Below are 55,500 nucleotides of genomic sequence, written 5' to 3'. Positions count from 1 at the left end.
GGCGCGGCGGGCGAACCATTCGGCCGCGATCAGCGCGCCGAGCGCCAGCACGATCGAGACGATCACGAGCCGTCCCGCGGCGGCGTCGCCGTCCGGGGTCTGGATCAGCGAATAGATCGCGGACGAAATCGTCTGGGTCTCTCCGGGAATGTTGGAGACGAAGGTGATGGTCGCGCCGAACTCGCCGATCGCCTTGGCAAAGCCAAGCACCATGCCGGCGAGCACGCCGGGCAGCGCCAAGGGCAGCGTCACCGTGAAGAACACTTTGAAAGGAGTGGCGCCGAGGGTCTCGGAGGCCTGCTCGAGCCGGCGGTCGATCGCCTCGATCGACAACCGCATCGGGCGCACCAGCAGCGGAAACGCCATCAGGCCGCAGGCAAGCGCGGCACCGGTCCAGCGGAAGGCGAATACGATGCCGAGATGGTCCGCCAGGAAAGCGCCGACGAGTCCGCGGCGGCCGAAAGTGAGCAGCAGCAGATAACCCGTGACGACCGGCGGCAGCACCAGGGGCAGATGCACCAGCGCATCGAGCACCGACTTGCCCCAGAAATCACGCCGCGCGAGCAGCCATGCCAGCGCAATGCCGAACGGCGTTGCCACCAGCGTCGCGATCACGGCAACCCTGAGCGAGAGCAGGATCGCGGTCCATTCGGCGGGAGAGATGTCGAGCATCAAATCGCAAATTAAGTAGAGGGGCTGATCAGGAACTTGAAACCGTATTTTTCGAGAATGGTCTTGGCGGCGGTCGAGCGCAGGAAGGCGAGATAGTCGCTTGTGTCGCCCTTTGCCGTCGCGGTCGCAGCGACGGGATAGATGATCGGCGGATGCGAATCCGCCGGGAAGGTGCCGACGATCTTCACGCCGGGCTCGACCTTGGCATCGGTGGAATAGACGATGCCGAGGTTGGCCTCGCCACGCGCGACCAGCGTCAGCGCGGCACGCACGCTCTCGGCCATCGCGAATTTCGGCTCCGCCGCCTGCCAGGCGCCCAGGCTCGTCAGCGCCGCCTTGGCATATTTCCCGACTGGTACGGACTTGACGTCGCCGGTCGCGATCCTGCCGTCGCCGGCGAGTTTTGCGAGGTCGAACCCCTGCCCGATGGGGACGTTGTCGAGCCTGGAATCCTTCGGCGCAATCAGCACGATGCTGTTGCCGAGCAGATTGACCCGGGTCGGCTCGTTGATAGTCTTCTTGGAGATCGCGTAATCCATCCAGTCGGTGTCGGCGGAGACGAACACATCGGCCGGCGCGCCCTGCTCGATCTGCCTGGCGAGCACGGAGCTTGCGGCATAGCTGACGCTGAACTTGACGCCGGTCCTGGCGGTGTAGGCCGCGTCGACCTCATCGAGCGCGTTCTTCATCGAGGCGGCCGCGAACACGGTGATGGTCTTGTCCTCGGCTCCAGCAGGCGAAAGGCCCGCGGCCAGAAGGAATAAAGCTGAAAAAAGCACGGAAAGGCGGGACATCGGCAGCGCTCCATGCGCGCGCTCAGGGCACGCAAGGCGGCGCGCGCAAGACGGCGTGGGTTGAATGAGGCTTGCGACCGGCGGAAGCGCTGTTCCGGCAGGCCCGACGGACTTACGGTCCGGCAAGCGATCGCTGGGTCATCATAACAGGGTGGCGGAACAGGTCAAAGGCGACGGTTCGCATAGCGCCAACCAGGAATTCGTCATCCTGGCGGAGAGTTTTACGGCTTCGCATTGCCCGCGTGCAGCACGGCCTTGCACGCCGCCGGCATCTGCGCCAGCGTCATCGGCGGTTTCGGCTTCGGGGGCTCCGGCGGGGGTTTGGGGTGCAGCACGCCGTCGCTGAACCAATAGGCGAGATCGGAGGGCTTGCAGCCTTCGTCCTCGGATTGCGACGGCTGGCCCTCGCAGTCGCTCGCGCCCGCCGGGCAGTGCATGCGGATGTGGAAGTGATAGTCGTGGCCCCACCACGGCCGGATCTTCGACAGCCAGGAACGGTCGCCCTTGGCCTCGCGGCACAGCGCCTTCTTGATCGCGGCATTGACGAAGATGCGCTGCACCGCCGGCTCCTGCGCCGCGTCGCGCAGCACCAGCACATGGCCCGGCGTGAACACCTTCGGATCGATGTCGAGCCGGTCCGGGCGCACCATCATCACCGCCGACATGTCCTCGCGCTCCTCGCGCGATAAGCGATGGTCAGGCATCGGCGTCAGCCAGATGTCGGCATCGAGGCCGATCTGGTGGCTGGCATGGCCGGACAGCGCCGGCCCGCCGCGCGGCTGGGCGATGTCGCCGACCAGGATGCCCGGCCATCCCGCGTCCTTGTGCGCTCTTGCCGCAAGCCGCTTGATCAGCGCGATCATCGCGGGGTGACCATAGCTGCGGTTGCGCGACAGCCGCATCACCTGCCAATTGTCGCCGTTGAGCGGCATCTGCTCGGCGCCGCCGATGCAGCCCTTCACATAGGAGCCGATGACGTGCGCCGGTCCCTTCGACGGCAGCAGCTTTCGCGCGAACAGCTCCTTGGCGCCGATAGTGGGATCGTTTGGATTGGCGAGCGGCGGCAGCGGCTTTGGGTTGACGCTGCCCTTGTCCTGGGCCAGCGCGTCGCCGGCGGCCAGGAGCGTCATGACGAGCAGGAGAGGGGCGAGGCGGCGGGGACTCATGTTGACATTCTTATAACCCAACACAGCGTCAGGGTTAAGGAACAGTCCTTCCGCTGAAATATCGTCTCGAAGTCGTAGTTCCCGGTGCGTCGGCCGGCCGGTTTTTAACAATGCGATAACCCTCTCATGCATTGACCAAAATTCGTGCGTGGGACGCGTACTCACCCCCTTCTGCATGCAAGCGCGCGGGATCCCGGAAATGATTCAAGGCAGCGCGCAATTTTGCGCCATCTCGTTCTCCGATGACGACAATGCGATGCGCTTGGAGCGCCCATCGGCACGGCCGCGCCTTGCAAACGGGCAATGAGGGCTGTTTTGTCGAGACTGCCAGACCGTGCGTCCCATCGCCATGCCACCCAGGATTACCTTTTTTTCAGACACTTGCCCCAAGAGTTGCGGGGCTGGGTGCGACTGGGACGAGTGAAGTTGAGTTTGGGGGTTCGAAAGCCGAAAAAGCGAATGGGCAGCGTGCTCGGCGGCCTGCACCCGCGCAAGCCGCGCTTTGCGCGCCCCCCTCATCTTCCGTCCGAACGCGACGAAGTTCTGCGCAGCCGTGCCGAGGCTGAGGCCGCGATCGCGGAAGCGCGCAAATCCCATGAGCGCCTGCGCCAGGCCATCGAGATCCTGCCGCAAGGCATCGTGTTTCTCGACGCCGAGGGCCGCTACGTCCTCTGGAACAAGCAATACGCGGAGATCTACAGCAAGACCGCCGATCTGTTCGAGGAAGGCGCGCGCCTCGAGGACACGCTGCGCATCGGCGTCGCCCGCGGCGACTATCCCGAGGCTGCCGGCCATGAGGAAGAATGGATCGCCGAGCGGCTGCAAAGGCTCTATCAGCCCGGCGCGCGCCACGAACAGAAGCTGGCGGACGGCCGCGTCATCCTGATCGACGAGCGGCTGACCGACGACGGCGGCGTCGTCGGCCTGCGCGTCGACATCACCGAGCTGAAGCAGCGCGAGGCCTCGTTTCGCCTGCTGTTCGACGGCAATCCCGTCCCAATGATCGTCTGCGCGCTGGACGATGAGCGCATCCTCGGCGTCAACGATGCCGCGGTCGCCCATTACGGTTACAGCCGCGCCGAGTTCGAGCGGCTGACGATCCGTTCCCTTCAGGCTTTCGACAGTGAGCCGCCCTGGACCGCCGATGCGGCCGGCGAGGAGCAGGCCGGACGCACCTGGAAGCACGTCAGGGCCGACGGCGCCCTGATCGACCTTGCGATCTATTCGCGCGAACTGATCTATGCCGAGCGGCCCGCGGTGCTGCTCGCGCTGATGGACATCACCGAGCGCAAGCGCGCCGAGGCGCGGCTCGCCTTCATGGCCCAGCATGACGGGCTGACCGGTCTGCCAAACCGCAATCTGCTGCGCCAGCAGGTCGACGAGATGCTGCTGCATACGAGGCGCAGCACCGACAAGGTCGCCCTGCTGATGCTGGGGCTCGACAATTTCAAGGCGGTCAACGACACGCTGGGACACGCGGTCGGCGACAAGCTGCTGCGTGGCGTCGCCAAGCGGCTGCGTTCGACCTTGCGCGAGAACGACGCGCTGGCGCGGCTGAACTCGGACGAGTTCGCCATCGTGCAGAGCGGCCTGACGCGTCCCGAGGATGCGGTGCTGCTGGCCAAGCGCCTGCTCGAAGCCATCGCCGATCCCTATCTGCTCGGCGGCCATTCCGTGGTGGTCGGTGCCTCCATCGGCATCGCGATGGCGCCGGGCGACGGCGACGATTCCGAAAAGCTGCTCAAGAGCGCCGACATGGCGCTGTCGCGCGCCAAGCTGGATGCGCGCGGATCGTTCGCGTTCTTCGAGGCGGCGCTCGATGCGAAAGCGCAGACCCGCCGCAAGATCGAGGTCGAGCTGCGCGACGCCATTCAGAACGACGTGCTGCGGCCGTACTATCAGCCGCTGATCGACCTCCAGAGCGGCCGCATCACCGGCTTCGAGGCGCTGGTGCGCTGGCCGCATGCCGAGCGCGGCATGGTCTCGCCGGCCGAGTTCATTCCGGTCGCGGAAGAAACCGGGCTGATCAATCCGCTCGGCGGCCTGATGCTGCGCCGGGCCTGTCACGATGCCGCGACCTGGCCGGACGACGTCCGCGTCGCCGTCAACCTGTCGCCGCTCCAGTTCCGCAGCGGCAATCTGCTTTCGGTGGTGACGGATGCGCTGAAGCATTCCGGCCTGCCGCCGCGGCGGCTCGAACTCGAGATCACGGAGACGCTGCTGCTGGAGAAAAGCGCCCAGGTGCTGGCGACGCTGCACGCGCTGCGCGCGCTCGGCGTGCGCATCTCAATGGACGATTTCGGCACCGGCTATTCCAGCCTGAGCTATCTGCGCAGCTTCCCGTTCGACAAGATCAAGATCGACCAGTCCTTCGTGCGCGATCTCGGCGCCAATCGCGAGGCACAGGCGATCATTCGCTCGATCGTCAGCCTCGGCAAAGGCCTCGGCGTCACCATCACCGCCGAAGGCGTCGAGACCGAAGCCGAGCTGAGCTGCCTCCGCACTGAGGGCTGCGACGAAGGCCAGGGCTTTCTGTTCAGCAAGGCCCGGCCGAATGCGCAGATCATCAGCCTGCTCGCCGCGCAGCGCGGCATCGACGGCGTAGGCGAGGACGCCGCGCTGGTGGCCTAGGGTTAAGGTGCTGACCTGTTGTCTTGCGTCTCGAGATGCACAAACCCGGAAATTCAGTGGCCGACAAGTGTTACGGCCTCGGCAGGAGCGGTTTCATGGGACCGCACGAATACAAAACGGGATGCCGCGGGGATCTGTGCGTCGGCGCTGCCATCCTGGCCGATGAGGATAAGTCCCGCGCCGCCATTGGCTACATTCAAGATGACGGGGGCGCCCTGCCAGGTCCTGATTGGCTCCATTCCGATGATGAGAAACTCACCGATCGGCTGGTCGAAATATTGAAGCCTCAGTTGTGGTCCGACTTCTGCAGCCGCCAGGCCGAAACCCAATTGTTTGGCGCGCGCGTAGATGTCTGCCAGCAACGCAGTGTCGGTCCGAAAGCCCAGTTCGGCTGCCGACACCGTGAAAAGCTCTACGCTCGTTGTCGTGGCGCTCACGGTAAACGTCGGCCGCGCGAGAATTTCGCCGGCCGAGTTTCCGATGCCACAACCTGCCGCATCCAAAGCGTTACTGAGGGCGAAGAAGTTTGCAAACGTCCCGATCCTGATCGTCTTCCACGCAGGGACATCGACGGCGGATTTGATTGGGATTTGCGGCCCAGACGGCGCTTGCTTGAGCTTCAGGTGATTCCGCAGGACGTCTCGCGCCGAGCATTGAGCCACGGCCTCGCTCGCAAACAGGAAAGTGCATGCGATGCAGAGGATGGCGATAATGAGAATGCCACCATGGTGCCATCCCGGCGAACGCCCCTGAATGGCATGGCAACTGACTTTCCTGCCAGCTGTTCGGCCCATAACGGACCTCTCTTGCGCAAATCCAGCGCGCTAAGAAGAATTCGGAATCATCACTTCCATGTGGTCGGCGCGGTTACAGCGGAAAAGCTGTCGTTCCTATAGCTATGGAAATTAGTCGGAGAAAATTCACGAAGGTTCAGCGACGAAGACGCCGGAGGGCAACTCAATATAGGTCAGCGTGCGTGCACTTTCGTAACTGCTCGACGTCAGCGGTCCCCTGAAAGGATCATCTTACCGACATCCTCGTAATGCGTGTCGCGCGCCTGGATCTGCTGAGCGATGGCGTGCATGTCGCGAAAGCGGCGCTCGAACGGATTGCTGCGGAATACGGCGGTCGCGCCGGCCATGTGATAGGCGGTGTCGACCACTTTGGCCGATTGGTGGATGGTCCAGGTCGCGGCGAGGCGAACCGAGCCCCGATGTGCCGCGCTGAATTCGCCGGTCGTACAGAGATCGCGCCACATCGCACTTGCCGTCGCATAGAGATAGGCGCGCGCGGCCCGCAGGTCGCCCTCGGTGCGGCCGATCAGGCCCTGGACCGCCTGGTTGTCGCGCATGGCGCTTGCCGCCAGCGACTGATGCTTGCCGCGCGCCAGCGCGATCGCGGCATCCAGCGTGGCGCGCGCCACGCCGAGCGACACCGCGGCAAAGCCGAGGCTGAACGTCGAGCCGGTGCCGATCCTGTAAAGAGGACCCTGCTCGCGTAGCGCGGACGGCACGTCACGAAACGCGGTGAAGCGCTCGGGGATGAACAGGTCGGCGACCTCGTAGGAATCGGTGCCGGTGCCGGCGAGCCCGATCGCCTGCCAGACGTCGTGCAGCACGCCGCTCGCGACCGGAAACAGGATGGTGCGCACCTCCGCCGAGCCGTCGGCATTTTTCCGCGGCGCGCCGTCGGCTCCGACGATGCGGACATGCGCGCCGAGCCAGCTCGCCTGCCGCGAGCCGGAGGCAAAATCCCAGCGCGCCGTGACGCGATAGCCGCCTTCGACCGCCCGCGCCTCATGCGCGATCGCGCCCCAGGCGAGGATGCCCGGCGCCGTGTTGAAGATCTCCTGCGCGGTGTCGTGGTCGAGCGAGGCCGCGATCATGGCGCAGACCGTGCATTGGCCGAGGCACCAGGCGGTGGAGGCATCCGCTTTCGCGATCTCCTCCAGCATCTGCATGAAGGCTTCCGGCGGCGCTTCGGCGCCACCAAGGTTCTGCGGCAGCAGCGCGCGATAGAGCCCGTTCTCGATCAGCGCGCCGACGACGGGATCGGTCAGTCGCCGCGTCCGCTCGATCTCGTCGGCTTCGCGCGCGATCAGCGGCGCAATAGCCCGTGCCCGCTCGACGAGGCCAAATCCGGAAGTTGCGTTCATGCGCGTTTCCTCGCCCATTCTACCGTGAGCGGTCAATCGCACGATGGTGATCTATTTGGCGAGGGGGATCAAGTTGGTGTGGCGTCAATCCGGCCATCGCCACGTGAAGTGCGGAATCAGAGATGATCGCGCAAGCTCGAAAGGCTCACGCCGGGCCAAGAAACTATTGGGGCTGCTCCGACATTATCGTTTTCCAGAAGAGCATGATACTGTTCCGAAACAGGCAGCGATTTTGGCCTCCAACCGGCAGCGGCAAATGTCCTCGTCTGATGCTCCGATGAAACGCAGTGACGCAGCCCGCAGAGGGCGGAGACAGACGAAGACCCTATTGCTGATTTTAGCCATCGGATTTCTCGTTTTCGGTGCCGCTGCGGGCACGTTGTATTACGCGCTGCGGCCGATAACGCTTCGGATTGCCGTCGGACCGCCGGGAAGCAACGATCACAAGGTGATCGAGGCGATGACCGAGGCCTTTGCCAACGAAAGCAGGACGGTGAGGTTGTCTCCGATCGCGACCGCCGGAGCGGCCGAAGCTCTCGCTCTGCTCGGTGCCGGCAAGGCCGACCTTGCGGTCGGTCGCGGCGATCTGGAAATGCCGGCCGACGCGCAAACAGTCGTCATCTTGCGCAAGAACTTCGTCGTGCTGTGGTCTTCTTCGGGACCGGCGGGCAAGGGCTCCAAGCGAAAGCCGGCGCCCAAAATCAAGGAGGTCGCCGATCTCGCAGGGCGCAGGGTGGGGGTGATCGGCGCGACCCCGGCGAACGCCGCGTTGCTGAGAGTCATCCTGAGCGCCGCCGGTGTGGAGCCGGACAAGGTCACGGTCACTCAATTCGGCACTGGCCAGCTCGAGGAGCTGGCGCGTGACCCGAGCCTCGACGCCTTCATGGCTGTCGGTCCGCTCGACAGCAAGATAACTGCCGACGCCGTCGCCGCGACCGCCCGGGCGCGTGGCGAGCCGAAATTTCTCGCGATCGACGCATCGGAAGCCATCGCCCTGAAGCATCCGCGTTATGAATCGGAGGAAATTCCGCCAAGCATTTTCAATGCGAATCCAGCCTGGCCCGATGACAAGGTGGAGACCGTCAGTGTCAGCCATTTGATCGTCGCCCGGAAAGCCTTGTCCGAAACGACAGTGTCAGCGTTTTACCGCCAGCAATTTGCCCTCCGGCAGGCGATTGCCAGGCAGGTGCCTGGCGCTGCGCAAATCACCAAGCCGGACACCGAGAAGGAAGCCGAGCTGCCGGTTCATCGGGGAGCGGCGGCCGTGATCGACGGGACCGAGCGCACCTTCCTCGACAGATATGGCGACTACTTCTGGTTTGCGCTCCTGCTTCTCTCCGGCATTGGCTCGGCCGGCGCCTGGCTGCGTCAATATCTGAATCGGGATGAACGCGACGAGAACACTGGCCATCGCAACAGAATTCTGGCGCTGGTTTCCAAGGTGCGCACCGCGGAATTCGACCACGAGCTATTGGCCATGCAGCAGGAGGTCGACGCCATCATCGTCGAAACACTTGGCTGCTACGATGACGGCGCCATCGAGGAAGAGGAGCTGGCAGCCTTCGGCCTGGTGCTCGAACTGTTCGATCATGCGCTCAGCGAGAGGCGCGCAGCGTTGCAAACCCCTCCTTCGAACGTGCTCGCCGCGCGGCGGTAGCGATACCGGCTTTGGTATCCGGAAGTTGCGTTCATGCGCGTTTCCTCGCCCATTCTTGGTGTGAGCGGTAAGGAGGCAATCGTGGTCTATCCGGCGGGGAGGATCAAGCTGGTCCTAGCGTCGGTCTCGCCAGCTCGCGCTGACACGGGCGACATCACAGCTCGGGCAGACCCGACGGCGGCCTGCGTGCGTTGGCTGCTTGCTCGAAGGCATACGCCAGACGCAGCAGCTTGTGCTCGCTCCAGGCGCGCCCTGCGAAAGTGACGCCGAGCGGATAGTCGGGCGTGTCTTTGCCGTCGTCTGTCCCCGAGACGAATCCGCCGGGCACCATGACGCTGGGATAACCTGCCTTGGCGGCGATTGCGGCGCCATAGGCGCCGGGGAATAGCACCGCGTCGAGCTCGTGCTGGTTCATATAGGCGTCCATGCCGCGCGTCCTGGCGGAGAGCAGGTCCATGGCACGTGCGGACTTGTACTCGGGCTCGCTCAGATCGCCCCTGGTCAAGTCAGCGGCGAGGAAGTGGTCCTGTCCGAAACGCAGCGCATTGTCGGCGTTTGCTGCGTTGAAGGCCACGATGTCGGCCATGGTCTTGATGTCAGTGTTGGTCGCCCAATCCCTCAGGTAGAGATTGAGATCGTGCTTCAGCTCGTACAGAAAGACGACCGGCGGCCTTGCGACCGTGCCTTTGTGGGCGCTGAGCGGATTGCGGTTGAGCACAGCCATGGTCGTGCCCGGCCCACCGATCCAGCCAAGTGTGGGCATGCTGGCGCGCACGATGACGGCGCCGAGATCCTCCAGCACCTTGATCACCTCAGCCATCAGCTTGGCCGACTTCGCCGGCAGCTTGCCGTAATAGCAATCGTTCAGCGGGTCAGCGGGGTCGCTCGGCACGCCGATGCGCGCGCCCTTCATCGCGTCGGCGACGAGGCCGGCGGTGTAGTCGGCCGGCCGCCGCTGCTCTTGCGTCGCTGGGTCGAGCGGGTCCTTGGCAGCCAGCACATTCAGCAACATCGCGGCATCGCGCACCGTGCGCGTCATCGGACCGGCGGTGTCCTGGCTGTGCGCAAGCGGCAGGATGCCGGCGCGGCTGATCAGCCCGACGCTCGGTTTCACGGTGACGAGGCCGTTCAGGCTGGCGGGGTGCAGCAGCGAGCCCGAGGTTTCGGTACCGATCGAGGCCGCGCACAGTCCGGCCGCCACCGCGACCGCCGAACCCGAGCTTGAGCCCCCTGGGGTCAGAACCGGGATGCCGTGCTCGTCCATCAGCCCTGGTGCGTAGGGGTTCTTACCTGCCCGCCCAGCGATGAATAGCCCGAGGGCATGTCGATCGCGAGCATGTTGGCGAACTCCGTCAGGTTCGCCTTGCCCAGGATCACCGCGCCGGCGCTCCGCAGCAGCTTGACGATGGTGGCATCATCCCTGGCGCGCGCGCCCTCCAGCGCCAGCGAGCCCGCCGTGGTCGGCTGTTCGTCTCCGGTCGCGATATTGTCCTTGAGTAGGATAGGGACGCCCGCCAGCGGCCGCTGGGCCGACGGCCTCGTGCCGGCGAGCGCATCGGGATTGAGTGCACGGACCGAGTTGAGCTTAGGCCCGTCGCGGTCATAGGCCGCGATGCGCGCGAGATAGAATTCCGCCAGCGCTCTCGCGGTGATCCGTCTGCCGGCCAAGGCATCGATGACGTCGCTCATGGGCGCGTGCGCGAGCATCTGCATGGTCGACGCCGGCGGCTCAGTCAGGCCAGCTCTAGGAAGCTCGGACATTTGCCTTTCCTTGCTCCATTCCATCGCGAGTGCGAGAGGCACTATCGTGGCGGATTTGGCGGGGAGGATCAATGAGGGGCGATGGGTTTCGCAAGCGCCAAGCCCATCTTACGAACTGCCATCGAGCAATCGCTCCATGACGATCGTGCGTTCGTCACCATGATAGCTGTCGCGCGCCGCCCTGAATCCAAGGCCGGCGTAGAAGGTTTCAGCGGTGATTGAGGAAGAAAGGGTCAGCGAAGGGATGTTGCGCTCGCGTGCGGTACGCTCGATCTCGGCCATCAGCAGCTTGCCGATGCCGCGGGCCTGAACGTGTGGAGCGACGAAGACAGTGCGGACGACGGACCCGTCGAGGCTCGCGGTCCCGACGATGCGGCTGCGGATGGTAGCGACAAAAACGGTGCGTTGCCCAATGAGCTGCCGCACAGCGTCCGGACTGAAGCCGCGCACGATCCTTTCGATGACCTCGTTCGGATAATCCTTCGCGTTGGTTTCCCGCAGTGCACGCACGATGACCGCGCTGATATGAGCGGCGTCATCTTCAAGTGCAGGACGGATTGTGCATTCCATGGGCCACTCCAGTTCGCGGCGTGAAAAGCACAAAGACCGCTCGCTATTGCAGTCCCAGACCGCTGCAGTACCACGCCATGTCTTCGTGTCTCCAGCCGCGCTTGACGCCTGATTCCTTGCATTCATTGTAGGTCTTGAAGTTAGCTCCGTTTCGGCAGCCTGACGGATAGCTCCCAAAGCCGCCACCCGAGGTGGAACATGCGACCGAACTGGCCGCCGTGGTCGGGGCGACAGTGGCTTTGGGTGCTGCGTTCGCTGATGTGATCGACAAAATCAGCAAGCCCCCTAACGCAAGAACCGACGCTTTCATTGCATTCTCCTGATGGAACGATGCGTATACTATCTCAGGATGCATTATAGCTGGAGGCGCAACCTGAATGAAAGAGACCCGCGCTGCGGGCGCCCTCTGGTTTTCCATTCAACACCAAACCGGACAGCGTTGGTTCCTCTGAAGGAACGGTCAGGAGCTCAAGGCGTTTGAGGTAGCGAAAGGACACTTGCATGACCGAGAAATTCGATCCGGCACCGCCGGACAAGAACGCGGAAGATCTCAAGCGTGGCATCCGACGCGACAAGGCCAGGGACGACGAGCTGGACAAGGGCTTGAAGGACCGTTTCCCGGCGTCGGACCCGGTGAGCAGCACCCAGGCGTCCAAGGCAACACCGGACGCATGAAGGAGGGATAGACTATGGGCCTCGCAGCCTATGATATTGTTGGCAGGGACGGTGCCTGGCACGTCGACCACGATGGCGAAATCCGGAACACTTACCAGACCAAGGAAGCCGCTTTCGAGGCGGCTGTGGCCGCGGCATCGCTCGCCATGCGGCAGGGTCATTCCGTCCGGCTAACGGTGCCGGAGAGCGAGAACACCGTCGGCGCAGAAAATTCGGGCGGATGACCTTCGAGAGCATCCTGGTTCTACACGGCCGCCAGCAAATGGGCGGGCGCAAACGGCTTGCGCAAAAAGGTCGTGTTGGGCGGCAGCGGCGCCATCACCGTCCCGGACATCAGCACGATGTTGAGCCCCGGATGAGCACTGCGAGCGTATTCTGCGAGCTCAAGCCCGGTCATTCTCCCTGCGAGGTTGTGATCGGTGATGAGCGCCCGCAGCTCCGTGCCCGTCGAGGCCACGATAAGCTCCGCGGCTTCCGCAGTGGCGCACTCGACGACTTCGAACCCTTCGTCCTTGAGAAGGTCGGACAGAACTTCGCGCTGGAGTGAGTCGTCCTCGACCAGCAGCATGACGAAATTCGACATGCGGTCATTCCCAACTTATCGGATGTTAATGCGCATCCCGGAAGATTGTTCGGTTGTGATGTCTTCGTTCGGCGCTCCTTGCGCCACGGCATGATCAGTCGAACATGTTGCATTCTCCTTGAGGTTTCGACGCAGGCGCCGAAGCGGGGGTCGAACAGGAGCGGCAATGGCAATCGTCTTCATCACCGGCAGCACGGACGGTCTGGGCCGCGCAGCTGCCCAGTCTCTGCTCGAACAGGGCCACCAGGTCGTCCTGCACGCACGATCAGCGGAACGTGCGACCGCAATCTCCGAGCTTGAATCGCATTCCGCACGGGTCGTGATCGGCGATCTCAAGAGCGCCGCCCAGACGAGACACGTGGCAGATCAGGTCAACGCAATCGGACGAATGGACGCGGTCATCCACAACGCCGGGGTCTATACCGAGCGCAGCCGCGGCCCGACGCCCGAAGGCCACGCCACCACCCTGGCAATCAACACGCTCGCGCCCTATTTGCTCACCGCCCTGATGAAGCGCCCCGATCGGCTGGTGTATCTCAGCAGCGGACTACATCGCGGCGGAGAGGGATCGTTGAGCGATCTCGACTGGACGAGGCGAACCTGGGATCCGGCCAAGGCGTACGCGGAGAGCAAACTGCACATGGTCGCACTGGCCTTTGCCTTGGCGCGGCGTTGGCCGCAGGTGCTGAGCAACGCCGTCGATCCCGGCTGGGCGCGCACCAAAATGGGCGGTGCCGGAGCGCCGGTCGGCGTGGCCACCGGACAACGGACGCAGACCTGGCTCGCTGTGAGCGATGATCCCGCCGCCCTGGTCAGCGGTCGTTACTGGCATGACCTCCGGCAACAAGAGCCGGCGCACGAAGCAGTTGATCCCGATTTTCAGGAGCGGCTTCTGGACAGGCTGGGCGAGTTGACGGGAGTGATGCTTCCACCGGCGTAGAAGCAATTCGCCTGAAGCCCACATCTTCCCAAAGCGTCGGGAGGCCGATGCTGCCTCTCATGCGCACGGCATTGCCACGTGCTGCATGATGCCATCATGCCCCTGTTTTGCCCGACGAGTCAAACGAAATTCTGAAAATCAAAAGTTCAATCCGAACAAGCCCCTCGCTACTGTGCATGGGGTTGTTTTCGCGTTTTTTTGTTTTCGGTCCCGAAAAGCGCGGACCGGACCTGTCTCGCCGCGCTCGCGGCGGCCTAAAGCCGTCGCCTCAGCTGTCCACCTTCAACGCGGCGATGAAGGCTTCCTGCGGGATGTCGACCTTGCCGAACTGCCGCATCTTCTTCTTGCCTTCCTTCTGCTTCTCCAGAAGTTTGCGCTTACGCGTGATGTCGCCGCCGTAGCACTTTGCGGTGACGTCCTTGCGCAGCGCGCGCACCGTCTCTCGCGCGATCACCTTGCCGCCGATCGCCGCCTGGATCGGGATCTGGAACATGTGCGGCGGGATCAAATCCTTCATCTTCTCAACCATGGCGCGGCCGCGCCCCTCGGCGCGGGTGCGATGCACCAGCATCGAGAGTGCGTCGACCGGCTCGTTGTTGACCAGGATCTGCATCTTGACCAGATCGGCCGGCTTGTAGTCGGTGAGATGATAGTCGAACGAGGCGTAGCCCTTGGAGACCGACTTCAGGCGGTCGTAGAAGTCGAACACGACCTCGTTGAGCGGCAGATCGTATTTCACCATGGCGCGGGAGCCGACATAGGTCAGCTCCTTCTGCGAGCCGCGGCGGTCCTGGCACAGCTTCAGCACGCTGCCGAGATATTCGTCGGGGGTGAGGATCGTGGCCTCGATCCAGGGCTCCTGGATCTCCGCGATCTTGACCACATCAGGCATGTCGACGGGATTGTGAATCGAGATTTCCTGTCCGTCGGTCAGGCTCATCTTGTAGATCACGCTCGGCGCGGTCGCGATCAGGTTGAGATCGAATTCGCGCGACAGACGCTCCTGGATGATCTCCAGGTGCAACAGCCCGAGGAAGCCGCAGCGGAAGCCGAAGCCGAGTGCGGCCGAGGTCTCCATCTCGTAGGAGAAGCTGGCATCGTTGAGGCGCAGCTTGCCCATCGCCGCGCGCAAGGTCTCGAAGTCGTCGGCGTCGGCGGGGAACAGGCCGCAGAACACCACGGGAATGGCCGGCTTGAAGCCCGCCAGCATCTCGGTGACCGGCTTCTTGTCGTCGGTGATGGTATCGCCGACACGGGTGTCGGCCACTTCCTTGATCGCGGCGGTGATGAAGCCGATCTCGCCGGGGCCGAGCTCGTCGACCTGCGTCATCTTCGGGGTAAAGAAGCCGACGCGCTCGATGTCATAGGCCGCGCCCGTGCCCATCATGCGGACCCGGCTGCCCTTCTTCATGACGCCGTCGACGACGCGGATCAGCACCACCACGCCGAGATAGACGTCGTACCAGCTGTCGACGAGCAACGCCTTCAGCGTCGCTTCGCGATCACCCTTCGGCGGGGGCAGGCGGGTGACGATCGCTTCCAGCACATCGGGCACGCCGAGGCCGGTCTTGGCCGAGATCATCACGGACTCGGAGGCGTCGATGCCGATGACGTCCTCGATCTGCTGCTTGACCTTCTCCGGCTCTGCGGCGGGAAGGTCGACCTTGTTCAGGACCGGAACGATCTCATGCCCCGCATCGAGCGCGTGGTAGACGTTGGCGAGCGTCTGTGCCTCCACGCCCTGGCTGGCGTCGACCACCAGCAGGGAACCCTCGCAGGCCGCCAGCGACCGCGACACTTCGTAGGCGAAGTCGACATGGCCGGGCGTGTCCATCAGGTTGAAGATGTAATCCTTGCCGTCCTTGGCGCGGTAGGCGAGGCGCACTGTCTGCGCCTTGATGGTGATGCCGCGCTCGCGCTCGATATCCATGGAATCGAGCACCTGCTCCTTGCCCGCCATTTCCCGGTCGGTGAGGCCGCCGGTCATCTGGATCAGGCGGTCGGCCAGCGTCGATTTGCCATGGTCGATATGGGCGACGATGGAGAAATTGCGGATGTTGGAAATGGGGACGGTCGTCATGGGCGCGGGATACCACTCACACCCCCGTGCGGCAACCATATTGCTGTAATTTCAGGGCCTTTGTTCACGCCAAGCTGATTCCACGAAGGCCCGAAACGCGCTACGCAACGCCTGATGTCCAGGCCCATGACGACGACCTCGATCCCGTCTGCCCGAGCGCGCGCGAAGACCCGGGTGAGCTATGCCCGCTTTCGCGCCTGGCTGGTTGCCAGCGCGACCCGCCCCGAGGCGCGCCTCTGGCTGGTGATCCAGCTCGCCATCCTGCATGCGGTGCTCTGGACCTTCATCCTGATCAATCTCAAGGCAGCGCAGGACGTTCACATGGACGTCGCGGAAGCCTGGGGCTGGGGGCAGAAATTCCTCTGGGGCTATGGCAAGCACCCGCCGCTGTCGGGCTGGGTCGCCGGCCTCTGGTTCACAGTGTTCCCGCCGACGGACTGGGCGACCTATGCGCTGGCGATGGCGACCGTCGGCACCGGTATGGTGATCTGCTGGCTCATCGCGCTGCGCGTCGTGGATGCGCGGCGCGCGTTCCTGGTCGTGGTGATGGTCGCGCTCTACCCGATCTTCAATTTCAAGGGTTTCAAGTACAATCCCGACCTGCTCCAGCTCGTCACCTTGCCGCTCCTCGTGCTCGCTTATCTCAATGCGTTCGAGAAGCGGAGCTGGCAGTCCGGAGTGTTGCTCGGCCTTGCCGGCGCGCTGGCGCTGATGACCAAATACTGGGTGCTGACCATGATCGGCGCCATCGGGCTTGCCGCGCTGATCCATCCGGAGCGAATGAGATTCCTGTCGTCGCCGGCACCGTGGGTTGCGATCGCGACGATGGTGGTGGCGATGATCCCGCACATCGTGTGGCTGGCGGACGCGCATTTCGTGCCGCTGACCTATGCCGGCGATACCTACAGCCTCGAAGACAGCGGCCAGGTGCATCAGCTCGTGACCGGCTATGCCCTGCATAATGTCGCGCTGCTGGCATTGCCGGTGGCGCTGGCCGCGCTGGCGATGGCGCTGGTGCCACCTTGGTTCAGGCTGCTCCTGCGTGCGCCCTTGCGCATCGTCACGCGGGACTGGGCGCGCGGCGCGAATTCCAGCGTGAACCTTTCGCAGGCGCGCAACGTCTGGCTCATCCAGATCATCGTCGCGGTCGGCCCCGCGCTCGGCGCGCTGGCCTTCAGCATCTACATGAAGACCGATTGGGGCATCTCGCTGTTCTTCCTGGTGCCCTTGGCGCTGGTCGCGATCCCGGCGTTGCGGGTGCAGAGCGCTGCGCTGTTCAACATTGTCGCGATCTGGCTCGTGCTCAGCGTTGCCACGCTCATTGCCTCGCCCTGGATCGCCGCCCGCGAGATGGCGGCCAATGCCGGCAATACGGCGACTTACGGCGCGCGCTCGGATCTCGCGCGCGAGCTGACGCAGGCCTGGCACGCGCGCTTCGCCTCGCACTGGGCGGTCGTCGCCGGCACCATGGAATCGATCCAGCCGATGGTGTTCTACAGCCCGGATCATCCGGCCGCGTTCACGCCGCTCGAGGCCTGGGGGTCCGGATTGATTTCGCCCGATGACGTCAAGCGATACGGCTTCATCGGCGTGTTCGACCCGGCCGATGGTCGCCTGCCGGCGTTCGAAAAATGGGTGTCCGAAGTTGCGCCGAAGGCCGAGCGCATCGTAATGACGACGCGCCGTTTCACTCACGGCAAAGCCGGTCCGTCGATGAGCTGGAACATCTACATCGCGCCGCCGGGGAATTGATCGAAGCGAATCCGCCTAAATCCCTTCCTCGTTGAATTTGCTTTCAACGAGTTCGGTGATCGCCGCGAGCGCGGCCTCGGCATCATCGCCGGACGCGGCGACCGTGATGGTGGTGCCGGGACCGGCGGCGAGCATCATCAGGCCCATGATCGAGGTGCCGCCGACGGTTTCGCCGCCGCGCGTCACCCAGACCTGCGCGCTGAAACGCTCGACGGCCTGAACGAACTTGGCGGAGGCCCGCGCGTGCAGGCCGCGCTTGTTGATGATCAGGAGGTCCTTGGAGATCGCGCCCGCGGGCACGCCCGTCCCGGCTTGCGGCGCCTCGTCGCTCATTTGCCGGCGAGGACGCGGCTGGCGATGGTGACGTATTTGCGGCCGGCTTCCTGGGCCATCGCGATCGCGTCGGGGAGCGGACGCTCCTCGCGCACCTTGGCGAGCTTCACCAGCATGGGAAGGTTGATGCCCGCGAGCACTTCGACCTTCGGCCGGCTCATGCAGGATATTGCCAAATTGGACGGCGTGCCGCCGAACATGTCGGTGAGGATCGCGACGCCGTCGCCGGAATCGACGCGGTTAACCGCCTCGATAATGTCGCTTCGACAGAGATCGGAATCATCTTCGGCGCCGATCGTGATCGCTTCGATTTGCTTTTGTGGGCCCATGACATGTTCAAGCGCTGCCTTGAATTCGTCGGCAAGGCGCCCGTGGGTCACAAGTACTAGACCAATCATCGGAAAACTCCTCGCGGGCGCTTTTGGTGCACCGCACGAACGCGCCACTTTGACCATCCAGAGCCCCCGCGCAAGAGGGGATGTTGCGTATCTCCCTGAATCTAGACGGATGGATAAGGGGAGCTGCGCCGGTCTATTCGGTCGCGAGTGTGGGGTTCATATGGTTACCATTTCCCTTCAAACAATCGCCTGAAGGGTTAACGGGAGATGAACTCTTGGTAGTGGTCAAGGCCGCGACAACCAGAGGAAGGGGCAAATAGTCGCGGCCGACTGGGATTCGTGGTATTTCGACACCTAAAATGGCTGTTTTCAGGGATTGGGCCGGCGGCAGCCGCTCCGCATCCGCGGCGTCCAGATCGACCACGAGGCCGACGGTCGCATGCTCCACAAAGTCGCAGCGGCGGATTCCCAGCCCCCGGATCTCGATCAGGCCGGCCAGAACCGGGGCGGGGCGGACCTCAATTTCGCGGCCGACTGTCGCCAGATGGACACGGTCATCACCGACCAGAACGGCCGTTTCGAGCACGCCGCTGCGTCCTGCCATGATCAAATCGAAGGCAAGGCGCGACTTGCCGGAGCCCGAGGGCCCGCGGATCAGCACCGCCAGATCTCCAACCTTGACCGCCGAGGCGTGAACGCTGGGCCCACCGTCGCTCATAGCGCCGGCAGCCTCACCACGAAACGCGCGCCGACAACACTGGGCGCGCCGTCCTCGTCCGCCGGGCCGAGGCGGTTCTCCGCCCAGATGCGTCCGCCATGTGCGTCGACGATCTGCTTGGAGATCGACAGGCCAAGGCCGGAGTTCTGGCCAAAGCCCTGATGAGGGCGGTCGGTGTAGAAGCGCTCGAAGATGCGCTCCAGCGCGTCGTCGCGGATTCCGGGGCCGTCGTCGTCGACCACGATCTCGATCTCTCCGCGTACGCGGCGGCAGGTGAGGCGCACCTTGTTGCCGGGCTCGGAGAAGGACTGTGCGTTCGAGAGCAGGTTGGAGACCACTTGTCCGAGTCGCGAATCGTGGCCGGTCACGGCGAAATTGTCGGTCGGGCTGCGGCCCTCGAAACGCATTTCGACCGCGACGTCATGGCCGAGCTTGGTTTCATTGGCGACGGAGACGAGCGTCGTCAGCAGGCGGCGCAGGTCGACCGGAATCGCATCCTGGCGCTGCAGTTCTGCATCGAGACGGCTGGCGTCGGAGATGTCCGAGATCAGCCGGTCGAGCCGCTTGACGTCATGCTCGATCACCTCGAGCAGGCGCGCGCGGCTGTTCTCGTTGCGCGCCAGCGGCAACGTCTCGACCGCGGAGCGCAACGAGGTCAACGGGTTCTTCAATTCGTGCGCGACGTCGGCGGCGAACATCTCGATCGCTTCGATGCGGCTGTAGAGTGCACTGGTCATGTCGCGCAGCGCACCGGAGAGATGGCCGATCTCGTCGCGACGACGGGTGAAGTCGGGAATTTCGACGCGGGTCCTGATCCGGCGGCGGATCAGCTCGGCGCTATCGGCGAGCCGGCGGACCGGACCTGCGATCGTGCTGGCGAGCAGCAGCGACAGCATGATCATGACCGCGGCGGCGACGCCGCCCACTTTGAGGATGGCGAGGCGCTCGGCGGTGACCATCTGGTCGATGTCGTCGCCCTGCGTCGACAGCATCAGCGCGCCATGGATGGCGCGCGAGCGCAGCACGGGGACCGCGACAGAGACGATCACCTCGCCGCGCGCATTGACCCGCACCATCGAGCGCTTCTGGCCCTGGAGCGCGTCGCCGACCTCCGCATAGCCATTGCCGTTCTCGGGGCCGAGCTCGCGATAGAGCGGCAGGTCGCCGCGATTGAGCCAAGTACGGACCGCGACCATGCCGCGTTCGACCATGCCAGGCTTCTCGGCGGACACTGACGGCAGGGGGAAGCGCACCACGGTATCGAGGCTGCGGCTATCGACCAGCAGGCTGCCGTTCGGGTCGTAGATGCGGGCGCGCGTCTTGGTCGGCGAGATCAGCGTGCGCAGCACCGGTGCCACGCGCTCCGGATTGATCGGAAAATCCAGCGGGGAATACTCGTCCGAGCCGCCATAGGTCTCGCCCGGCTTGAGGTCGAGCAACCGGTCGGGGTCGATGGTGATGGCGTTGGTCTGCACCGTCGCGGACGCCGCGATCGCGCCGGCGATGATCTCCGCCTGCACCAGCAGGCTCTGCGCGCGCGCGTCGATCAGGCCGGCGCGGAATTGCGACAGATAGAGGATGCTCGCCACCAGCGCGACCAGGCCGGCGAGGTTGAGCGAGACGATGCGGCGGGTCAGGCTCGAGAAGGACAGCGCGAAGAAGAACTGCCCGGCGCGCTTCAACCAGTTCAGTGGACGCCAGCCCCGCACGGCCAGCTTGTCCTCAGCCAATTGATCCGGAGCGCCGTGGGCGGTGACGTCCTCGGCGTTCTGGTTCTCGTCAGGCTGCGTTCGGTCAAGCAATGCTCACGCCCGCGTTAGGACAGCTCGTGCGAAGGTCCCCGCATCCTAGAGCCATCCCGGTCCCGATGGAATCAGAACCGGCGATGCTCTCGGTCTTTCGTGGAGGCGCGTGCGCCTCAGGCTTCCTTGAAGCGGTAGCCGACGCCGTAGAGCGTCTCGATCATCTCGAACTCGTTGTCGACCACCTTGAACTTCTTGCGCAGCCGCTTGATGTGGCTGTCGATGGTGCGGTCGTCGACATAGACCTGGTCGTCATAGGCGGCGTCCATCAGCGCGTTGCGGCTCTTCACCACGCCGGGCCGGGTCGCGAGCGCCTGCAGGATCAGGAATTCGGTGACGGTCAGCGTCACCGGCTCGTTTTTCCAGGTGCAGGTGTGCCGTTCAGGATCCATGCGCAGCAGGCCGCGGTCGAGCGCCTTGGCGTCGTTCTCCTTCGGCGTGACGGTCGGGTCCTTCGGCGCCGAACGGCGCAGCACCGCCTTGACGCGCTCGACCAGCAGGCGCTGCGAGAACGGTTTGCGGATGAAGTCGTCGGCGCCCATCTTGAGGCCGAACAGCTCGTCGATCTCTTCGTCCTTCGAGGTCAGGAAGATCACCGGCAGGTCGGATTTCTGCCGCAGCCGGCGCAACGTCTCCATGCCGTCCATGCGCGGCATCTTGATGTCGAGGATGGCAAGATCGGGCTGGGTGGTGCGGAAACCGTCGAGCGCTGAGGCGCCGTCGGTATAGGTCATGATGCGATAGCCTTCGGCCTCCAGCGCGATCGAGACGGATGTGAGAATGTTGCGGTCGTCGTCGACCAAAGCGATTGTGGGCATGAGCCTCTGCTTTCTGCTTTCCGTTTGGGTCGTGGCTTGAAAACGGCGAGCAATCCACTGATGCGCCGCATACATGGGTGCCGATGTTGGCATTCGAACCTTGTCACCGAGCAATGCAAGCTAGGCTGAAGTGTGACCAAGTTCCACGAAACACGGCAGATTCGCCGCATCTCGACCCATAACCGGGCCCCGGTTTACCCGAAAAAAGGCCCTCCATGCAACCACCTGACCCGAGAAAGCCGATGCAACCGACCCCCGACTTCGACCCCGGAAAGCTCGCCAAATCGCTGCTGCGGCGGTCACGGCAGGGGGCCTTGGCGACATTGATGGCCGGCAGCGGCGATCCTTATTGTTCCCTGGTCAATCTGGCGAGCCATCCGGATGGCTCTCCGATCCTGCTGATCTCAGGATTGGCCGTGCACACCAGGAACATCCTGGCCGACAGCCGGGTGTCCTTGATGCTGGACGAGCGGGCGGCGGGCGATCCGCTGGAAGGTGCCCGGATCATGCTGTCCGGCCATGCCGAGCCGGCCGATGCCGACAAGGATCTGCTCCGGCGACGGTATCTCAATGCTCATCCCTCAGCGGGAGCCTTTGTTTCCTTTAAAGATTTCTCTTTCTTTCGGATCCGGCCTACGGGAACCCATCTGGTCGCCGGCTTCGGCCGGATCGTCGACCTCAAGCCGGAGCAATTCCTGACCGACCTCACGGGGGCCGAGGACTTGCTGACGGCGGAGGAGGGCGCGGTGGAGCACATGAATGCCGACCACCGCGAGGCCATGGGCCTCTATGCAACAAAACTGCTCGGTGCTGCCGCGGGCGACTGGCGCTGCACCGGCTGCGACCCGGAGGGCCTCGACATGCAGGACGGCCAGACCGTCTTGCGGCTGGATTTTCCGGAGCGGGTGGCTGATGGCACGGCGCTGCGCAAGATGCTGGTTCGCCTCGCCGGCGAAGCGCGCACCAGGATGAACCAGAGCGCAACACATTGAACGCTGCTGCCCATCGCCGCGACCCAAGTTCGTTACCGGTCAGAAGGCGGCGGCGAGAGCGTCATGACAGAATGGAATAGACGGACGCTGGTTGCGGGTTTGACGCTCGCGATCACCGCATCGCTTGTCACGCCTAGCGTCGCCCAGAAAGGTCTCGCCGCGGAGAGCGCGCGGATCAACACCCTCATGAGCGCCGGCAGATATTCGGAAGCACTGCCTTTGGCGCAAGGTATGCTCGCGAACCTGGAGAAGAGCGACACAGGTCGCGAACTCGCCGCCGCGCTGAACAACCTCGGCCAGGTTCATGCCGGTCAGGGCCACGACGATCTGGCGGAGCCGCTCTACAAGCGCGCCATCATGCTGATGGAAAAGTCGCTCGGTCTCGAAACCCCGTTGATCGGAGCCGAACTGAGCAACCTCGCCGCGCTCTACCAGCGGCAGAGCCGCTACGCCGAGGCTGAGCCGCTGTTCAAGCGCGCGCTCGCCGTTCGCGAGAAGGGATTGTCGCGCGAGCATCCCGATGTCGGCCAGTCACTCAATAATCTCGCCACGCTCTATGTGAAGCAGCAGCACTATGCCGAAGCCGAGCCGCTGTTTCAGCGGGCGCTCGCGATCTACCAGAAGGCTGGCGGCTCCGAGCATCCGGCGGTGGCCACCGTCCTGAACAATCTCGGCCAGGTCTATCGCGATCTCAATCGCGATGCGGACGCGGAAGCGCCGATCAAGCGCTCGCTCGCGATCCGGGATAAGGTGCTGGGACCGGATCATCCCGACGTCGCCCGCTCGCTGAACAATCTCGCCGGCCTCTACGAGCACCAGCAGCGCTACGGTGACGCCGAGCCGCTCTATCGTCGCGCGCTGGTCATCCGCGAAAATGCACTCGGGCCCGATCATCCCGAGGTCATGACCTCGACCGGCAATCTGGCTTATTTCCTCTACGTGGCCGGGCGCGCCGCGGACGCATTGCCGTTCGCGGAAAGGACTCTTCGGGGCGATCGCGCCCAGTTGCGCATCGTCTTGCCGGTCCTGTTCGCCGCGCGCCAACAAGATCTGCTGTCCGGCGACAAGGCGCTCGACGAGGCCCTCGCCGCGATCCAGCGCGGCACGCAATCCTCCGCCGCATCCGCCGTGAACAAGCTCGCGGTTCGGCTTGCCGCCGGCAGCGACCGGCTCGCCGAGCTGGTGCGCCGGGATCAGGATCTCGCGGCTGAGTCAGAGGCACTCGACAAGGCGATCGTTGCCGCAGTGTCGAAGCAATCCGCGCAGCGCGATCTCGCAACCGAACAGCGCAGCCGCGCGCGGATTGCAATGATTGCCAACGAGCGTGCGGGCTTGCAGAAGACGCTCGCGGTCGAGTTTCCCGACTACGCGTCACTCTCCAATCCGCTGCCGTTGACGGCAAAGGACATCCGGCTGCTGCTGTCGGCCGACGAGGCGATGGTGCTCTATTCCGTCGTCGACAAGCAGAGCTGTGTCATCGCGATCACGCGCGAGGGCGTCGACTGGAAGGCCATCCCACTCGGCGCGGATGCGCTGACGCAGAAGGTGACGGCATTCCGCAAGGGACTCGACGTCGGCAAAGCGCGCGACGCCTCCGGCAAATCCGGATTGTTCGATCTGGCGCTCGCCAACGAGCTCCATGTCGCGCTGCTCGGTCCGGTCGAGGCGTTGACAAAGCACAAGCACAGCCTGCTGGTGGTGCCGTCGGCTGCGCTGACCGCATTGCCGTTTCATCTGCTCGTCACGGAGAAGCCGCAGGCTGCGATCCCGGACACGCTCGAAGGCTATCGCGGCGCCGCCTGGCTGCTGCGGCGCCAGGCCGTCTCGGTGCTGCCGTCGGTGGGCAGTCTGAAATCGCTGCGGGCCTTCGCGCGTCGGGATCAAAGCGTGAAGCCGATGACCGGCTTCGGCGATCCCGTGTTCAATCCTGCACTGGAAGGGCCCGCCGAGCGGCGCGCCGCGAACGGCAAGGTCGCCGCGCGCAGCATCGCGACCATCGCCTATAGTGATTTCTGGCGCGGTGCCGGCGTCGATCGCGCGCGGCTTGCGCAGGCGCTGCCGCAACTGCCCGACACCGCCGATGAGTTGAACGCGGTGGCCAGGGATGTCGGGGCTTCCGAGGCCGACATTCATCTCGGCCGCGACGCCAGCGAGACGACGCTCAAGCGTGCAGCGCTTGCTCAATACGGCATCATCTACTTTGCCACCCACGGCCTCGTTGCCGGCGACATCAAGGGACTGGGTGAGCCCTCGCTCGCGCTCTCCATTCCCGATCAGCCCACTGAACTCGACGACGGTCTACTCACCGCGAGTGAAGTCGCTCAGCTCAAGCTCAATGCGGATTGGGTTGTACTGTCGGCCTGCAACACCATCGCGGGCGACAAGCCCGGCGCCGAGGCCCTGTCGGGACTGGCGCGCTCGTTCTTCTACGCCGGTGCGCGCGCGCTCCTGGTCTCGCATTGGGCCGTGGATTCGGAAGCTGCCACCCGCCTGACCACGATGACTTTCGAGCTGCTCAAAAACGAACCACAAATCGGGCGTGCCGAAGCCTTGCGCCGCGCGATGTTAACCTACGTTGACGACACCTCGTCTCCGCGCAACGCCTATCCAGCGATGTGGGGGCCCTTCGCGCTCATCGGCGAAGGCGCGGTACGATAGGGCGGGCTGCGATTGTCCTTCAGCTGTCTTGGGCATTGTGCGTTGCAATAACCTCAGGAAACGCCGAAACGCACATTTGGTTGCGCGATCATTGTCGATTTTTTGATGCGCCTGCTCAGAGCTGACATGCGCGACGTTTGGCGCGGTCCTTGAATAAACCAAATCCTAAGGGATCAGCTTGGCAACGCCAGCGTTCATCAGTATTAGGTCGTTCCAACCGAGGCCGAACGGCCTGTAATCACGGTGACCGCGGCGGCGCCAAGCATGATCGCGCTGAGTGGGTTCTAGGAGGATTTTTCGTGCAAGAGACGGGCGTGCGCAACGGTGCCTTCGGCGCCGACAAATTCGGCTTAAAGAATCTCAAGCAGGTTCACTGGAACCTCGGTGCGCCGCAACTCTATCAATACGCGCTCTCCGCGGGCGAGGCGGTGCTGTCGGCCGATGGCGCGCTCTGCGCCGACACCGGCGAGTTCACCGGCCGCAGCCCCAAGGACAAATTCACGGTGCGTGACGCCACCACCGACAAGAAGATGTGGTGGGCCGGCAACCAGTCGATCACCGCAGAGCAGTTCGAGACGCTCTACCAGGACTTCCTCAAGCACGCCGAAGGCAAGTCGCTGTTCGCACAGGACCTCTATGGCGGCGCCGATCCGGCTTATCGCATCAAGACCCGCGTCTTCACCGAGCTCGCCTGGCACTCGCTGTTCATCCGCACGCTGCTGATCCGTCCCGAGGCGATCGAGCTCTCGGCGTTCGTGCCCGAGCTCACCATCATCGACATGCCGAGCTTCCGCGCCGATCCGAAGCGCCATGGCTGCAAGTCGGAGAATGTCGTCGCGATCGATTTCGCCCGCAAGATCGTGCTGATCGGCGGGTCTTACTATGCCGGCGAGATGAAGAAGTCGGTCTTCACCACGCTGAACTACTATCTGCCCGAGCGCGGCGTGATGCCGATGCATTGCTCGGCCAATGTCGGCGCCAAGGGCGATGCGGCGATCTTCTTCGGCCTGTCCGGCACCGGCAAGACCACGCTGTCAGCCGATCCGAACCGCACGCTGATCGGCGATGACGAGCACGGCTGGGGCCCGAACGGCGTCTTCAACTTCGAAGGCGGCTGCTACGCCAAGTGCATCAAGCTGTCGCAGGAAGCCGAGCCCGAGATCTATGCCGCCTCGACCCGCTTCGGCGCGGTGCTCGAGAACTGCGTGTTGGACGAAGACACCCGCGTGGTCGATTTCGACGACGGCTCCAAGACCGAGAATACGCGCTCGGCCTATCCGCTCGAGTTCATCCCGAACGCCTCGCGCACCGGCCGCGCACCGCAGCCGAAGAACGTGGTGATGCTCGCCGCCGACGCCTTCGGCGTGCTGCCGCCGATCGCCAAGCTCTCGCCGGCGCAGGCGATGTATCACTTCCTGTCGGGCTACACCGCCAAGGTCGCTGGCACCGAGCGCGGTCTCGGCAATGAGCCGCAGCCGGAATTCTCGACCTGCTTCGGCTCGCCCTTCCTGCCGCTCGACCCCTCCGTCTACGGCAACATGCTGCGCGACCTGATCGCCCAGCACAATGTCGACTGCTGGCTGGTCAACACGGGATGGACCGGCGGCAAGTACGGTACCGGCTCGCGCATGCCGATCAAGGTGACGCGCGCGCTGCTGACCGCGGCCCTCGACGGCTCGCTTCGCAACGTCGAATTCCGCACCGATAAATATTTCGGCTTCGCGGTCCCGACCGCGCTGCCGGGCGTGCCGAGCGAGATCCTCAACCCGGTCAACACCTGGAAGGACAAGGACGAGTTCGACAAGACCGCCCGCGCGCTGGTCGGCATGTTCCAGAAGAACTTTGCCAAGTTCGAAGCCCAGGTCGACGCCGAGGTCCGCGCCGCTGCACCGGACGTGAAGCTCGCGGCGGAGTAAGCTTGCGTCGTTTGAAATTCGAAAGGGCGGCCGCGAGGCCGCCCTTTTGCTTTTCAAGATGTCTCTCCACCGTCATTGCGAGCGCAGCGAAGCAATCCAGAATCCCTCCGCGGAAACAGTCTGGATTGATGGCGAACTCGCGGAAGCAGCTACGCCTTGAAATAGGCGATCTGCGTCGTGGTCGCGAGCAGTCTTCCGTTCGGCGACCACAGCTCGGCGTTCTGGTCGGCGTAGCTCTTGTGCATGATCTTTGAATCGGCCGTCGCCAGCACGCGCGTGATGTCCTCGGCGGCGAGCTCTTCGCTGTCAGTGTGGAAATACGTCGTCAGCGACACCGTGCCGAACGGAACCAGCTCGCGTCGCGCGTGGAAGATGCGGCCGAAGAAGGCGTCCGACATCGACATCAGCGACGGCATGTCGAGCTTGCGCGGTTCGCGATCACTGATCCAGAGCTTTGAGTAAGTGCTGGCGAGCTCGGGCTTGAGCGGGCCGATCCGCATCTCGCCCTCGACGAAGCGGAATTCGTACTGGTTGGCCCAGGACGCCGCGATCTTCGGGAACGGCATCGTCTCTTCGAACGGCTTTGCATCGGGATATTGCGCCACCCTGTGCTCCCAGGACGGCCGGCGTTCGGCGAACACGGCGGTGGCGAGCGTTGCGACCTCGCCGCCGCCTTGCGACAGTTCGACGCTCCAGTGCTGGCTGGAGCGATTAGCCTTCACCAGCCGCACGTCCAGATCGAACGGCCCCTTCGCGATCGGCGCGCAGTAATTCACGGTGAGCGCCAGCGGGTCGCCGGCACGTTCCGGATGCTCGATCAGCGCACGCAGGATAGTCGCGGCGGTGGCGCCGCCGAACGGGCCGACAAAGGCCCAGTAATCGTCGCTGGTGTGTCCCTGCCAGCTGGAGTCACCGGCGGTGACGCGGGTGGCGTCGTCGAAAGGGTGCGGGAGCTTGGCGTGCATTATTCGATCCGGCGTTCAATGACGGACGTCATATCACGTCCGCCGCCGGCTTGTGCAATTACCTCGTGAGTAACCGATTTCACGTCGCGGAAATTCAGCCCGCGACGTCGCGCAAGGTCGGCAGCAGCGGCGTGGTGGGGTTGACCGGCACGTTCCAGATCTCCTCGGCGTATTCGCGAATGGTGCGGTCGGAGGAGAACCACGCCATGCGCGCGACGTTGAGGATCGAGGCGCGGGTCCAGGCCGGCGCCACCTGCCAGCGCGCATCGACGCTGCGCTGCGCCTCGTAATAAGAATCGAAGTCGGCGCTGACCATGTAATGGTCGAGATAGCGCAGCGCATGCGCGATCGATTCGAAGCGGCCGGGATCGCCGGGCGAGAATTCGCCGGCGCCGATCGCATTGATGGCGCGCTGGAGCTTCGGCGAATTGCGGATCACGTCGGAGGCGTCCAGCCCCTGCTTGCGCCGGATCATGACATCGCCGGCTTCCATGCCGAAGATCGCGATGTTCTCCGCGCCGACATGGTCGCGGATCTCGATGTTGGCGCCGTCGAGCGTGCCGATCGTGAGGGCGCCATTGAGCGACAGCTTCATGTTGCCGGTGCCGGAGGCTTCCATGCCGGCCGTCGAGATCTGCTCGGAGAGGTCGGCCGCGGGAATGATCACCTCGGCGAGGCTGACATTGTAGTCGGGCAGGAAGACGACCTTGAGCTTGCCGCCGATCGCGGGGTCGTTGTTGACGACTTCCGCAACGTCGTTGATCAGCTTGATGATCAGCTTGGCGTAGCGGTAGCTCGCCGCCGCCTTGCCCGCAAAGATCTTCACCCGCGGCACCCAGTTGCCGTTGGGGTCGTCCTTGATCGCCTGGTACAGCGCGACCGTCTCGATGACATTGAGAAGCTGGCGCTTGTATTCGTGGATGCGCTTGATCTGCACGTCGAACAGCGCGTTCGGGTCGACCTTGATGCCGAGGCGCTCGCCGATCAGGCGCGCCAGCGCCGTCTTGTTGTGAAGCTTGACTGCGCGGAACCTCTTCTGGAATTCGACGTCGCTGGCGCGGGCCTCGATCAGGCTGAGCTGCGTCGGATCATCGAGCACGGCGTCGCCACAGGTCTCGCGCAACAGATCGGTCAGTTTCGGGTTCGCCAGCATCAGCCAGCGGCGGAAGGTGATGCCGTTGGTCTTGTTGGTGATGCGGCCGGGGTAGAGATGGTTGAGGTCGTGGAACACGGTCTCCCGCATCAGGTCCGAATGCATCGCCGAGACGCCGTTGATGCGGTGGGAGCCGACGAAGGCGAGCTGGCCCATGCGCACGCGCCGGCCGCTCCGCTCGTCGATCAGCGACACCGAGGCGCGGAAGTCGATGTCGCCGGGGGCGCGCGCCTCTGCGAGCGCGAGATGCTGCACGTTGATGCGGTAGATGATCTCGAGATGCCGCGGCAACAGCCGTTCGAACAGCTCGACCGGCCAGGTCTCCAGCGCCTCAGGCAGCAGCGTGTGGTTGGTGTAGGACAGCGTGGCGACCGTGATCTTCCAGGCCTCGTCCCAGCGGAAATTGTGGTCGTCGATCAGGATCCGCATCAGCTCGGTGACGGCCAGGCTCGGATGGGTGTCGTTGAGCTGCACCGCGACCTTGCTCGACAGGCTGCGAAGCTGGCCGTCCGACGCAAGGTGCCGCTTGATCAGGTCCTGCAGCGAAGCCGAGACGAAGAAATATTCCTGGCGCAGGCGCAGCTCGCGGCCCGCCGGGCTCTCGTCGTTCGGGTAGAGGAATTTACAGATCGCTTCCGCGCGCGACTGCTCGGCGCTGGCGCTGACATAGTCGCCGGTGTTGAAGGCATCGAGCTTCAACGGATCGGGCGAGCGTGCCGACCACAGCCGCAGCGCGTTGACGTGCTGGCCGCGCCAGCCGACGATCGGCGTGTCATAGGCCATCGCCTGCACGGTCTCGGACGGATGCCAGATCGCGCGATCGCGGCCCTTGTCTTCGACATGCTCGACACCGCCGCCGAAGCGAATGTCATAGATCACTTCGGGCCGCTGCAATTCCCAAGGGTTGCCGAAGCCGAGCCATTCGTCCGGATATTCCTGCTGCCAGCCCTGATTGATGATCTGACGGAACAGGCCGTAATCATAACGGATGCCGTAGCCGATCGCAGGGATCGACAGCGTCGCCATGCTTTCCATGAAGCAGGCGGCGAGACGGCCCAAGCCGCCATTGCCGAGCGCCGCGTCCGGCTCGCATTTGCGCAGCTCAGGCAAGGAAACGCCGAGATCGCCGAGCGCGACCTCGAAGATCTTCAATAGCCCCATATTGTTCAGCGCGTCGCTGAAGAGGCGGCCGATCAGGAATTCGAGCGAGAGATAATAGACCCGCTTGCGCCCCGCATCGTAGCTGTGCTTCTCGGCCGTGAGCCAGCGATGCACGATGCGATCGCGCAGCGCCAGCGCCGCGGCCTGGTACCAGTCGTGCTTGGTGGCCATGCCCGCATCCTTGCCGATGGCAAGGCGCAGCTTCGCCAGGATCGCGCCCTTGATCTCAGCCAGAGCGAGTTCGTCGATGGGCTGGTTGGGGGCGGAGAAATTGGGCTGGAACGATGAATCTTGCAAAGTCGTCACTTCCTGGTCGCGAGAACACTACTGACCCTACGCATCTTGCCTCTGTACGGAACCATTGCTGGTGCGACCGTGCACTGCGTTTGGCGTAAAATTATGCAAGGAACGGGCCGATTTGGGAACCCGGACGCATACGGGGAAACGTGGATTTGGTGCTAGAATGGCGGCCAATTCAGCCATCAGTGTGGAGGAGGCGCCCGATGAACTCTCTGATGAGACCTGTGACGCGACGGCTGATCGAAATCGCCGCCGCCACCTTCCTCGTCGTCTGCATCACCGCGTCCAGCGCCGCCTTCGCCGCCGGCAAGATCGGCCGCAGCGCCGACGGCCTGAGCTGCGCCGTCACGCTTCCGCAAAACGCATCCTCCGCCGCCCGCTGCGCCGCCATCAAGCGCCAATGCGGCGGCAAATTTTACGCAAGCGCGTGCGGGGATAAGTTGATGTCAGCGGCGAATTGAGCAGGGGCTGGTGCAACGAAGAAGGTGTCGTCCTGGCGGAAGCCAGGACCCATTACCCGCCTGTCAGATGAGGCCTGACCGATCATTCCAATCGGGATTTCTTCCTCGATCAGCTTGATCTTCCAGTCCCGCTTCCAGAACTTGAGCTGCTTCTCGCGCGCGATCGCCTCCTGCAGTGTTGCGTAGGCTTCGACATGAACGAGGCGGAAGATTTTATACTTGTGCACGAACTTCGAGCCGCGACCCGAACGATGTAGCTCAAGCCGCGCGCGGACGTCGTTGGTGATTCCGATATAGATCGTGTCGTGATGGCGGCTTGCGAGAATGTAGACGAAGTAGCTGCTCGTGCTCATGGCCCAACCCGCAAAAGCAACACTGACCGGGGTAATGGGTCCTGGCTTTCGCCAGGACGACGCTCTCCAACAATCGCGCCTAACATCAGAACAAATTAAGAACACTTTAGCAAGTCTTTGATATATCATTGTGATTCGGCGTGTTGCCGACACCATATCTAGCGTCTGCCAGACTTCGCGAGGACTACATGTCCACCATTGCCTTCGATCAATTTGCCCTCACCAGGATCGCCGATTTCGCGCGCTCGCTGTCGCGGCTGCATCAGGCGGCGCGGCGCCACGCGGTCGACGACGACCAGTTCGACCGCGAGTTCAACGCGGTGTGCCAGTCGATCTGGGGCTACACCATCGACGACGTCAGCGACGATCTGTTTTCGGCGCAGGACCATCTGTTCCTCGACACGCTTGACGAAGCGCATGCGCGCATCTTCGCCGCCGAGCAGGGTTATGATCTCGTCGACGACCAAGGCATGCTCACCGACTGGTGGGGTTTTTGCTGGATGATTTTAGCCGAGAAGCGCGGCCTGCTCACGGCAGACAACCGCGCCGCCGCGCGCGCGGCGATCGAGGAGAAATATCTGGCGGCGCCGAACGTGATCGGCGTGATCATCGGACGGTGACCCACCATCCTCCGTCATTGCGAGGAGCCTCTTGCGACGAAGCAATCCAGAGTGCCTCCACGGAGCCAGACTGGATTGCTTCGCTTCCGCCTTCGCTCTTCGAGCTTCGGCGGACAAGTCGCTCGCAATGACGGCTTGGCTACAGACGAGCCTGAGCTAGTCCAGCCCAGCCCGCTTCGCCGGCTTTTGCGTTTTCGGCACCGTCACGTCGGGGAGCGTCTCGCGCACGATCTCCGCGGCAGGGGCATCCGCCGCCACCGTGTCGGCGCGCACCGGCGCCACCTTCATCTCGCCGAGCCGTGCGCGGACCTGCGCGGTGAGACCGGGATAGGAGGCGACCGGGGTGAAGTCCGCGGCCTGGTCGTTGCCGACGCGGATGCCGGTATAGGCGACGAGACCGTCGCTGGTGGCGATCACGTCGCCGGGCTTTAGCGACGAGTCCAGCGCCAGATCGACCGGAGCAAGGCCGACCGGCTCGCGGCCGTTGCAGGTGCAGTCGGCGCGCAGCGCCTTGCGATAGGCGAACGCGTTCTCGCTATCGGCATAGCGCTCGCCGGTCTGCGACGCCGCGCCGTCGATCGAGGAGCCGAAATAGATCTTGGTGGCGCTTGCAGGACAGAACGCCTGACACATCTGCGCGGGCGAGGTGAGACCGCGCATCAGCGGAAAATATTTGCCGTCGCAGCTGCGCACGCAGAACGCCGGTCCCGAGCCGCCGGCCGCAGCCGAACGTGTCGGCGGCACGTATGGCGGACTTGCGCCGTTCTGCTGGCCGGTGAATGGATCGGCGTAGGAGCTCGGCTGCTGCGGCACCTCACGCTGCGGCCGCTGCTGCTGCTGCATTCCGCCGAAGAAGAAGTCGAACAGGCCTTCGGCCGAAACCGGGGCCGGAGCCGCAACCAGCGGTGCTGCCAATGTGGCGGCTACGAGCATCGCGCGACGCCACCGGCGCGCATGGGACATGACTGTACGCAAACGCTTACTCCACCCGGCGCTACCCAACCGGCCGGGACCATCAGGTCTCAGCACATGATTCACCATAAGGCGGGATGGTAAATGAGCGGTTGAGGGGGGAGGAGCGGTGTCGCCGGACGGGTGGACCTCGTCCATGGCCGGGCTTGTCCCGGCCATCCAGGATCTCTGGTGCGGCAAAGACGTGGATGCCCGGTCAAGCCCGGGCACGACGGCGGAAAAAGTCTAGCCGCTCAAGCCTTCAAGAACTCCGACGCCTTGTACAGCGAGCGGAACGGCAGCCCGGCCGCGCCAAAGGTGTCGTCGGCGCCTTCCTCGCGGTCGACCATGGTCAGCACCAGCACCACTTCCGCGCCGGTCTCGCGCACCGCTTCCACGGCCTTCATCGCCGAGCCGCCGGTGGTGGTGACATCCTCGACGATCACGACGCGCTTGCCCTCCAGCGTCTCGCCCCTGGGCAGCCCCTCGATCGCAAGCTTCGCGCCATGCTCCTTCGGCTTCTTGCGCACGAAGAAGGCCGCGATGGGATGGCCCTTGATCCAGGAGATCTGCGCCAGCGCGCCGGCCAGCGGCACCGCGCCCATCTCAAGCCCGCCGATGAAATCGAGCTGGTCATCCTTCAGCGCCTCATAGGTCAACTCGGCGAGCAGGGTCGCACCCTCCGGGTCGAGCATGGTCGGCTTGAGGTTGAAGTAGAAGTCGCTCTTGCGGCCCGACGCGAGCGTCACCTCGCCGCGGCCGAAGGAGCGCCGGCGGATGATCTCGAACAGGCGGGCGCGGGAGGCTGATTTAGACACGGCGGGCCCTCGGGAGCATTTTTGGAGGTGGCGGAATTTATCCGCGACGGCCTCGACATTCCAGAGGGGGCTTCCCCCGTCAACAGGGATCGGCCATCCCGGGCGGCCGGTTGTGGGGGTGCAACGTTCTGGGATAGGTGGATGCCGGATATCTCGGGCAAGAAAACCTGCAAGAAGGCTGGGCAAGGACACGCGACAAATGACCATCGAGCTGCACACCTGGAACACGCCGAACGGCCGCAAGATCTCGGTCGCGCTGGAGGAGATGGGGCTGCCCTACAAGGGGATCCCGGTGAATATCAGCAAGGGCGAACAGATGGCGCCGGAGTTCCTGAAGCTCTCACCCAACAACAAGATCCCCGCGATCGTCGATCCTGATGGCCCGGACGGCAAGCCCGTCAGCATCTTCGAGTCGGGTGCGATCCTGCTGTATCTCGGCGAAAAGACCGGCAAATTTCTGCCGAAATCGCTTTCGGGCCGCATTCCCGTTTATGAATGGTTGATGTGGCAGATGGGCGGTTTCGGGCCGATGCCGGGCCAGGTGCACCATTTCATCGCGCTCGAGAACGAGCAGGACCGCGCCTACGGCCTCAAGCGCTACATGGCCGAGACGCGACGGCTCTACGGCGTCCTCGACCGCCGGCTGGAGTCCAGCGATTTCGTCGCCGGCGAGCTCTCGATCGCCGATTTTGCCATCCTGGGCTGGGCCTGGCGTCACCCTCGCCACAAGGTTGACCTGGCCGACTTTCCCAACGTCAAGCGCTGGTACGAGGCCCTGATGGCCCGCCCGGCGGTGAAGCGGGGCATGGAGGCGAAGCTAGATTGATCTTTCTCTCCCTCTCCCCGCAAGCGGGGAGAGGGGAAAATCACACCTTCCGCGCTTCCACCGCCATCCGCACCGCAAGCCCGGCCAGCACCGTGCCCATCAGCCAACGCTGGACCAGCATCCAGCTTGGCCGGCTTGCGAGAAACAGCGCGATCGACCCGGCCGCGAGCGCGATCATCGCATTCACGCTGACACTGATCGCGATCTGGATCGCGCCGAGCACCACTGACTGCGCCAGCACGCTGCCGGCGGTGGGATCGATGAACTGCGGCAGCAGCGCGAGGTAAAGCATCGCGATCTTCGGGTTGAGCAGATTGGTGACGAACCCCATCGCGAACAATTTGCGCGGGCTGTCGATCGCAAGCTGCTTCACCTGGAACGGCGAGCGCCCGCCCGGCTTCACTGCCTGCCAGGCCAGCCACAACAGATAACCCGCGCCGGCAAAGCGCAGCGCGTCATAGGCGAAGGGAACGGCGAGCAGCAGCGCCGTGATGCCGAATGCCGCGCACAGCATGTAGAACAAGAAGCCGAGCGCCACGCCGCCGAGCGAGACGATGCCCGCCGCAGGCCCTTGCGTGATCGAACGCGAGATCAGGTAGATCATGTTCGGCCCGGGCGTGAGCACGAGGCCGAGGCAGACGAGAGCGAAGCCGAGCAGGGCGGAGGCGTGGGGCATGGCTGAACCGGTGCGGGAGACGGCACGGTTCTAATATGCGTGGCGCAGTGGGGCCATCGCGCAATTGCTCGGAGGACAATTCAGCTTGTGCGTGTGCCTTCGCCGGGGCGGTACCGTCCGATCAATGCGCCTCGTCCCAATTGTTCGCTGCGCGTGCATCGACATGCAGCGGCACCGAGAGCAGCACGGCCGGGAACGGCGCGTCCTGCATCACGTGCTGCACGACGGGGAGCGTCGCCTCGACCTCCGCGTCCGGTACCTCGAAGATCAATTCGTCATGCACCTGCAGCAGCATCTGCGCAGACAGTTTCTTCAGGACCAGGGCATCCTCCATCCGCGTCATGGCGCGGCGGATGATGTCGGCGGCGGTGCCCTGGAGCCGGGCGTTGATCGCGGCGCGCTCGTTGAAGGCGCGCACCGAGGCGTTCGAAGCCTTGATGTCGGGATAGTACATCTTCCGTCCGAACAGCGTGGTGACGTAGCCGTGGTTCCGGCAGAAGTCGCGCGTCTCGTCCATGTAGGCGCGGATGCCGGGGAAGCGTTCGAAGTATTTCTTGATGTAGGCGGAGGCCTCTTCGCGCGCGATGCCGAGCTGGTTGGCAAGGCCGAATGCCGAAATGCCGTAGATGATGCCGAAATTGATCGCCTTGGCCCGGCGCCGGATTTCGCTCGGCATGCCCTTGATCGGCACGCCGAACATTTCCGATGCCGTCATGGCGTGAATGTCCAGACCGTCGCGAAACGCCTGCTGCAGCACGGGAATGTCGGCGATCTCGGCGAGCAGCCGCAGCTCGATCTGTGAATAGTCGGCGGAGACCAGCTTGTGCCCTGGCGTTGCGATGAAGGCGCGCCGGATCTTGCGCCCGTCCTCAGTGCGCACCGGAATGTTCTGCAAATTCGGCTCGTTCGACGACAGTCGGCCCGTCGTGGTCGCGGCCAGCGCGTAGGTCGTGTGGACGCGGTGGGTCTGGGGATTGACGTAGGTCGGCAGCGCGTCGGTGTAGGTCGATTTCAGCTTAGAGACCTGGCGCCACTCCAGGATCTTCCGCGGGAGCTCGTGGCCCTGCTCGGCGAGTTCGTCGAGCACCTGAGCGGTGGTCGACCACGCGCCGGTCTTGGTCTTGGTGCCGCCCGACAGTCCCATCTTGCCGAACAGGATGTCGCCGATCTGCTTCGGGCTGCCGACATTGACCGGCTCGCCCGCGATCTGCTGGATCTCGGCTTCGACACGGGCCGCAGTCTGGGCGAAGTCGCCGGAGAGACGCGACAGCACCTGACGATCGATCGAGATGCCGCGCCGCTCCATGCGTGCGAGCACCGCGACCAGCGGGCGTTCCAGCGTCTCGTAGACCGTGGTCATGTGCTCGGCGATGAGGCGCGGCTTCAGCACGCGCCAGACGCGCAAGGTCACGTCGGCGCCTTCCGCCGACAGCGACGCGGCCTTGTCGATCGGCACCTGGTCGAACGTGATCTTGCCCTTGCCGCTGCCGAGCAGCTCGTTGTCTTTGAGCATCGCGTGACCGAACCAGCGCTCGGACAGTTGCTCCAGCGCGTGCGAGCCGCGGCCGGCATCGAGCACGTAGGAGATCAGCTGCGCATCATCGGTGTTGCGCAGTGTGATGCCGTGCTGCGCCAGCATCACCGCGGTGAATTTGACTTCGAAGCCGATCTTGAGAATGCCTGGTGATTCCAGCACCGGCCGCAACGCTTCGATCGCATCAGTGTGCTTGACCTGGTCGGGCGCGAGGCCCGCGTCGAACAGGCCGGCGCCGCCGCCGGACTGCTTGTGCGCCAGCGGCACGTAGCAGGCCTCGTTCGGCGCCAGCGCCAGCGCGATACCGCAGAGGTCGGCCTGCATCGGATCGATCGAGTTTCCCCGGATCTCGACCGCGACATGGCCGGCATCGTGAATGCGCGCGATGAACGCGTTCAATTCCGCGAGCGTCTTGATGGCCTGGTACTTGCTGCGGTCGACCGGAAGCTTGCGCAAAGCCTCTTCCCGCGCGGCGGCGAGCGAAATCGGCGCGCCCTTCGGACTCGCGGCCTTGTCCTCCTTGCTCGCCGAAGGGTTGCGCTGGCCCACCGGAACTTGCGCCGGCGCGCCGGGTCCCGGGGCCGGCACGACGTCCGAAGGCGGCAGCGGCGAGAAGACGCTGGCGCCGCTGGAATAGCCGGGATCTGCATCGACGTTGGCCGGGTCAATCTGCGAGAATTCGGCGACGCGGCGCGTCAGCGTGGAAAACTCCATCGCCTTCAGGAACGCGATCAGCTTGCGCGCATCGGGCTCGTGGACGGCGAGATCGTCCAACGGGACGTCGAGGTCGACCTTGTCGTCGAGCAATACGAGCTGCCGCGAGATGCGCGCCTTCTCGGCGTTCTCGATCAGCGCCTCGCGCCGCTTCGGCTGCTTGATTTCGGTGGCGCGGAACAGCAATTGCTCGAGATCGCCATATTCGACGATCAGCTGCGCCGCGGTCTTGATGCCGATGCCGGGCACGCCAGGAACGTTGTCGGTGGAATCGCCGGCCAGCGCCTGCACTTCCACCACCTTCTCCGGCGGCACGCCAAACTTCTCGATCACCTCGGGGATGCCAATGCGGCGGTCCTTCATGGTGTCGTACATGGTGACGCAGTCGGTGACGAGCTGCATCAGGTCCTTGTCGGAGGACACGATTGTCGCGCTTGCGCCGCGCTCGCAGGCTTGCCGTACATAGGTCGCAATCAAATCGTCGGCCTCGAAGCCCACCTGTTCCAGGCAAGGCAGGTCGAAGGCGCGCACCGCCTCGCGGATCAGCGAAAATTGCGGGATCAGATCGTCCGGGGCCGGCTGCCGGTGTGCCTTGTACTCAGGATAGATCTTGTTGCGGAAGGTGATTTCCGACTTGTCGAAAATGATCGCCAGATGGGTCGGCCGGTTGTCCTCGGGCATCTCGCGCAACAGCTTCCACAGCATGTTGCAGAAGCCGAGCACGGCATTGACCTGCAAGCCGTCGGACTTGCGGTTCATCGGCGGCAGCGCATGGTAGGCGCGGAAGATGTAGCCGGAACCGTCGACCAGGAAGACATGATCGCCCTTGCCGGCCGCCTTCGCGGCAACGGGCTTGGCAGCAGCTGTCGCAGCAGCGGGCTTGGTTTCGGCGGCCTTGGGCGCGGCAGCCTTGGTGTCAGCTTGGGCGGTGGTCTTTGGGGAGCTCTTGGGCATGGCCGCAATGTATGAATTTTTGCGGGATTTGACAGCCTTGGGAGGTGGATTTTTGGCTTGCGGATGCCGCTATCCCCACTGTCATTTCCCGCATCCCCCGCTGTCATTCCCCGCGACGGCGGGGAATCCAGTACGCTGCGGCTTCTCCGTATACGACTGCTGCCCTCTGGAATACTGGATCCCCGCCTTCGCGGGGATGACAGCAGAGTATCACTCCGCCGCCTGCAACACCGCGCTTGTCTTCTTCGGCGCGATCCAGAACGCATCGGGCCGCTCGAACAGGAAGTTGCCGCCAAGGCGCAGTGCGATCTGCCAGATTGCGAGCGAGCCGATCACGCCGGCGATGGTCACGATCAGCGACACCGCACCGATGTCGGGAATGATGCCCGTGCGCAAGAGCAGCGTCCGTGTCGCCGCCATCGGCAGGAAGAAGGCGAGATAGATCACGATCGAATGCTCGCCGCAGAAGCGGAAGACATTCAGCCATTGCACGCGCGCGAGCAGCGTGCCCATCGTGATGATGGCGCAGGCGCCGGCGAAGCCGAGCACGAGCGATACGATTTTCCATTCGCTGGCGCCGAGCGCAACGAGGCCGGCATTGACCAGCACCCATGTCGCGAGCGCTGTCAGCGCCCATGCGGGATGATTGCGCGCGCGGTCCGACAGCGCGAACACGTAGGGCGCGAACAGATAGCCCGAATAGAAATAGATGAAGCGCGCGCAGAACTCGTCGATCGCGGTCCAGCCGGTCGAAATGCGCGCCGTCTCCAGCGCGGCCGCGACGAGCCATATCGCGGGCTGCGGCATGCGCCGTGTCAGTTTTGTGACGACGAAGAAGATCGGCAGGAGGTAGATGAACCATAGCGTGCCGAACGGCTCGACGAAGGATTCCAGATATAGCAATCCGGCGTCGCGCCAGCTCGTTTCCGCTGCGAATGCGGGGCCTTGAAGCCGAACTGGATTGTCACCCAGACGACATAGAAATAGGCGAAATGCACCATCTTGCGGTCGAGATAGGTTCGCCAGTCCCGGTCGATCACCAGTGACAGGAACAGACCCGAAATCAGGAAGAAATCCGGCATCCGGAATGGCTTCGCGAAGGCCACCAAAACATGCATGAAACCGGTCTCGCCGGCGGCAAGCTCGACCCCCAGCACCGAATGCATCATCACGACCATGACGATGCAGATGCCCTTGGCGTAATCGACCCAATCGACGCGCGCAGCAGCCGGGGCCTTGAGTCCCCCGCTCGCGGCGATTGTGCCTGATGGTGCCATGGTGTCTCTTTTCGAGGCGTGTTCCGCCAGCATCTGTGTGAACGCGGAGCAGTTTGCCGCCTTGCGGCTTACGATTTCTTTACTGGTACAATTGCTGTGCCGTTTTTTGCACGCGGGCTGTTCCCTCACCCCGGGAAAATGCTAAACCGCCGTGGAATTGGGGTTTTGTTAACCAAGCCAAACAGGGTTTTTCATGCGCATTGCTATGATCGGCACGGGCTATGTGGGACTGGTGTCCGGAGCCTGCTTTGCGGATTTCGGCCACGACGTCATCTGCGTCGACAAGGACGAGAAGAAGATCGCGGCCCTTCATCGCGGCGAGATCCCGATCTACGAGCCTGGGCTCGACGAGCTGGTGGCGACCAACGTCAAGGCCAAGCGGCTGGAGTTCACCACCGATTTGTCCAAGCCGGTTGCGGATGCCGATGCTGTCTTCATCGCGGTCGGCACGCCGTCGCGCCGCGGCGACGGCCATGCTGATCTGTCCTACGTCTATGCCGCTGCGAAAGAGATCGCGCAGTCGCTGTCCGGCTTCACCGTCGTCGTGACCAAGTCGACCGTTCCGGTCGGCACCGGCGACGAGGTCGAGCGCATCATCGGCGAGACCAATCCAAAAGCCGACGTCGTCGTCGCCTCGAATCCCGAATTCCTGCGCGAGGGCGCGGCGATCCGCGACTTCAAATTCCCCGACCGCATCGTCGTCGGCACCTCCGACGAGCGCGGCCGCAAGGTGATGAGCGATATCTATCGTCCGCTGTCGCTGAACCAGGCGCCGCTGATGTTCACGGAACGCCGCACCGCCGAGATGATCAAATACGCCGCCAACGCCTTCCTCGCGACCAAGATCACCTTCATCAACGAGATCGCGGACCTCTCCGAAAAGGTCGGCGCCAACGTGCAGGAGGTCGCGCGCGGCATTGGCCTGGACAACCGCATCGGCACCAAGTTCCTGCACGCCGGTCCGGGCTTCGGCGGCTCCTGCTTCCCAAAGGACACCAAGGCGCTGATCAAGATCGCGCAGGACTACGACGTGAGCTTGCGCATCGTCGAATCCGTGCTCGCGGTCAACGAGAACCGCAAGCGGGCGATGGCGCGAAAAGTGAGCCAGGCGCTCGGCGGTTCGCTGCGCGGCAAGACCATCGCCGTGCTCGGGCTCACCTTCAAGCCCGACACCGACGACATGCGCGACGCGCCGTCGATCCCGCTGGTGACCGGCCTGATCGACATGGGCGCGAAGGTGAAGGCCTTCGATCCCGTCGGCATGGAGCAGGCGAAGACTGAGCTGCCCAGCATCACTTATTGCGAAGACGCCTATTCCTGCGCGGAAGGCGCCGATGCGATCGTGATCGTCACCGAATGGGTGCAGTTCCGTGCGCTCGACCTCGACCGGCTGAAGGCAACCATGGCACAGCCCGTCATTGTCGACTTGCGCAACATCTACCGCCCCGAGGAGATGGCTGCGGCCGGCTTCGTCTATGAGAGTGTTGGACGGCCGCCGGTGCAGGGCTAGCGATCCGACCTCGCAACGATTCCGTCATGGCCGGGCTTGTCCCGGCCATCCACGTCTGTTTTCTAGTGTGACGACGTGGATGCCCGGCGACTTCCGTGCGAAGACGCGCTTCGCGCTTTTTGCTCGGGCGTGACGAATGGACAGGCCTTGCCCCTCAGTTTCGACACGCCCCTCCCGATCGATGCCGTGCTCGACGACCTCTCGCGCACGCTGGAGGCGCATCATGCCGCCGTGCTGGTGGCCCCTCCTGGCGCCGGCAAGACCACGCGCGTGCCACTGGCGCTGCTCGATGCCCCCTGGGCCAAAGGCAAGAAGATCATCGTGCTGGAGCCGCGGCGCATCGCGGCGCGCGCCAGCGCCGACCGCATGGCCAAATCACTCGGCGAACGCGCCGGCGAGACTGTCGGCTATCGCGTCCGCTTCGGCTCGAAGATCTCGCGCGCGACCCGCATCGAGGTGGTGACGGAGGGCATCTTCACCCGCCAGATTCTCGACGATCCCGAACTGTCGGGCATCGCCGCCGTGCTGTTCGACGAATTCCACGAGCGCTCGCTCGATGCCGACATGGGCCTGGCGCTGGCGCGCGACGCGCAGCTGGGCTTGCGCGAGGATTTGCGCATCCTCGTGATGTCGGCAACGCTCGATGGCGCCCGCGTGGCAAAATTGCTGGGCGAAGCGCCCGTCGTCGAAAGCGAGGGCCGCGCCTTTCCGGTCGAGACGCGCTATCTCGGCCGCAAGGCTGACGCGCCGATCGAGCGGCAGATGGCGGATGCGATCGCCTCGGCGCTGCGGGCCGATGCCGGCTCGGTGCTGGCGTTCCTGCCGGGCGCCGCCGAAATCCGCCGCACCCAGAATTTCCTCGCCGAACGCATACACGATTCCAGCATTGAAATCGTGCCGCTGTTTGGCGCGCTCGACGCCGCCGTGCAGGATCGTGCCATCTCGCCGGCGCCCAAGGGCACGCGCAAGGTGGTGCTGGCGACCTCGATCGCGGAGACCTCGCTCACCATCGAGGGCGTGCGCATCGTGGTCGATTCCGGTCTCGCCCGCGTGCCGCGCTACGAGCCCGACATCGGCTTGACCCGGCTCGAGACCGTGCGCGTCTCCCGCGCGGCGGCGGACCAGCGCCGCGGCCGCGCCGGCCGCACCGAGCCCGGTGTCTGCTACCGGCTCTGGGACGAACCTCAGACAGCCTCGCTAGCGCCCTACACCCAGCCCGAGATCCTCAGCGCCGATCTGTCCTCGCTGGTGCTCGATCTCGCGCAATGGGGCGTCGCCGATCCTGCCGCGCTGTCGTTTCTCGACCCGCCGCCGCAGCCGGCCTGGAAGGAAGCAAAAAGCCTGCTCTCCGAGCTCAACGCGCTCGATGGCGATGGCCGCATCACCGCGGAGGGCAAGAGCCTGCGCGCGCTGGCGCTGCCGCCGCGGCTCGCGCGCATGATCGTGGATTCGCACCGTGCCGGCGAAGGCGAGGCCGCCGCCGAGATCGCGGCCATCATCACCGAGCGCGGGCTCGGCGGCGACAGCGTCGATCTCGAGCACCGGCGCGATCAGTTCCGCCGCGACCGTTCCCCGCGTGCCGCAAGCGCGCGCGACCTCGCCCGGCGCTGGGCTTCGCAGGTGGCGGCGTCAGAGAAGGCGGCGACCGCAGAAGGTGACCTCTCGACCGGCCTGATGCTCGCCTACGCCTTCCCGGATCGCGTCGCGCGCAACCGCGGCAATGGCAGCTTCGTGCTCGCCAACGGCCGGGGTGCTGCGGTGGATCAGACCTCGTCGCTCGCGCGCACGCCTTATATCGCGGTCGGCGAGATGACCGGCACGGCGGCGAGCGGGCGCATTCTGCTCGCGGCGCAAATCTCGCAGGACGAGATCGAGCGGCATTTCGCCGAGCATATCGAATCCGTCGAGGAGATCTCGTTCGATCGCGGCGCGATGGCGCTGCGGGCGCGGCGCAAGCGCGCGCTGCACGCGATCACGCTCTCCGAGGCGACGCTCGCCGTGTCGCCCTCGGGGGACACTGCGCGCATCTTCGCCGACGGGTTGATCGCCGCCGGACTCGACCGGCTGCCCTGGTCGAAGGTAGCCAAACAATGGCGCGATCGCGTGATGTTTTTGCGCAGGGCCGAAGGCGACAGCTGGCCCGATCTCTCGGACGACGGATTGATCGCGCGGCGCGACGATTGGCTGGTGCCGGCGCTCTACGACATGATCGCGCTGAAGGATATTTCCGCCGGCGATCTCTCCGACGCGTTGATGGCTTTGTTGCCGTGGGAGATGCGCGCGCGGCTCGACCGCGAGGCGCCGACGCATTTCGAGGCCCCGACCGGCAGCGTGCTCGCGATCGACTATGAAGCCGAGCAGGGGCCGACCATCGCGGTGCGGCTGCAGGAATTGTTCGGCCTCAACACCCATCCCTCGATCGCCGCCGGCAAGGTGCCGCTGGTGCTGGAACTGCTGTCGCCGGCGCAGCGCCCGGTGCAGGTGACGCGCGATCTCCCCGGTTTCTGGCGCGGCAGCTACAGTGCCGTGCGGTCCGATTTGCGCGGCCGCTACCCGCGCCATCCCTGGCCGGAAGATCCGGCGAATGCGCTGCCGACCCGGCGGGTCAAGCCGCGCGGGACGTGAGGCGCAAGAAGACCCTCATGGTGGGGAGCGCGGCCCGCCCTTCACGGGCATCCTTCGAGACCCGCTCCTATGGAGCGCTCGTTAATCCAAGCACGGCACCGACCTCTAGCTGCCGCCGGAGTGGGGCTGTTTATCGCGGTAAATGGCGGCTCTGAGTTCGTCAATGAGTTATCATTTATGCGCTGCGGAGGCGCTCCGAACGAGCAAAAGCGTCACAAGCTCTCAGGATGAGGGTCTCACAAAATTGCATTCTGCCCGGAAATCGCTATTTTCCGCGGCCCGGAGGCCCCTTAGATGTCTGTTATCGATCTTGCCGCGAATCCGAGCGATCTGCGTGCGCTCGCCGAACAATCCAACGCCTGGCCGTTCGAGCAGGCGAAGGCCATTGTCGCGCGGCTGAAGAAAAGCCCGAAGGACGAGGTGCTGTTCGAGACCGGCTACGGGCCATCAGGCCTGCCGCATATCGGCACCTTCGGCGAGGTCGCGCGCACCTCGATGGTGCGGCACGCTTTTCATGTGCTGACCGAGAACAAGATCAAGACCCGCCTGCTCGCGTTCTCCGACGACATGGACGGGTTTCGGAAAGTGCCCGACAACGTCCCCAACAAGGAGATGCTGGCCGCGCATCTCGGCAAGCCGCTGACGCGGGTGCCGGATCCGTTCTCCAACGAATACCCGTCGTTCGGGCACCACAACAATGCGCGGCTGCGCGCCTTCCTCGATCATTTCGGCTTCGACTACGAATTCGCGAGCTCGACCGACTATTACACGTCCGGCCGTTTCGACGCGACGCTGCTCAAAATGCTCGCGGCCTACGACAAGGTGATGGCGATCATCCTGCCGACGCTCGGTCCCGACCGCCGCGCGACCTATTCGCCGTTCCTCCCCATCAGCAAGACCACGGGTGTCGTGCTGCAGGTGCCGATGATCCGCCGCGACGTTGCGGCCGGCACGGTGACCTACCTCGATCCCGATACCAACCAGGAAGTCGAGACGCCGGTCACCGGCGGCAACGTCAAGTGCCAATGGAAGGCCGATTGGGCGATGCGCTGGGTCGCGCTCGGCGTCGATTACGAGATGGCCGGCAAGGACCTGATCGACTCGGTCAAACTCTCCGGCGCGATCGCCAGGGCGCTCGGCGCCACGCCGCCGGAGGGCTTCAACTACGAGCTCTTCCTCGATGACAAGGGCCAGAAGATCTCGAAGTCGAAGGGCAATGGGCTGACCATCGACGAATGGCTGCGCTACGCCTCGCCGGAATCGCTGTCGCTGTTCATGTATCGCGAGCCGAAGGCGGCCAAGCGGCTGTATTTCGACGTCATCCCGCGCAATGTCGACGACTACCAGCAGTTCATCGACGGCTTTGCGAAGCAGGACGCCAGGCAGCAGCTCGGCAATCCGGTCTGGCATGTCCACAATGGCCATCCGCCGAAGTTCGACATGCCCGTCACGTTCCAGCTCCTGCTGACGCTGGTGTCGTCGTCGAATGCGGAGAATGCCGAGACACTGTGGGGTTTCATTGGTCGCTACCGACCCGGTGTGAGCCCGCAGACGCATCCCAAGCTCGACGCGATGGTCGGCTATGCCATCAACTATTATCGCGACTTCGTCGCGCCGACGAAGACGTTCCGCGAACCGACCGAGACCGAGCGCGCGGCGCTGCAGGATTTGCGGGATGCATTATCGCAGCTTCCGCAGGACGCCTCGGCCGAGGACATCCAGAACGTCGTCTACGAGATCGGCCGCCGCGAGCCGTTCCTCGACCAGGTCAAGAAGGGCAAGGACGGCCGTCCGGGCGTGACGCTCGACTGGTTCAACATGCTCTACCAGGTGCTGCTCGGCCAGGAAAAGGGCCCGCGCTTCGGCTCCTTTGTCGCGGTGTATGGCGTGCAGAACGCGGTCAACATGATCGACGGCGCGCTGGCGCGGAGTGCGTGAGGGCTACGGAACTGAGTTGTAGGCGCGACCTATCTCCCCGATTCGTCCTGGCGAAAGCCAGGACCCATAGCCACCGCCGGATGTGGTTACGGAGACTCGGAGTGGCCAATTGGTGCCACAACTTCTCCCGAGGTAATGGGTCCTGGCTTTCGCCAGGACGACACCGAGGCCTCACTGGCTTGCCCACACGATCCGCGCGATCCACACCACCTCGCTCGCCGCCATCCTGCGTTCGGCCTGCGTCGCATCGAGCGGCTGCAAATCCAGAGCCTTTGCGGTGCGGCGCTTCAGCGTCGCCACCGTCAGCTCGCCCGCGTTGGTCTTCACCACCACGCGATCGCCTTTGTGGATCGGCGCGCCGGGCGCGACCAGGATGATGTCGCCGTCGCGATAGGCGGGCGCAAGCGCTTCGCCGGACATCTGCAGCGCGAAGCTATGGTTGCCCTCGAAGGCGGGAAGGGCAAATTCGGTCCAGCCCTTGCCGACGGGAAAGCCGGACTCGTCGAAGGCGCCGCTCGCGCCCGCCAGTGCGAAGCCGAGCAGCGGCACCGAACGGCCGCCGCCTGCCTCGTCGCCGACCAGCCTGGCAAAAATGTCGATCGACGAATCTGCCGCCGCCAGCGCTTTCGCGATCGATTCGGTCGAGGGCCAGCGCTCGCGGCCGTCGGAGGTAACGCGCTTGGACTTGTTGAAGGTGGTGGGATCGAGCCCGGCGCGCTTGGCGAGGCCGGACGGCGACAGGCCGGCACGCGCCGCCAGCCGATCCAGCGCGCCCCAGATCTGGTCGTGGGTGAGCATCCTCTGCGCTTTGGCCTGCCTGACCATGGAAGGTCCAGCCCGTCGCAACTCAGGAAAACTATCCTCAAATCAATCGGTTTTCCGTTTTCGGTGCAAGAGGCGGCGTCTAAGTCTTGAGTTCGGCAGGGGTGGCCTTTACGGTCCCGCCCGGGATTTAACGACCCACGAGAGACGAAAATCCCCAGGAGACTCAAAGAGCTGTCTCCCCGGGCAAACAGGGCTGCGTAAGCGGTGGTCAAGATCTACAAAATCTGTCCGGCCTCGGCCTGGCGCGAGGCGGAACGGCAGGGCGTTTATCGCGGCAGCGCGGACGATTCGCGCGACGGATTCATCCATTTCTCGACCGCCGCCCAGGTTCCCGAGACCCTGCAGAAGCATTATGTCGGGCAGCGCGCGCTGTTCCTGGTCGAGGTCGACGGCGATGCGCTCGGCAGCGCGTTGCGCTGGGAGCGCTCGCGCAATGAGGAGCTGTTTCCGCATCTCTATGGCGAGCTCGATCTCGGCGCGGTGATGGCTGTGATGAACCTCAACACGCGCTCCGACGGCGGCCACGATGTTCCGGAGCTTGCCCCGTGATCCGCGCTTTCGACGCTCTCTCGCTGCCGGTGCTGCGTTGGCTCGATCCGGAGGATGCGCATCGCCTCGCGATCCAGGGCCTGCGCTTCCTGCCGCCGGGCAAGCCGCACGCTGACGATCCCAAGCTTGCGGTGCGTGCGTTCGGGCTCAACTTCCCCAATCCGATCGGCATGGCCGCGGGCTTCGACAAGAGCGCCGAAGTGCCGGATGCGCTGCTGCGGCTCGGCTTCGGCTTCGTCGAGATCGGCTCGGTGACGCCGAAGCCGCAAAGCGGCAATCAGCGACCGCGGCTGTTTCGTCTGGAGCGCGACGAGGCCGTGATCAACCGCATGGGCTTCAACAATGACGGTGCGGAGACAGCCCTGCGCCGGCTTGCGGCGCGCGCGCAGCACGGCGGCATCGTCGGCGTCAATGTCGGCGCCAACAAGGATTCGCCCGATCGGGTCAATGATTACGTCAAGCTGATCGAGACCTTTGCGCCGGTCGCGAGCTATTTCACCGTCAACGTCTCCTCGCCGAACACGCCGGGCCTGCGCAATCTGCAGGAAGGCGCGCTGCTCGACGATCTCCTCGCCAGGGTGATCGACGCGCGCCAGCGGGTGCGCGAGAGCGCCGGCGACACGCCGGTGCTGCTCAAGATCGCGCCGGATTTGAGCCTCGCCCAGCTCGACGACGTCGTGCAGGTCGCGCGCTCGCGCCGGGTCGATGGCATGATCGTATCGAACACCACGATCGCGCGGCCGAGTACGCTGCGCGAGGAGATGCGCGCCAAGGAGCAGGGCGGCCTGTCCGGCCGGCCGCTGTTCCGGCTGTCGACGCGGATGGTCGCGGAGACCTATGTGCGCGTCGAGGGCGCATTCCCCCTGATCGGTGTCGGGGGGGTGGACTCGGGCGGCGCCGCGCTGACGAAGATCCGCGCCGGCGCGAGCCTGATCCAGCTCTATTCGTCGCTGGTCTACAAGGGCCTCGGCATCGTCGACGAGATCAAGCGTGACCTCGCCTCGACCCTATTGCGGACGGGGCGGGATTCTCTCTCCGAGATCGTCGGCTCCGACGCCGCCACGCTGACGGCGGAAGACTGGCCGGGGATGTAGGCGGTCTCGTGCCCCGAGCGCAGCGCAGCACGTTAGTGATGCACTGCTGAACCGGGGCCCACGCTCGCGGCATTCTGGGTCCCGGCTCCGCGCAGCAGCGTTTCACCCTGCAGCGTGTCCGGGACACGAGAGCTACGACCTCGAAAACGTCTTCCTGTACAGCGCCGGATAGCGCGCGGCCTGCAAGCCGCCGCGCGAGACGTAGGAGGCGATCAGCGCGCTCCACAGCCCGGCATTGCCGAACGATTGCAGCGCCCAACATGTGGCGAGGAAGATCGCGAGCGAGGCCAGCATCAGATTGCGCATCTCACGCGCCCAGGTCGCGCCGATATAGATGCCGTCGAAGCCGAAGGCGAACACGCCGGGAATCGGCGCGAGCACGACGAACGGCAGGAATTCCCGCGCGCCGCGACGGACGCTTTCGCTCGCCGTCATGAAATCGATTAAGTTCGGCCCGAATACCGCGAATAGCGCGGACACGACCAGCGCGAAGCCGAGCCCCCATAGCAGCACCAGCCGGGTCGAATCAGCAAATCCCCTGGCGTCGCGTGCGCCGAGCGTACGGCCGCAAAGCTGCTGGGCTGCGTTCGCTAGACCATCGAGAAAGAAGGCGCTGACCAGCAGAAAATTGTTGAGCACGGAATTCGCGGCCAGCGTGACGTCGCCGGCCCGCGCGCCCTTGGCGGTGAAGAACAAGAACACGGCGATCAGCGCCGCGGTACGGATCAGGATGTCGGAATTCACGGCCAGCAGCCGCATCAGCTTGGCCCGGTCGAACAGCTCTGCGTACGGCACCGCGAACCCACCGTCCGCATAGCGGCGGCAGACGATCATGCCGAGGCCGAATCCGGCCGCTTCAGACAGCAGCGCTGCGATCGCAGCACCTGCGATCCCGGTGTCGTAGACCAGCACCAGCAGGATCGTCGCCGCCGCGTTGACGAGATTGATGACGATTTGGAGCGCGAGCGCCGGGTTGGCGCGAGCCTGGCCGACCAGCCAGCCCAGGATAACATAATTGACGAGCGCCAGCGGCGCCGACCAGATCCGGATCACGAAGTAGGTTTTCGCCGCGCGCGTGACGCCTTCGCTGCCGCCCATCAGGTCGAACAGCACGGTGGCGAGCGGCAGTTGCAGCGCGATCAGTGCTACGCCGATCAAGCCGGCGACGATGAAGCCGCGCACCAGGATCGCGGTCAGCTCGCGCGTCTCGCCGGCGCCGAGCGCCTGCGCCGTGAAGGCGAGCGTGCTCATGCGCAGGAAACCGAACAGCCAGAACAGGCAATCGAAGATGACGGACGCGATGGCGACGCCGCCGAGCAGCGCGGCGTCGTCCAGCCGTCCGATCGCGGTGGTCGAGACCACGCCGATCAGTGGCGTGGTGAGGTTGGCGACCATCGCCGGGCCTGCGATGGCGAAGACCTGACGGGAACCGATCTTCAAGTGAACGGGTGCGTGCATGTCAGAACACGAGCACCATGCCGTCTTCGGCGGCGAGATGGGCGATGTCGTCGAGGCGCGACAGCACGTCTTCGCTCATATGGGTGAGCACGAGGCGTTTTGCGCCGATTTCGGGAAGGTGCTGTTCCAAGGTCGTCAGGCTGAGGTGATTCTTGACCACCTTCTCGTACATATAGGCTTCGGCGATGAAAAGGTCGGCGCCATGCGCCAGCGGAATGAGCGTCTCCGTCCATTCGGTATCGGCGCTGTAGGCCAGCGTGCGACCCTCGGCTTCGACGCGATAAGCGAGGAACGGTCCACCGGATTCGCCGTGCACGACGGGATAGGGCGTCACCGTCACCGCGCCGAAGCTTTGGCTCTGCTCGGGCGCGAGCTCGACGACGGACAGCTCGAAGCGCTGTTTCGTCTTCGAGGAGTGCTCGAACAGAGCCTCCATCACCTCACGCAGCCGCGTCTCGATGCCTTTGGGGCCGGCGATCGTGAGCGGCCGCGTCCGCCGCGAGAATTGTGCGTCGAGCAGGACAAACGGCAGCCCGGCAAAATGGTCGCCGTGGAAATGCGTGATCAGGATGAGATCGATCTCATTGCGGTCGATCTCCAGCCGCTTCAGTGCCGGCAAAGCCGACGCGCCGCAATCGATCAGGAAGTTGGCTTCGCGCCCCGAGACGTGGAAGCAGGTATTGAGCCTGCCGCCGGATCCGAAGGCGTCGCCGCAGCCGACAAAGCGCAATTGCATCGGCCGCCAGCTCCAAATCCTTTACCTGCGTGGCGCGCCGAAAACGCGCATCAGCAGCCAGATCGGAATCACGATGACAGCGCCGAGCAGGAAGTAGCGCCACAGCCAGTTCACGGTATCGAAGCCGAGATCCCACAAACGCTGGAACAGAAGACGAATGCTTAAGATGATATTCCAGGGGTCGAAGCCGATCGCCGCCAGCACGACGCCGACGAGGATCGAGAGCAGCACCAGGCGAAACGCGACCGCCAGCGGCGAGCCGCCGAGAAAGCGGTGCAGGCCGTCACTGCGGCCGGCCGGCAAATCTCTGACGTCGTGGGCCATCTCAAACTCCTCAGGGGATTCGACCTATCATAGGGCAAGGCGGGGACATGGGGAACCTGTGAGGGGGCGTCAATCGGCTTACGGGATTTTAATTCGGGCAAGCACACGCCCGGGGCTTCTTAAGCCTCAACCTCGGCCGCCTCCGCTTTCAGCATCTTTTCCAGCGTTTCCAGCCGGTCGGCCTCCCGCGGCGGCTTGTCCCAGCGCAGCCGGCTGATGCGGGGAAAGCGCATCGCGACGCCGGATTTGTGCCGTGGTGAGCGCTGCAGCCCCTCGAAGGCGACCTCCAGCACCAGCCCCTTGTCTGGCTCGTGCACGACGTGGCGGACGGGGCCGAATTTTTCGGTGGTATTGCGACGCACGAAGCGGTCGATCTGGAGCAGCTCCTCGTCCGTGAAGCCGAAATAGGCTTTTCCGACCGGCACCAGTTCGTCACTGCCCGGCCCTGCGGTCCAAACGCCGAAGGTGTAGTCGGAATAGTAGGACGAGCGCTTGCCGTGGCCGCGCTGCGCATACATCAGCACGGCGTCGATGATGTGCGGATCGCGCTTCCATTTCCACCATTGTCCCTTCGGCCGCCCCGGCAGATAGGGTGCGTCGCGCCGCTTCAGCATCACGCCTTCGACGGCGTCCGCGTCCTCGCCCGCACCAGCGCTGGCGGGATCGGCGCGTGCTGCGGTCAGCGCCTCCCAGCTTGCGAAGGCGACGGTGGGCGACAGATCGATGCGGGGATCGTCGAGCTTACCGATGAAGGTCTCCAGCCGTTCGCGCCGCTCCGCGAAAGGCAGCTCGCGCAAATCGTTCTCGTCGTCGCCGAGCAGATCGTAGGCGCGCAGATGAATCGGAAATTCCTTGATCAGCTTCGGAGACACGACCTTGCGGTTGAGCCGCTGCTGCAGAAAATTGAAACTTTGCACGCGCCCTTCGCGCAGGATCAGAAGCTCGCCGTCGATGGCGCCGGGCAGCCGCAGCGACGGCACGAGGTCCGGAAAGCTCCCGGTGATGTCCTCGCCGGTGCGCGAATAGAGCCGAGCGGTGATGTGGCCGTGCTCGTCGCGGCCGGCCACCGCCTGCACGCGGATGCCGTCCCATTTCCATTCGGCGATGTAGTCGGCGGGATCGAGTGCAGCGAAATCGGTGTCCTCGATCGCATGCGCCAGCATGACAGGACGGAACGGCGCGGGATCGCGATTGACTGGCTTGTCGCCGCGGCCTTCCAGCCAGGCGAACAGGTCGAGATAAGGCGGCGCGAGACCGGGCCAGATCAGCTCGACCTCATGCGGGTCCTTGTCGCCGAGCGCGGCGGCCGCGGTCTTTGCCAGGCGCGCGGAGATGCCGATGCGCAACGCGCCGGTGACGAGCTTCAACAGCGCCCAGCGGCCGGTCTCATCCAATTCGTCGAGCCAGCGCTCGAGCTGCTTCGGCAGCTCGGTCTTGCCGAGGGTGCGCAGGGTGGTGACCACCTCGGTGAGGGTTGGGGGAGGTGGGTTGTTGTGGACACCCACGGCCTTCGGCCACATCAGCGCGATTGTCTCGGAGAGATCGCCTACATAGTCCCAGGATAGGCCGAACAAGACCGGGTCAGTTCGCTGGGCGATAAGATCGCGCAGCAGAGAAGGTTTTGCGTGCTTGAAACTCAGCGCACCGGTCAGCGCGGCCAGCGCGTAGCCGCGATCGGGATCGGCGACCTCGCGAAAATAACTCGTGATCAGCCGCAGCTTGTTGTTGCGGCCGGGTTCGTAGGCGAGGCGGTCGAGAAGTTCGGCGAAGCGGTTCATGCTTCGGCCTCGTCAGCGAGCGGCGTCTCGGTCTCCTCCTCGTCGCCATAGCCGACGAGATCGAGCGGCCGCGACCGCAAACCCTTGCTTTGGCACCAATGCACCAGCGCGTCTTCCTGGCCATGGGTAACCCAGATCTCGCCGGCACCGGTCGCGGCGATCGTGGCGGTGAGGCCGTCCCAATCGGCGTGATCCGAGATCACCAGCGGCAGCTCGATGCCGCGTTGCCGCGCGCGGGCGCGCACCCGCATCCAGCCAGAGGCGAATGCCGTGACGGGATCGGGAAACCGGCGGGTCCAGAGATCGGATGTTGCAGAGGGCGGCGCCAGCGTGATGGTGCCGGCGAGCGCCGCCTTCTTGACGCCCTTCGCCGGCCGCAACTCGCCGAGCTCGATTCCGCGGCTCTGATAGTAATGCGTGATCTTCTCCATCGCGCCATGCAGATAGATCGGCGCGTCGTAACCCGCTTGGCGCAGCAGAGCGATCACGCGCTGCGCCTTGCCAAGCGAATAGGCGCCGACGAGATGCGCGCGCTCCGGAAATAGCGCCACCGACGCCAGCAGCTTCTTGACCTCGTCGGCCGCATCGCCATGGCGAAACACCGGCAGGCCGAACGTTGCCTCGGTGATGAAGACGTCGCAGCGTACGAGCTCGAACGGCGTGCAGGTCGGGTCGGGCGCATCCTTGTAGTCGCCGGAGGCGACGATGCAGGTGTCCTTGCAGGTGACCGCGACCTGCGCCGAACCGAGCACATGGCCGGCCGGGTGAAACTTCGCGCTGACGTCGCCGAGCCGGATCTCCTCGCCATAGTGGATTGCTTGGGTGGAGCCGGCAAAATTCTCGCCATAGCGCAGCCGCATCATGTCCAGCGTTTCCTGCGTCGCCAGCACCGCGCCGTGGCCGGCGCGGGCATGGTCGGAATGGCCGTGGGTGATCACGGCCCGCTCGACCGGCCGGACGGGGTCGATATGGAAGCCGCCCGGCTTACAGCATAGGCCGGCGGCAACTGGCAGCAGGATGTCTTGCGGACGCATGCCTGTTATATAGGTCGCGACCCCGCATCTTCGAGTCATCACCGCTTCGTTCCCTGGTTCCCACAATGCCCCTGCGCTTGTTCCTGACCTCCGGCGATCTCATGGCTGACCGCCGCTTCGAGTTCGCGCGCGACCTCCAGCTCAAGGGCGATCTGGCGGCCGCCGCCGACCTGCTGGAGCAGACCATCGAGATTGCGCCGAATTTCACCTCGGCCTGGTTCACGCTCGGCGAAATCCGCGCGCAACTCGGCGAGCGCGACAAGGCCATTGCGGCCTTTCGCAAATCGCGCGAGTCCGACCCGAGCGATCAGCATGGCGCTCATCTGCATCTGATACGCCTCGGCGATGCGCAATTGTCCGAGATGCCCAAGGCCTATGTGCAGGCCTTGTTCGATCAATACGCCCCGCGCTTCGAGCACGTGCTGATCAACGATCTCGGCTATCGCGCGCCGTCGCTGATCTTCAAGGCGGTGGTGGCTGCCCGCGTCGCCGCGAAGAAGCCCGCCCTGTTCAAGCGCGCCATCGATCTCGGCTGCGGTACGGGGCTCGCGGCCGCCGCCTTCGCCAAACAGGTCGACCAGTTCATCGGCATCGATCTGTCGCCCGGCATGGTCAAGGAGGCGCGAGCCACCGGCCTCTATGCCGAGCTCGAAGTCGCCGACATGATCGAAGGCCTGCGCAGCAGGAGCGAGGCGAGCGCAAACCTCGTCGTCGCTGCCGATGCGTTCGTCTATCTCCCCGATCTCGCACCGGTGCTCGGCGAAGCCAGGCGCGTGCTCGCGCCCGGCGGCGTGCTTGCGTTCACGCTGGAGACCCATGACGGCAGCGGCATCGTTCTCGGCGAAGGCCTGCGCTATGCCCATTCGGCGGAATATGTGCGCGATGCGATGGCGAAGGCCGGCCTCAAGCTCCTCACATTGGAGCAGGCCTCGCCACGCACCGAGAACAACGAACCGGTGGGCGGCCTCGTCGTGGTCGCCGAGAAAACTTGAGTTTAGGCGCTATAAGCGGCGCTTTAAGCGTCATTGCGTCGCAAAGCCGCGACTTCCCACTTGCGAGCCGTGCGGCGATGCCAGCACAATGCGCGCACCAGGGAGAAACAAACAATGACCAGGAATCCATCGCGGCGCGATTTCAGCGCCGCCGCGCTCGCGACCATCGCGGCCTCCACCTTGCCCGCGCCCTATGTCTGGGCCGCGGAGAAGAAATACGATTCCGGCGCCAGCGACACCGAGATCAAGATCGGGCAGACCGTGCCGCATTCCGGCCCCGGCTCGCTCTACGGCGTGCTCGGGCGCGTCGGCGAGGCCTATTTCCAGATGCTGAACGAAAAGGGCGGCATCAACGGACGCAAGGTCAAATTCCTCACCATGGATGATGCCTACAGCGCGCCGAAATGCGTCGAGGCGACGCGGCGCCTGGTCGAGCAGGAGGAGGTGCTCGCGCTCTACGGCTCGCTCGGCACCGCGCCGCAGACCGCCGTGCACAAATACCTCAACTCGAAGGGCGTGCCGCAGTTGCTGCTCAACACCGGCGCGTCGAAGTGGAATAACCCGAAAGAGTTCAAATGGACGATGGCTGGCTTGCCGCTCTATCCGACCGAGGCGCGGATCCTGGCGCGGCACGTCGTCAGCGTGAAGCCGAACGCGAAGGTCGGCATCCTGTACCAGAACGACGATTTCGGCCGCGACTTCCTCGGCCCCTTCAAGAAGGTTCTGGAAGACGCCGGCGGCACCGCCAAGGTGATCATGGAGCAGACCTACGATCTGACCGATCCGACGGTCGATTCCCAGCTCATCAACCTCTCGAAGTCGGGTGCGGACGTCTTCTACAACATCTCCACCGGCAAGGCCTC

The 55,500-nt window shown here is 64.5% G+C and carries 46 protein-coding genes and 2 pseudogenes; 19 read left to right on the top strand and 29 right to left on the bottom strand.

Translation table 11 applies throughout. The annotated features are described in order from the left end of the window. The 3 genes from modB to mepA all read right to left on the bottom strand — a co-directional run. Window positions 1-672: molybdate ABC transporter permease subunit (gene modB, locus IVB32_RS26625; RefSeq protein WP_247411817.1), on the bottom strand; the 672-nt coding region annotated here is incomplete at its 3' end. A gap of 11 nt (window positions 673-683) precedes the next feature. Next, window positions 684-1,466, bottom strand: coding sequence for a molybdate ABC transporter substrate-binding protein (modA, locus tag IVB32_RS26620; protein ID WP_247368744.1), 783 nt, complete (start codon window positions 1,464-1,466; stop codon window positions 684-686). A 221-nt stretch (window positions 1,467-1,687) separates the two neighbouring features. Further along, window positions 1,688-2,632: a penicillin-insensitive murein endopeptidase gene (gene mepA, locus IVB32_RS26615; RefSeq protein WP_026233938.1), complete on the bottom strand. Its 945-nt coding sequence runs from the start codon at window positions 2,630-2,632 to the stop codon at window positions 1,688-1,690. 459 nt (window positions 2,633-3,091) lie between these two features. On the opposite strand from mepA, the gene IVB32_RS26610 reads away from it, so the two are divergent. Then, on the top strand, window positions 3,092-5,263 hold the full coding sequence (locus IVB32_RS26610; RefSeq protein WP_247368746.1) for an EAL domain-containing protein: 2,172 nt from the start codon (window positions 3,092-3,094) through the stop codon (window positions 5,261-5,263). A gap of 53 nt (window positions 5,264-5,316) precedes the next feature. Here the strand turns inward: IVB32_RS26610 and IVB32_RS26605 are convergent, their stop codons facing one another. Next, window positions 5,317-6,057: a hypothetical protein gene (locus IVB32_RS26605; RefSeq protein WP_018460068.1), complete on the bottom strand. Its 741-nt coding sequence runs from the start codon at window positions 6,055-6,057 to the stop codon at window positions 5,317-5,319. A 206-nt stretch (window positions 6,058-6,263) separates the two neighbouring features. After that, window positions 6,264-7,418, bottom strand: coding sequence for an acyl-CoA dehydrogenase family protein (locus IVB32_RS26600; RefSeq protein WP_026233937.1), 1,155 nt, complete (start codon window positions 7,416-7,418; stop codon window positions 6,264-6,266). 277 nt (window positions 7,419-7,695) lie between these two features. Between IVB32_RS26600 and IVB32_RS26595 the strand changes: the two genes are divergently transcribed. Next, window positions 7,696-9,075, top strand: a complete 1,380-nt coding sequence (locus IVB32_RS26595; protein ID WP_051113073.1) for a TAXI family TRAP transporter solute-binding subunit — start codon at window positions 7,696-7,698, stop codon at window positions 9,073-9,075. 154 nt (window positions 9,076-9,229) lie between these two features. Here the strand turns inward: IVB32_RS26595 and IVB32_RS26590 are convergent, their stop codons facing one another. The 3 genes from IVB32_RS26590 to IVB32_RS26585 form a co-directional block, all read right to left on the bottom strand. Beyond that, window positions 9,230-10,339, bottom strand: a complete 1,110-nt coding sequence (locus IVB32_RS26590; RefSeq protein ID WP_253075226.1) for an amidase family protein — start codon at window positions 10,337-10,339, stop codon at window positions 9,230-9,232. Next, window positions 10,339-10,836 (bottom strand): amidase family protein, encoded by a 498-nt coding sequence (locus IVB32_RS42665; protein ID WP_253075158.1) that lies wholly within the window; start codon window positions 10,834-10,836, stop codon window positions 10,339-10,341. The genes IVB32_RS26590 and IVB32_RS42665 overlap by 1 nt, the downstream gene beginning before the upstream one ends. 108 nt (window positions 10,837-10,944) lie before the next feature. Then, window positions 10,945-11,406 (bottom strand): GNAT family N-acetyltransferase, encoded by a 462-nt coding sequence (locus IVB32_RS26585; RefSeq protein WP_018460065.1) that lies wholly within the window; start codon window positions 11,404-11,406, stop codon window positions 10,945-10,947. 501 nt (window positions 11,407-11,907) lie between these two features. Here IVB32_RS26585 and IVB32_RS26580 point away from each other — a divergent pair. Both IVB32_RS26580 and IVB32_RS26575 read left to right on the top strand, forming a co-directional pair. Then, window positions 11,908-12,081, top strand: coding sequence for a hypothetical protein (locus tag IVB32_RS26580; protein ID WP_247368750.1), 174 nt, complete (start codon window positions 11,908-11,910; stop codon window positions 12,079-12,081). Window positions 12,082-12,095: 14 nt separating this feature from the next. Next, on the top strand, window positions 12,096-12,305 hold the full coding sequence (locus IVB32_RS26575; protein WP_085352004.1) for a hypothetical protein: 210 nt from the start codon (window positions 12,096-12,098) through the stop codon (window positions 12,303-12,305). A 20-nt stretch (window positions 12,306-12,325) separates the two neighbouring features. Here the strand turns inward: IVB32_RS26575 and IVB32_RS26570 are convergent, their stop codons facing one another. Beyond that, the gene (locus IVB32_RS26570) at window positions 12,326-12,649 is read right to left on the bottom strand and encodes a response regulator (protein WP_245288562.1); all 324 of its coding nucleotides are present in this window, start codon (window positions 12,647-12,649) and stop codon (window positions 12,326-12,328) included. 181 nt (window positions 12,650-12,830) lie between these two features. On the opposite strand from IVB32_RS26570, the gene IVB32_RS26565 reads away from it, so the two are divergent. Further along, window positions 12,831-13,604 (top strand): SDR family NAD(P)-dependent oxidoreductase, encoded by a 774-nt coding sequence (locus IVB32_RS26565; protein WP_018460062.1) that lies wholly within the window; start codon window positions 12,831-12,833, stop codon window positions 13,602-13,604. Between the two features lie 268 nt (window positions 13,605-13,872). On the opposite strand, the gene lepA is transcribed toward IVB32_RS26565, so the two are convergent. Further along, window positions 13,873-15,684, bottom strand: a complete 1,812-nt coding sequence (lepA, locus tag IVB32_RS26560) for a translation elongation factor 4 (protein WP_018460061.1) — start codon at window positions 15,682-15,684, stop codon at window positions 13,873-13,875. A 126-nt stretch (window positions 15,685-15,810) separates the two neighbouring features. Between lepA and IVB32_RS26555 the strand changes: the two genes are divergently transcribed. Then, window positions 15,811-17,436: a glycosyltransferase family 39 protein gene (locus IVB32_RS26555; RefSeq protein WP_026233935.1), complete on the top strand. Its 1,626-nt coding sequence runs from the start codon at window positions 15,811-15,813 to the stop codon at window positions 17,434-17,436. A 15-nt stretch (window positions 17,437-17,451) separates the two neighbouring features. Here the strand turns inward: IVB32_RS26555 and IVB32_RS26550 are convergent, their stop codons facing one another. The 5 genes from IVB32_RS26550 to IVB32_RS26530 form a co-directional block, all read right to left on the bottom strand. Further along, entirely contained in the window at window positions 17,452-17,769 is a 318-nt protein-coding gene (locus tag IVB32_RS26550; RefSeq protein WP_018460059.1) for an HPr family phosphocarrier protein, read from the bottom strand. Then, a complete protein-coding gene (locus IVB32_RS26545; protein ID WP_007597752.1) occupies window positions 17,766-18,167 on the bottom strand; it encodes a PTS sugar transporter subunit IIA in 402 nt (133 codons plus the stop codon). The genes IVB32_RS26550 and IVB32_RS26545 overlap by 4 nt, the downstream gene beginning before the upstream one ends. Before the next feature lie 133 nt (window positions 18,168-18,300). Then, complete coding sequence (locus tag IVB32_RS26540) at window positions 18,301-18,825, bottom strand: HPr kinase/phosphatase C-terminal domain-containing protein (protein WP_018460057.1); 525 nt, start codon at window positions 18,823-18,825, stop codon at window positions 18,301-18,303. After that, window positions 18,822-20,627: a sensor histidine kinase gene (locus IVB32_RS26535; protein WP_018460056.1), complete on the bottom strand. Its 1,806-nt coding sequence runs from the start codon at window positions 20,625-20,627 to the stop codon at window positions 18,822-18,824. The genes IVB32_RS26540 and IVB32_RS26535 overlap by 4 nt, the downstream gene beginning before the upstream one ends. Before the next feature lie 116 nt (window positions 20,628-20,743). Further along, a complete protein-coding gene (locus tag IVB32_RS26530) occupies window positions 20,744-21,445 on the bottom strand; it encodes a response regulator transcription factor (RefSeq protein WP_007597749.1) in 702 nt (233 codons plus the stop codon). A 242-nt stretch (window positions 21,446-21,687) separates the two neighbouring features. Here IVB32_RS26530 and IVB32_RS26525 point away from each other — a divergent pair, with 242 nt between their 5' ends. The 3 genes from IVB32_RS26525 (at window position 21,688) to IVB32_RS26515 (ending at window position 27,011) form a co-directional block, all read left to right on the top strand. Then, window positions 21,688-22,437 (top strand): DUF2470 domain-containing protein, encoded by a 750-nt coding sequence (locus tag IVB32_RS26525; protein ID WP_026233934.1) that lies wholly within the window; start codon window positions 21,688-21,690, stop codon window positions 22,435-22,437. A 63-nt stretch (window positions 22,438-22,500) separates the two neighbouring features. Beyond that, entirely contained in the window at window positions 22,501-25,095 is a 2,595-nt protein-coding gene (locus tag IVB32_RS26520; RefSeq protein WP_247368752.1) for a CHAT domain-containing tetratricopeptide repeat protein, read from the top strand. 299 nt (window positions 25,096-25,394) lie between these two features. After that, window positions 25,395-27,011, top strand: a complete 1,617-nt coding sequence (locus IVB32_RS26515) for a phosphoenolpyruvate carboxykinase (RefSeq protein WP_018460052.1) — start codon at window positions 25,395-25,397, stop codon at window positions 27,009-27,011. 149 nt (window positions 27,012-27,160) lie between these two features. Here the strand turns inward: IVB32_RS26515 and IVB32_RS26510 are convergent, their stop codons facing one another. Together IVB32_RS26510 and IVB32_RS26505 are read right to left on the bottom strand one after the other, a co-directional pair. Next, on the bottom strand, window positions 27,161-27,976 hold the full coding sequence (locus IVB32_RS26510; RefSeq protein WP_018460051.1) for a thioesterase family protein: 816 nt from the start codon (window positions 27,974-27,976) through the stop codon (window positions 27,161-27,163). Window positions 27,977-28,070: 94 nt separating this feature from the next. Then, complete coding sequence (locus tag IVB32_RS26505) at window positions 28,071-30,587, bottom strand: glycogen/starch/alpha-glucan phosphorylase (RefSeq protein ID WP_085384957.1); 2,517 nt, start codon at window positions 30,585-30,587, stop codon at window positions 28,071-28,073. 218 nt (window positions 30,588-30,805) lie between these two features. Here IVB32_RS26505 and IVB32_RS26500 point away from each other — a divergent pair, with 218 nt between their 5' ends. Then, window positions 30,806-31,051, top strand: coding sequence for a hypothetical protein (locus tag IVB32_RS26500; protein ID WP_240544159.1), 246 nt, complete (start codon window positions 30,806-30,808; stop codon window positions 31,049-31,051). Between the two features lie 63 nt (window positions 31,052-31,114). Here IVB32_RS26500 and IVB32_RS26495 read toward each other — a convergent pair. Further along, window positions 31,115-31,404: pseudogene (locus tag IVB32_RS26495) on the bottom strand (GIY-YIG nuclease family protein). Window positions 31,405-31,592: 188 nt separating this feature from the next. On the opposite strand from IVB32_RS26495, the gene IVB32_RS26490 reads away from it, so the two are divergent. Continuing rightward, complete coding sequence (locus IVB32_RS26490) at window positions 31,593-32,024, top strand: hypothetical protein (RefSeq protein ID WP_018460048.1); 432 nt, start codon at window positions 31,593-31,595, stop codon at window positions 32,022-32,024. A 156-nt stretch (window positions 32,025-32,180) separates the two neighbouring features. Here the strand turns inward: IVB32_RS26490 and IVB32_RS26485 are convergent, their stop codons facing one another. Both IVB32_RS26485 and pyrE read right to left on the bottom strand, forming a co-directional pair. After that, window positions 32,181-32,957, bottom strand: coding sequence for a DUF2865 domain-containing protein (locus tag IVB32_RS26485; protein WP_083926594.1), 777 nt, complete (start codon window positions 32,955-32,957; stop codon window positions 32,181-32,183). Window positions 32,958-33,229: 272 nt separating this feature from the next. After that, entirely contained in the window at window positions 33,230-33,793 is a 564-nt protein-coding gene (pyrE, locus tag IVB32_RS26480) for an orotate phosphoribosyltransferase (protein ID WP_018460046.1), read from the bottom strand. Between the two features lie 199 nt (window positions 33,794-33,992). Between pyrE and IVB32_RS26475 the strand changes: the two genes are divergently transcribed. Continuing rightward, window positions 33,993-34,619: a glutathione S-transferase family protein gene (locus IVB32_RS26475; protein WP_018460045.1), complete on the top strand. Its 627-nt coding sequence runs from the start codon at window positions 33,993-33,995 to the stop codon at window positions 34,617-34,619. Window positions 34,620-34,659: 40 nt separating this feature from the next. On the opposite strand, the gene IVB32_RS26470 is transcribed toward IVB32_RS26475, so the two are convergent. From IVB32_RS26470 to IVB32_RS26460, 3 genes and pseudogenes are all read right to left on the bottom strand, one after another. Then, entirely contained in the window at window positions 34,660-35,295 is a 636-nt protein-coding gene (locus IVB32_RS26470) for a LysE family translocator (protein WP_018460044.1), read from the bottom strand. 121 nt (window positions 35,296-35,416) lie between these two features. Then, window positions 35,417-38,497 carry a DNA polymerase I gene (gene polA / locus IVB32_RS26465; RefSeq protein ID WP_018460043.1) on the bottom strand — a complete coding sequence of 1,027 codons (3,081 nt, stop codon included), beginning with the start codon at window positions 38,495-38,497 and terminating at the stop codon, window positions 35,417-35,419. Between the two features lie 210 nt (window positions 38,498-38,707). Next, window positions 38,708-39,774: pseudogene (locus IVB32_RS26460) on the bottom strand (acyltransferase family protein). A gap of 193 nt (window positions 39,775-39,967) precedes the next feature. Here IVB32_RS26460 and IVB32_RS26455 point away from each other — a divergent pair. The 3 genes from IVB32_RS26455 to IVB32_RS26445 all read left to right on the top strand — a co-directional run bounded on the left by IVB32_RS26455 (window position 39,968) and on the right by IVB32_RS26445 (window position 45,847). Next, window positions 39,968-41,284 carry a UDP-glucose/GDP-mannose dehydrogenase family protein gene (locus IVB32_RS26455; RefSeq protein ID WP_018460041.1) on the top strand — a complete coding sequence of 439 codons (1,317 nt, stop codon included), beginning with the start codon at window positions 39,968-39,970 and terminating at the stop codon, window positions 41,282-41,284. A gap of 147 nt (window positions 41,285-41,431) precedes the next feature. Next, entirely contained in the window at window positions 41,432-43,909 is a 2,478-nt protein-coding gene (gene hrpB / locus IVB32_RS26450; RefSeq protein ID WP_026233929.1) for an ATP-dependent helicase HrpB, read from the top strand. A gap of 294 nt (window positions 43,910-44,203) precedes the next feature. After that, window positions 44,204-45,847, top strand: a complete 1,644-nt coding sequence (locus IVB32_RS26445; protein ID WP_018460039.1) for a lysine--tRNA ligase — start codon at window positions 44,204-44,206, stop codon at window positions 45,845-45,847. 171 nt (window positions 45,848-46,018) lie between these two features. Here the strand turns inward: IVB32_RS26445 and IVB32_RS26440 are convergent, their stop codons facing one another. After that, entirely contained in the window at window positions 46,019-46,672 is a 654-nt protein-coding gene (locus IVB32_RS26440; RefSeq protein WP_018460038.1) for a helix-turn-helix transcriptional regulator, read from the bottom strand. Between the two features lie 204 nt (window positions 46,673-46,876). Here IVB32_RS26440 and IVB32_RS26435 point away from each other — a divergent pair, with 204 nt between their 5' ends. After that, entirely contained in the window at window positions 46,877-47,221 is a 345-nt protein-coding gene (locus IVB32_RS26435) for a DUF952 domain-containing protein (RefSeq protein WP_018460037.1), read from the top strand. Continuing rightward, window positions 47,218-48,315, top strand: coding sequence for a quinone-dependent dihydroorotate dehydrogenase (locus IVB32_RS26430; protein WP_247368754.1), 1,098 nt, complete (start codon window positions 47,218-47,220; stop codon window positions 48,313-48,315). The genes IVB32_RS26435 and IVB32_RS26430 overlap by 4 nt, the downstream gene beginning before the upstream one ends. Window positions 48,316-48,447: 132 nt before the next feature. Here IVB32_RS26430 and IVB32_RS26425 read toward each other — a convergent pair whose 3' ends face one another. From IVB32_RS26425 to IVB32_RS26405, 5 genes are all read right to left on the bottom strand, one after another. Then, on the bottom strand, window positions 48,448-49,773 hold the full coding sequence (locus IVB32_RS26425) for an MATE family efflux transporter (protein WP_026233928.1): 1,326 nt from the start codon (window positions 49,771-49,773) through the stop codon (window positions 48,448-48,450). A gap of 1 nt (window position 49,774) precedes the next feature. Then, window positions 49,775-50,509, bottom strand: a complete 735-nt coding sequence (locus tag IVB32_RS26420) for an MBL fold metallo-hydrolase (protein WP_018460034.1) — start codon at window positions 50,507-50,509, stop codon at window positions 49,775-49,777. 21 nt (window positions 50,510-50,530) lie between these two features. Continuing rightward, entirely contained in the window at window positions 50,531-50,833 is a 303-nt protein-coding gene (locus IVB32_RS26415; RefSeq protein WP_018460033.1) for a DUF6460 domain-containing protein, read from the bottom strand. A 119-nt stretch (window positions 50,834-50,952) separates the two neighbouring features. Next, complete coding sequence (locus IVB32_RS26410; protein WP_018460032.1) at window positions 50,953-52,611, bottom strand: ATP-dependent DNA ligase; 1,659 nt, start codon at window positions 52,609-52,611, stop codon at window positions 50,953-50,955. Beyond that, window positions 52,608-53,645, bottom strand: a complete 1,038-nt coding sequence (locus IVB32_RS26405) for a ligase-associated DNA damage response exonuclease (protein ID WP_018460031.1) — start codon at window positions 53,643-53,645, stop codon at window positions 52,608-52,610. The genes IVB32_RS26410 and IVB32_RS26405 overlap by 4 nt, the downstream gene beginning before the upstream one ends. 65 nt (window positions 53,646-53,710) lie before the next feature. Here IVB32_RS26405 and IVB32_RS26400 point away from each other — a divergent pair, with 65 nt between their 5' ends. Together IVB32_RS26400 and IVB32_RS26395 are read left to right on the top strand one after the other, a co-directional pair. Beyond that, window positions 53,711-54,637, top strand: coding sequence for a methyltransferase domain-containing protein (locus tag IVB32_RS26400; RefSeq protein WP_018460030.1), 927 nt, complete (start codon window positions 53,711-53,713; stop codon window positions 54,635-54,637). 114 nt (window positions 54,638-54,751) lie between these two features. After that, the coding region (locus IVB32_RS26395; protein WP_247411814.1) for an ABC transporter substrate-binding protein at window positions 54,752-55,500 on the top strand (749 nt) is incomplete at its 3' end.

Origin of the sequence: Bradyrhizobium sp. 23 (assembly GCF_023073295.1) — a bacterium.
GTDB classification, from domain to species: Bacteria; Pseudomonadota; Alphaproteobacteria; order Rhizobiales; family Xanthobacteraceae; genus Bradyrhizobium; species Bradyrhizobium canariense_D.
The sequence above is the reverse complement of the archived record's forward strand: the minus strand, read 5'-3'. Positions and strand labels throughout refer to the sequence as shown.

Bases quoted from the DNA above. Each gene is read 5' to 3' on its own strand.
- modA (WP_247368744.1), bottom strand. From the start codon at position 1,466: ATGTCCCGCCTTTCCGTGCTTTTTTCAGCTTTATTCCTTCTGGCCGCG.
- mepA (WP_026233938.1), bottom strand. From the start codon at position 2,632: ATGAGTCCCCGCCGCCTCGCCCCTCTCCTGCTCGTCATGACGCTCCTG.
- IVB32_RS26610 (WP_247368746.1), top strand. From the start codon at position 3,092: ATGGGCAGCGTGCTCGGCGGCCTGCACCCGCGCAAGCCGCGCTTTGCG.
- IVB32_RS26605 (WP_018460068.1), bottom strand. From the start codon at position 6,057: ATGGGCCGAACAGCTGGCAGGAAAGTCAGTTGCCATGCCATTCAGGGG.
- IVB32_RS26600 (WP_026233937.1), bottom strand. From the start codon at position 7,418: ATGAACGCAACTTCCGGATTTGGCCTCGTCGAGCGGGCACGGGCTATT.
- IVB32_RS26595 (WP_051113073.1), top strand. From the start codon at position 7,696: ATGAAACGCAGTGACGCAGCCCGCAGAGGGCGGAGACAGACGAAGACC.
- IVB32_RS26590 (WP_253075226.1), bottom strand. From the start codon at position 10,339: ATGGACGAGCACGGCATCCCGGTTCTGACCCCAGGGGGCTCAAGCTCG.
- IVB32_RS42665 (WP_253075158.1), bottom strand. From the start codon at position 10,836: ATGTCCGAGCTTCCTAGAGCTGGCCTGACTGAGCCGCCGGCGTCGACC.
- IVB32_RS26585 (WP_018460065.1), bottom strand. From the start codon at position 11,406: ATGGAATGCACAATCCGTCCTGCACTTGAAGATGACGCCGCTCATATC.
- IVB32_RS26580 (WP_247368750.1), top strand. From the start codon at position 11,908: ATGACCGAGAAATTCGATCCGGCACCGCCGGACAAGAACGCGGAAGAT.
- IVB32_RS26575 (WP_085352004.1), top strand. From the start codon at position 12,096: ATGGGCCTCGCAGCCTATGATATTGTTGGCAGGGACGGTGCCTGGCAC.
- IVB32_RS26570 (WP_245288562.1), bottom strand. From the start codon at position 12,649: ATGCTGCTGGTCGAGGACGACTCACTCCAGCGCGAAGTTCTGTCCGAC.
- IVB32_RS26565 (WP_018460062.1), top strand. From the start codon at position 12,831: ATGGCAATCGTCTTCATCACCGGCAGCACGGACGGTCTGGGCCGCGCA.
- lepA (WP_018460061.1), bottom strand. From the start codon at position 15,684: ATGACGACCGTCCCCATTTCCAACATCCGCAATTTCTCCATCGTCGCC.
- IVB32_RS26555 (WP_026233935.1), top strand. From the start codon at position 15,811: ATGACGACGACCTCGATCCCGTCTGCCCGAGCGCGCGCGAAGACCCGG.
- IVB32_RS26550 (WP_018460059.1), bottom strand. From the start codon at position 17,769: ATGAGCGACGAGGCGCCGCAAGCCGGGACGGGCGTGCCCGCGGGCGCG.
- IVB32_RS26545 (WP_007597752.1), bottom strand. From the start codon at position 18,167: ATGATTGGTCTAGTACTTGTGACCCACGGGCGCCTTGCCGACGAATTC.
- IVB32_RS26540 (WP_018460057.1), bottom strand. From the start codon at position 18,825: ATGAGCGACGGTGGGCCCAGCGTTCACGCCTCGGCGGTCAAGGTTGGA.
- IVB32_RS26530 (WP_007597749.1), bottom strand. From the start codon at position 21,445: ATGCCCACAATCGCTTTGGTCGACGACGACCGCAACATTCTCACATCC.
- IVB32_RS26525 (WP_026233934.1), top strand. From the start codon at position 21,688: ATGCAACCGACCCCCGACTTCGACCCCGGAAAGCTCGCCAAATCGCTG.
- IVB32_RS26520 (WP_247368752.1), top strand. From the start codon at position 22,501: ATGACAGAATGGAATAGACGGACGCTGGTTGCGGGTTTGACGCTCGCG.
- IVB32_RS26510 (WP_018460051.1), bottom strand. From the start codon at position 27,976: ATGCACGCCAAGCTCCCGCACCCTTTCGACGACGCCACCCGCGTCACC.
- IVB32_RS26500 (WP_240544159.1), top strand. From the start codon at position 30,806: ATGAGACCTGTGACGCGACGGCTGATCGAAATCGCCGCCGCCACCTTC.
- IVB32_RS26490 (WP_018460048.1), top strand. From the start codon at position 31,593: ATGTCCACCATTGCCTTCGATCAATTTGCCCTCACCAGGATCGCCGAT.
- IVB32_RS26485 (WP_083926594.1), bottom strand. From the start codon at position 32,957: ATGCTCGTAGCCGCCACATTGGCAGCACCGCTGGTTGCGGCTCCGGCC.
- IVB32_RS26475 (WP_018460045.1), top strand. From the start codon at position 33,993: ATGACCATCGAGCTGCACACCTGGAACACGCCGAACGGCCGCAAGATC.
- IVB32_RS26470 (WP_018460044.1), bottom strand. From the start codon at position 35,295: ATGCCCCACGCCTCCGCCCTGCTCGGCTTCGCTCTCGTCTGCCTCGGC.
- polA (WP_018460043.1), bottom strand. From the start codon at position 38,497: ATGCCCAAGAGCTCCCCAAAGACCACCGCCCAAGCTGACACCAAGGCT.
- IVB32_RS26455 (WP_018460041.1), top strand. From the start codon at position 39,968: ATGCGCATTGCTATGATCGGCACGGGCTATGTGGGACTGGTGTCCGGA.
- IVB32_RS26445 (WP_018460039.1), top strand. From the start codon at position 44,204: ATGTCTGTTATCGATCTTGCCGCGAATCCGAGCGATCTGCGTGCGCTC.
- IVB32_RS26440 (WP_018460038.1), bottom strand. From the start codon at position 46,672: ATGGTCAGGCAGGCCAAAGCGCAGAGGATGCTCACCCACGACCAGATC.
- IVB32_RS26425 (WP_026233928.1), bottom strand. From the start codon at position 49,773: ATGCACGCACCCGTTCACTTGAAGATCGGTTCCCGTCAGGTCTTCGCC.
- IVB32_RS26420 (WP_018460034.1), bottom strand. From the start codon at position 50,509: ATGCAATTGCGCTTTGTCGGCTGCGGCGACGCCTTCGGATCCGGCGGC.
- IVB32_RS26415 (WP_018460033.1), bottom strand. From the start codon at position 50,833: ATGGCCCACGACGTCAGAGATTTGCCGGCCGGCCGCAGTGACGGCCTG.
- IVB32_RS26410 (WP_018460032.1), bottom strand. From the start codon at position 52,611: ATGAACCGCTTCGCCGAACTTCTCGACCGCCTCGCCTACGAACCCGGC.
- IVB32_RS26405 (WP_018460031.1), bottom strand. From the start codon at position 53,645: ATGCGTCCGCAAGACATCCTGCTGCCAGTTGCCGCCGGCCTATGCTGT.
- IVB32_RS26400 (WP_018460030.1), top strand. From the start codon at position 53,711: ATGCCCCTGCGCTTGTTCCTGACCTCCGGCGATCTCATGGCTGACCGC.